Source organism: Marininema mesophilum (assembly GCF_900106775.1).
Classification (GTDB): Bacteria; Bacillota; Bacilli; order Thermoactinomycetales; family DSM-45169; genus Marininema; species Marininema mesophilum.
In genome coordinates this window covers 1-57,671 of sequence record NZ_FNNQ01000007.1, presented here as the reverse complement: position 1 = coordinate 57,671, position 57,671 = coordinate 1, and the positions used below count along the sequence as shown (strand labels likewise).

The 57,671-nt window shown below is 46.7% G+C and carries 57 protein-coding genes, 2 tRNA genes, 1 rRNA gene and 1 other annotated feature (1 of these 61 running past the window's edge); of the genes, 4 read left to right on the top strand and 56 right to left on the bottom strand.

What is annotated here, in order from left to right; genetic code table 11:
* The 4 genes from BLV90_RS08185 to BLV90_RS08170 all read right to left on the bottom strand — a co-directional run.
* Positions 1-149: the 5' portion of an anthranilate synthase component II gene (locus tag BLV90_RS08185; RefSeq protein WP_091739076.1), read on the bottom strand. 433 nt of this gene lie to the left of the window's left edge; the window shows 149 of its 582 coding nt (coding positions 1-149); it begins with the start codon at positions 147-149; the stop codon falls past the left edge of the window.
* A gap of 275 nt (positions 150-424) precedes the next feature.
* Positions 425-1,354, bottom strand: coding sequence for a cysteine synthase A (gene cysK / locus BLV90_RS08180; protein ID WP_091739073.1), 930 nt, complete (start codon positions 1,352-1,354; stop codon positions 425-427).
* 141 nt (positions 1,355-1,495) lie between these two features.
* Positions 1,496-2,380 carry an Hsp33 family molecular chaperone HslO gene (hslO, locus tag BLV90_RS08175; RefSeq protein WP_091739070.1) on the bottom strand — a complete coding sequence of 295 codons (885 nt, stop codon included), beginning with the start codon at positions 2,378-2,380 and terminating at the stop codon, positions 1,496-1,498.
* A 135-nt stretch (positions 2,381-2,515) separates the two neighbouring features.
* Positions 2,516-3,280 carry a type III pantothenate kinase gene (locus tag BLV90_RS08170; RefSeq protein ID WP_091739067.1) on the bottom strand — a complete coding sequence of 255 codons (765 nt, stop codon included), beginning with the start codon at positions 3,278-3,280 and terminating at the stop codon, positions 2,516-2,518.
* Between the two features lie 498 nt (positions 3,281-3,778).
* On the opposite strand from BLV90_RS08170, the gene BLV90_RS08160 reads away from it, so the two are divergent.
* Positions 3,779-4,939, top strand: coding sequence for a S8 family peptidase (locus tag BLV90_RS08160; RefSeq protein ID WP_091739060.1), 1,161 nt, complete (start codon positions 3,779-3,781; stop codon positions 4,937-4,939).
* Between the two features lie 547 nt (positions 4,940-5,486).
* Here BLV90_RS08160 and ftsH read toward each other — a convergent pair.
* From ftsH to BLV90_RS08060, 19 genes are all read right to left on the bottom strand, one after another.
* Positions 5,487-7,457, bottom strand: coding sequence for an ATP-dependent zinc metalloprotease FtsH (ftsH, locus tag BLV90_RS08150; RefSeq protein WP_091739054.1), 1,971 nt, complete (start codon positions 7,455-7,457; stop codon positions 5,487-5,489).
* Between the two features lie 66 nt (positions 7,458-7,523).
* The gene (gene hpt, locus BLV90_RS08145; RefSeq protein WP_091739051.1) at positions 7,524-8,069 is read right to left on the bottom strand and encodes a hypoxanthine phosphoribosyltransferase; all 546 of its coding nucleotides are present in this window, start codon (positions 8,067-8,069) and stop codon (positions 7,524-7,526) included.
* A gap of 49 nt (positions 8,070-8,118) precedes the next feature.
* The gene (gene tilS, locus BLV90_RS08140; RefSeq protein ID WP_177167958.1) at positions 8,119-9,528 is read right to left on the bottom strand and encodes a tRNA lysidine(34) synthetase TilS; all 1,410 of its coding nucleotides are present in this window, start codon (positions 9,526-9,528) and stop codon (positions 8,119-8,121) included.
* Between the two features lie 169 nt (positions 9,529-9,697).
* Positions 9,698-12,157: a stage II sporulation protein E gene (spoIIE, locus tag BLV90_RS08135; RefSeq protein ID WP_245726296.1), complete on the bottom strand. Its 2,460-nt coding sequence runs from the start codon at positions 12,155-12,157 to the stop codon at positions 9,698-9,700.
* Positions 12,158-12,524: 367 nt separating this feature from the next.
* Entirely contained in the window at positions 12,525-13,013 is a 489-nt protein-coding gene (locus BLV90_RS08130; protein ID WP_177167957.1) for a ribonuclease FAU-1 family protein, read from the bottom strand.
* Between the two features lie 146 nt (positions 13,014-13,159).
* Positions 13,160-13,236: transfer RNA gene (locus BLV90_RS08125), tRNA-Met, on the bottom strand.
* Positions 13,237-13,304: 68 nt separating this feature from the next.
* Positions 13,305-13,379, bottom strand: a tRNA-Met gene (locus tag BLV90_RS08120).
* Between the two features lie 114 nt (positions 13,380-13,493).
* Positions 13,494-14,741, bottom strand: coding sequence for an exo-beta-N-acetylmuramidase NamZ family protein (locus BLV90_RS08115; RefSeq protein WP_245726295.1), 1,248 nt, complete (start codon positions 14,739-14,741; stop codon positions 13,494-13,496).
* A 176-nt stretch (positions 14,742-14,917) separates the two neighbouring features.
* A complete protein-coding gene (locus BLV90_RS08110) occupies positions 14,918-15,265 on the bottom strand; it encodes a septum formation initiator family protein (protein WP_091739039.1) in 348 nt (115 codons plus the stop codon).
* Between the two features lie 75 nt (positions 15,266-15,340).
* Complete coding sequence (gene yabQ / locus BLV90_RS08105; protein WP_091739036.1) at positions 15,341-15,949, bottom strand: spore cortex biosynthesis protein YabQ; 609 nt, start codon at positions 15,947-15,949, stop codon at positions 15,341-15,343.
* Positions 15,946-16,239, bottom strand: a complete 294-nt coding sequence (gene yabP, locus BLV90_RS08100) for a sporulation protein YabP (protein ID WP_091739033.1) — start codon at positions 16,237-16,239, stop codon at positions 15,946-15,948. Before yabP ends, yabQ begins: the two co-directional genes overlap by 4 nt.
* A 104-nt stretch (positions 16,240-16,343) precedes the next feature.
* A complete protein-coding gene (locus tag BLV90_RS08095) occupies positions 16,344-16,631 on the bottom strand; it encodes an RNA-binding S4 domain-containing protein (protein ID WP_091739030.1) in 288 nt (95 codons plus the stop codon).
* Positions 16,632-16,633: 2 nt separating this feature from the next.
* On the bottom strand, positions 16,634-16,906 hold the full coding sequence (locus tag BLV90_RS08090) for an HU family DNA-binding protein (RefSeq protein WP_091739027.1): 273 nt from the start codon (positions 16,904-16,906) through the stop codon (positions 16,634-16,636).
* 79 nt (positions 16,907-16,985) lie between these two features.
* Positions 16,986-18,458 (bottom strand): bifunctional methyltransferase/pyrophosphohydrolase YabN, encoded by a 1,473-nt coding sequence (gene yabN, locus BLV90_RS08085; protein ID WP_091739024.1) that lies wholly within the window; start codon positions 18,456-18,458, stop codon positions 16,986-16,988.
* Between the two features lie 14 nt (positions 18,459-18,472).
* Complete coding sequence (locus tag BLV90_RS08080; RefSeq protein ID WP_245726294.1) at positions 18,473-20,128, bottom strand: putative polysaccharide biosynthesis protein; 1,656 nt, start codon at positions 20,126-20,128, stop codon at positions 18,473-18,475.
* A 100-nt stretch (positions 20,129-20,228) separates the two neighbouring features.
* Complete coding sequence (spoVT, locus tag BLV90_RS08075; RefSeq protein ID WP_091739018.1) at positions 20,229-20,771, bottom strand: stage V sporulation protein T; 543 nt, start codon at positions 20,769-20,771, stop codon at positions 20,229-20,231.
* Between the two features lie 163 nt (positions 20,772-20,934).
* On the bottom strand, positions 20,935-21,954 hold the full coding sequence (locus tag BLV90_RS08070; RefSeq protein WP_177167956.1) for a peptidylprolyl isomerase: 1,020 nt from the start codon (positions 21,952-21,954) through the stop codon (positions 20,935-20,937).
* Positions 21,941-25,480, bottom strand: coding sequence for a transcription-repair coupling factor (mfd, locus tag BLV90_RS08065; RefSeq protein WP_091739013.1), 3,540 nt, complete (start codon positions 25,478-25,480; stop codon positions 21,941-21,943). Before mfd ends, BLV90_RS08070 begins: the two co-directional genes overlap by 14 nt.
* 282 nt (positions 25,481-25,762) lie before the next feature.
* A complete protein-coding gene (locus BLV90_RS08060; protein WP_091739011.1) occupies positions 25,763-25,993 on the bottom strand; it encodes an anti-sigma-F factor Fin in 231 nt (76 codons plus the stop codon).
* Between the two features lie 163 nt (positions 25,994-26,156).
* Here BLV90_RS08060 and BLV90_RS08055 point away from each other — a divergent pair, with 163 nt between their 5' ends.
* Positions 26,157-27,149, top strand: coding sequence for an aromatic acid exporter family protein (locus BLV90_RS08055; protein WP_281242009.1), 993 nt, complete (start codon positions 26,157-26,159; stop codon positions 27,147-27,149).
* A 118-nt stretch (positions 27,150-27,267) separates the two neighbouring features.
* Here BLV90_RS08055 and pth read toward each other — a convergent pair whose 3' ends face one another.
* The 20 genes from pth to BLV90_RS07955 all read right to left on the bottom strand — a co-directional run bounded on the left by pth (position 27,268) and on the right by BLV90_RS07955 (position 47,295).
* The gene (gene pth, locus BLV90_RS08050; protein WP_143035020.1) at positions 27,268-27,828 is read right to left on the bottom strand and encodes an aminoacyl-tRNA hydrolase; all 561 of its coding nucleotides are present in this window, start codon (positions 27,826-27,828) and stop codon (positions 27,268-27,270) included.
* Positions 27,829-27,965: 137 nt separating this feature from the next.
* Positions 27,966-28,628 (bottom strand): 50S ribosomal protein L25/general stress protein Ctc, encoded by a 663-nt coding sequence (locus tag BLV90_RS08045; protein ID WP_177167955.1) that lies wholly within the window; start codon positions 28,626-28,628, stop codon positions 27,966-27,968.
* Positions 28,629-28,969: 341 nt separating this feature from the next.
* Positions 28,970-29,920, bottom strand: coding sequence for a ribose-phosphate diphosphokinase (locus tag BLV90_RS08040; protein WP_091739003.1), 951 nt, complete (start codon positions 29,918-29,920; stop codon positions 28,970-28,972).
* Positions 29,921-29,947: 27 nt separating this feature from the next.
* Positions 29,948-31,333, bottom strand: coding sequence for a bifunctional UDP-N-acetylglucosamine diphosphorylase/glucosamine-1-phosphate N-acetyltransferase GlmU (gene glmU / locus BLV90_RS08035; RefSeq protein ID WP_091739000.1), 1,386 nt, complete (start codon positions 31,331-31,333; stop codon positions 29,948-29,950).
* Positions 31,334-31,469: 136 nt separating this feature from the next.
* Complete coding sequence (gene spoVG, locus BLV90_RS08030; protein ID WP_091738997.1) at positions 31,470-31,769, bottom strand: septation regulator SpoVG; 300 nt, start codon at positions 31,767-31,769, stop codon at positions 31,470-31,472.
* Positions 31,770-31,870: 101 nt separating this feature from the next.
* A complete protein-coding gene (locus BLV90_RS08025; protein WP_091738994.1) occupies positions 31,871-32,245 on the bottom strand; it encodes a RidA family protein in 375 nt (124 codons plus the stop codon).
* Positions 32,226-33,074 carry a pur operon repressor gene (gene purR, locus BLV90_RS08020; protein ID WP_091738991.1) on the bottom strand — a complete coding sequence of 283 codons (849 nt, stop codon included), beginning with the start codon at positions 33,072-33,074 and terminating at the stop codon, positions 32,226-32,228. The genes BLV90_RS08025 and purR overlap by 20 nt, the downstream gene beginning before the upstream one ends.
* A gap of 57 nt (positions 33,075-33,131) precedes the next feature.
* Positions 33,132-34,007 (bottom strand): 4-(cytidine 5'-diphospho)-2-C-methyl-D-erythritol kinase, encoded by an 876-nt coding sequence (gene ispE, locus BLV90_RS08015; RefSeq protein ID WP_091738988.1) that lies wholly within the window; start codon positions 34,005-34,007, stop codon positions 33,132-33,134.
* A gap of 160 nt (positions 34,008-34,167) precedes the next feature.
* Entirely contained in the window at positions 34,168-34,320 is a 153-nt protein-coding gene (locus BLV90_RS08010; RefSeq protein ID WP_091739441.1) for a small, acid-soluble spore protein, alpha/beta type, read from the bottom strand.
* Between the two features lie 107 nt (positions 34,321-34,427).
* Positions 34,428-35,468 carry a ribonucleotide-diphosphate reductase subunit beta gene (locus BLV90_RS08005; protein WP_091738985.1) on the bottom strand — a complete coding sequence of 347 codons (1,041 nt, stop codon included), beginning with the start codon at positions 35,466-35,468 and terminating at the stop codon, positions 34,428-34,430.
* A gap of 12 nt (positions 35,469-35,480) precedes the next feature.
* Entirely contained in the window at positions 35,481-37,739 is a 2,259-nt protein-coding gene (locus tag BLV90_RS08000) for a ribonucleoside-diphosphate reductase subunit alpha (RefSeq protein WP_091738982.1), read from the bottom strand.
* Positions 37,740-37,996: 257 nt separating this feature from the next.
* Positions 37,997-38,278 carry a biofilm formation stimulator Veg gene (gene veg / locus BLV90_RS07995; protein ID WP_091738979.1) on the bottom strand — a complete coding sequence of 94 codons (282 nt, stop codon included), beginning with the start codon at positions 38,276-38,278 and terminating at the stop codon, positions 37,997-37,999.
* A gap of 420 nt (positions 38,279-38,698) precedes the next feature.
* Positions 38,699-39,172 carry a ribonuclease H-like YkuK family protein gene (locus tag BLV90_RS07990; protein WP_177167954.1) on the bottom strand — a complete coding sequence of 158 codons (474 nt, stop codon included), beginning with the start codon at positions 39,170-39,172 and terminating at the stop codon, positions 38,699-38,701.
* A 64-nt stretch (positions 39,173-39,236) separates the two neighbouring features.
* Positions 39,237-40,118 carry a 16S rRNA (adenine(1518)-N(6)/adenine(1519)-N(6))-dimethyltransferase RsmA gene (gene rsmA / locus BLV90_RS07985; protein ID WP_091738975.1) on the bottom strand — a complete coding sequence of 294 codons (882 nt, stop codon included), beginning with the start codon at positions 40,116-40,118 and terminating at the stop codon, positions 39,237-39,239.
* Positions 40,111-40,704, bottom strand: coding sequence for a ribonuclease M5 (gene rnmV / locus BLV90_RS07980; RefSeq protein WP_091738972.1), 594 nt, complete (start codon positions 40,702-40,704; stop codon positions 40,111-40,113). The genes rsmA and rnmV overlap by 8 nt, the downstream gene beginning before the upstream one ends.
* A 3-nt stretch (positions 40,705-40,707) precedes the next feature.
* A complete protein-coding gene (locus BLV90_RS07975) occupies positions 40,708-41,484 on the bottom strand; it encodes a TatD family hydrolase (protein ID WP_091738969.1) in 777 nt (258 codons plus the stop codon).
* Between the two features lie 17 nt (positions 41,485-41,501).
* A complete protein-coding gene (lepB, locus tag BLV90_RS07970) occupies positions 41,502-42,020 on the bottom strand; it encodes a signal peptidase I (RefSeq protein WP_091738965.1) in 519 nt (172 codons plus the stop codon).
* A 77-nt stretch (positions 42,021-42,097) separates the two neighbouring features.
* Positions 42,098-44,083 (bottom strand): methionine--tRNA ligase, encoded by a 1,986-nt coding sequence (metG, locus tag BLV90_RS07965; protein ID WP_091738962.1) that lies wholly within the window; start codon positions 44,081-44,083, stop codon positions 42,098-42,100.
* A 43-nt stretch (positions 44,084-44,126) separates the two neighbouring features.
* Positions 44,127-44,373: a binding site (T-box leader), on the bottom strand.
* A gap of 78 nt (positions 44,374-44,451) precedes the next feature.
* Entirely contained in the window at positions 44,452-46,308 is a 1,857-nt protein-coding gene (locus BLV90_RS07960; protein WP_091738959.1) for an ATP-binding protein, read from the bottom strand.
* Positions 46,309-46,338: 30 nt separating this feature from the next.
* The gene (locus BLV90_RS07955) at positions 46,339-47,295 is read right to left on the bottom strand and encodes a DNA double-strand break repair nuclease NurA (protein ID WP_091738956.1); all 957 of its coding nucleotides are present in this window, start codon (positions 47,293-47,295) and stop codon (positions 46,339-46,341) included.
* Positions 47,296-47,573: 278 nt separating this feature from the next.
* Here BLV90_RS07955 and BLV90_RS07950 point away from each other — a divergent pair, with 278 nt between their 5' ends.
* Positions 47,574-47,846 (top strand): AbrB/MazE/SpoVT family DNA-binding domain-containing protein, encoded by a 273-nt coding sequence (locus BLV90_RS07950; RefSeq protein WP_091738953.1) that lies wholly within the window; start codon positions 47,574-47,576, stop codon positions 47,844-47,846.
* 142 nt (positions 47,847-47,988) lie between these two features.
* Here BLV90_RS07950 and BLV90_RS07945 read toward each other — a convergent pair whose 3' ends face one another.
* The 12 genes from BLV90_RS07945 to BLV90_RS07895 form a co-directional block, all read right to left on the bottom strand.
* Positions 47,989-48,951: a DUF7916 family protein gene (locus BLV90_RS07945; protein ID WP_218142288.1), complete on the bottom strand. Its 963-nt coding sequence runs from the start codon at positions 48,949-48,951 to the stop codon at positions 47,989-47,991.
* A gap of 1 nt (position 48,952) precedes the next feature.
* Positions 48,953-50,425, bottom strand: coding sequence for a PTS transporter subunit EIIC (locus BLV90_RS07940; protein WP_091738950.1), 1,473 nt, complete (start codon positions 50,423-50,425; stop codon positions 48,953-48,955).
* A 316-nt stretch (positions 50,426-50,741) separates the two neighbouring features.
* Positions 50,742-51,629, bottom strand: coding sequence for a 16S rRNA (cytidine(1402)-2'-O)-methyltransferase (gene rsmI, locus BLV90_RS07935; protein WP_091738947.1), 888 nt, complete (start codon positions 51,627-51,629; stop codon positions 50,742-50,744).
* Positions 51,607-51,894, bottom strand: a complete 288-nt coding sequence (locus BLV90_RS07930) for a GIY-YIG nuclease family protein (RefSeq protein WP_091738944.1) — start codon at positions 51,892-51,894, stop codon at positions 51,607-51,609. Before BLV90_RS07930 ends, rsmI begins: the two co-directional genes overlap by 23 nt.
* A gap of 33 nt (positions 51,895-51,927) precedes the next feature.
* Positions 51,928-52,062: a hypothetical protein gene (locus BLV90_RS16680; protein ID WP_281242008.1), complete on the bottom strand. Its 135-nt coding sequence runs from the start codon at positions 52,060-52,062 to the stop codon at positions 51,928-51,930.
* A complete protein-coding gene (yabA, locus tag BLV90_RS07925) occupies positions 52,059-52,421 on the bottom strand; it encodes a DNA replication initiation control protein YabA (protein WP_094030669.1) in 363 nt (120 codons plus the stop codon). Before yabA ends, BLV90_RS16680 begins: the two co-directional genes overlap by 4 nt.
* A gap of 73 nt (positions 52,422-52,494) precedes the next feature.
* On the bottom strand, positions 52,495-53,298 hold the full coding sequence (locus BLV90_RS07920; protein WP_091738942.1) for a PSP1 domain-containing protein: 804 nt from the start codon (positions 53,296-53,298) through the stop codon (positions 52,495-52,497).
* Positions 53,258-54,280 (bottom strand): DNA polymerase III subunit delta', encoded by a 1,023-nt coding sequence (holB, locus tag BLV90_RS07915; RefSeq protein ID WP_091738939.1) that lies wholly within the window; start codon positions 54,278-54,280, stop codon positions 53,258-53,260. Before holB ends, BLV90_RS07920 begins: the two co-directional genes overlap by 41 nt.
* Positions 54,281-54,309: 29 nt before the next feature.
* Positions 54,310-54,639, bottom strand: coding sequence for a cyclic-di-AMP receptor (locus tag BLV90_RS07910; RefSeq protein WP_091738936.1), 330 nt, complete (start codon positions 54,637-54,639; stop codon positions 54,310-54,312).
* A 68-nt stretch (positions 54,640-54,707) separates the two neighbouring features.
* Positions 54,708-55,337, bottom strand: a complete 630-nt coding sequence (tmk, locus tag BLV90_RS07905; protein ID WP_091738933.1) for a dTMP kinase — start codon at positions 55,335-55,337, stop codon at positions 54,708-54,710.
* Between the two features lie 33 nt (positions 55,338-55,370).
* Positions 55,371-56,789, bottom strand: coding sequence for an aminotransferase class I/II-fold pyridoxal phosphate-dependent enzyme (locus BLV90_RS07900; RefSeq protein WP_177167953.1), 1,419 nt, complete (start codon positions 56,787-56,789; stop codon positions 55,371-55,373).
* A gap of 51 nt (positions 56,790-56,840) precedes the next feature.
* Positions 56,841-57,041: a sigma factor G inhibitor Gin gene (locus BLV90_RS07895; protein WP_245726293.1), complete on the bottom strand. Its 201-nt coding sequence runs from the start codon at positions 57,039-57,041 to the stop codon at positions 56,841-56,843.
* 229 nt (positions 57,042-57,270) lie between these two features.
* Here BLV90_RS07895 and BLV90_RS16675 point away from each other — a divergent pair, with 229 nt between their 5' ends.
* Positions 57,271-57,393 carry a hypothetical protein gene (locus BLV90_RS16675; protein ID WP_281242007.1) on the top strand — a complete coding sequence of 41 codons (123 nt, stop codon included), beginning with the start codon at positions 57,271-57,273 and terminating at the stop codon, positions 57,391-57,393.
* A 38-nt stretch (positions 57,394-57,431) separates the two neighbouring features.
* Here the strand turns inward: BLV90_RS16675 and rrf are convergent.
* Positions 57,432-57,548, bottom strand: a 5S ribosomal RNA gene (gene rrf, locus BLV90_RS07890).
* Positions 57,549-57,671 lie beyond the last annotated feature (123 nt).

Genomic DNA, 57,671 nt, shown 5'->3' with positions numbered 1-57,671 from the left:
GAGATTAGCACAGCGTCAGGGGATATTGCCTCTACTTCCTCCACCGTAATCCGGTCGTTTCGATATACCTGAATCTCTTCACCCAATTCACCAAGGTATTGCACCAAGTTATACGTAAACGAATCGTAGTTGTCGATTACTAAGATCATCTCTATCTCGTCTCCTCTCAACTATCTCGTCTCTACTTCTCTTGACTAACCATCATCGATAGTGTAAACACCTTAACCATCCCTTTACCCATTCTTCCCTGAAGAAGACTTCTTTCCTCATGATAGGGTAAAAGGGCATTATCCTTCCCATTAGTTTACACCAAAACTCATAGGGAAAAAAGAGTTCCCTGCTGAAAAACCCTTCCAATTGCCGGTTGATATGCTCCGTTTAGTTTTTATAAAAAAGAGAGCCCTCACAGGCTCTCCTTGACTATTTACTCCTCATCAAACTGATATAGCTCAGTGGTGAGATAACGCTCACCATTGGACGGAATAACTGCAACCACCCGTTTCCCTGCACCGAGTCGCCGGGCAACCTTCATGGCAACCGCTACTGCCGCACCAGAAGAGATACCACCGAGAATTCCCTCTTCCTTTGCCAACCGGCGAGCCCAGGCAAAGGCCTCCTCATTGTCGATCGTCTGTACCTCATCATAGATGCTAGTATCTAAGATTTTTGGCGCAAATCCCGCCCCGATTCCCTGAATTTTATGAGGACCGGGTTGTCCACCGGAGAGAACAGGGGAAGCAGTCGGTTCCAAAGCGATAATCTCGATGCCAGGGATTTTCTCCCGCAATACTTTTCCAGCTCCAGTGATCGTGCCACCCGTACCAATTCCTGAAACGAAGGCGTCAATCTTACCATCCATCTGACGAACCAACTCAGGACCTGTCGTCTCCTCATGAATCTTTACATTGTCCGTGTTGTTAAATTGTTGAGGCATAAAGTAATCCGGGTTCTCTTGTTGGATTTCCTCTGCTCTTGCAATGGCACCTTTCATACCCTCCGGCCCAGGAGTAAGAACCAATTCAGCACCATAGGCACGTAGAAGATTGCGCCGCTCCATACTCATGGTCTCTGGCATGACCAATAGAGCACGATATCCCTTTGCCGCAGCCACCATCGCCAAACCAATCCCGGTATTACCACTTGTAGGCTCGATAATTGTAGAACCTGGCTTTAGATCGCCTCGTTGTTCTGCCTCTACAATCATGCTATACGCAATACGATCTTTCACACTACTGCCAGGGTTAAAGTATTCCAGCTTCAGATAGACATCAGCGTCAGACTTCCCTACAATCCGGTTCAGTTTGACGACTGGGGTTTCCCCGATCAATTGTAAGATGTTGTCGGCTACGCGCATGAGAAAACCTCCTCTAAGATAACCAAGTAGTTCCGTAGGTATATATGGTTTATTTTATTCAGCAACATCACTTTTGTCAATCAAAAGCACATGGTGATGGAGCGTTCCAGATTAAAAACACCACATTTAGCCTGCAAAAGGTTACTCCGCTTCTAATTCTCTCTTGATATCCTCTAATTGCTCACGGGTGAAGGTATACGCCTCATTACAAAAATGACAAATTACCTCGGCCTGACCTTGCTCCTCTATCAGATCTGACAGTTCCTTAGGACCAAGGCTTCTCAATGTACTTTCAATTCGCTTACGAGAACAATGGCATTGAAAAGATACCTCTTGCTTTTGATGCAGGCTCCATTCTTCACCAAGTAACCGGTACAAAATCTCCTCCGGCCCTGCTCCTGCTTGCATCTGTTGCGTCACTGAGGGCATCTCTTGAATACGCTTCTCCAGCTGTGCGTTGAGTCCATCATCTGCTCCTGGCATCATCTGTAGAATAAATCCACCCGCATGAAGAATCGACGCATCCCGATCCACCAATACGCCTACACCCACAGCGGAGGGAATTTGATCGGATACCGTTAAGTAATAGGTGAAGTCATCACCTATTTCCCCCGAAACCAAGCTCACGCTTCCGCGATAAGGATCTTTTAAGCCAAGATCCTGTATGATGTTCAGGCTTCCTTGTCCCACAGCACGAGCAACATCCAGTTTACCAACGCTATTCAACGGGAAATCTACAGCTGGGTTATCTACATACCCTCGGATATGGCCCTGGGCATCTCCATCGACCACAATTTGGCCAATCGGTCCATCACCTCTAACCTGAACCGTCAACCGATCTGTGGGATTCTTCATCATCATCGCCATCATTGCCGTAGCAGTAGCTGTCCGGCCAAGTGCCGCACTCACAACGGGCCATGTCTGGTGCCGGCGTTGCATTTCGCTGACCAATTGGGTGCTCCTCGCAGCAAAGGCCCGCACCTGTCCATCATAAGCTGTACCACGGATCACGTAATCGTTACTCATAACCTACCCTACCTTCCTAGTGATAAACCCTTAGTCAAAAAGAAACCCTCTCGCTTTGGAGGATGATGTTTGATCCCAGTTTGAAACCCATAGGAGCGGGAATGTTCTCCTTAAAGCGATATTGGCTAGATTCACTCAATGATTTCGCTGATAAATCAGCTTCAGACCCTCTAATGTCAGCAAAGGAGCCACTTCATCAATCGTTTGTGTTTCTTCGCAGATCAACTCAGCCAGCCCACCTGTTGCAACTACCGTAGGACGTACGGATAACTGTGCCTTCATCCGACTCACAATACCATCCACAGCACCAACATACCCGTAATAAACTCCCGCTTGAATCGCTTTTATTGTATTTCGTCCCAACACATTCTCAGGCCTTACGATTTCCACCCGAGTAAGTTGGGATGCATGACGGTATAATGCCTCTGTTGATACTTGGATTCCAGGCGTAATCGCCCCACCGATATAGCATCCCTTTTCATCGATCAAGCAAAAAGTAGTCGCAGTACCAAAGTCGACCACAATAACCGGCGCACCATAACGATCAAGCGCAGCCACAGAATTGACTATCCGATCTGACCCTACTTCCCGTGGTGTTTCATATTGAATGTTCAACCCTGTTTTAACCCCTGGCCCGACAATTAACGGCATACGATGAAAATACTTCTGCACCAATGTTTTTAGCACATAAATAAGCGGCGGAACCACCGAACAGATGGCAACTCCTTTTATCTCAGATAAACGAACACCTACATGCTCAAATAAACTCTTCAGTCGCATTCCGTATTCATCTTCAGTAGCGCGACGGTCTGTATGGATTTTCCAGTTATAGACCAACTCATCTCCCTGGTACAAGCCCAAAAAGATATGGGTATTTCCAACATCCATCACCATCAGCATGGTGCCCCACCTGCTTTTCCAAAAAAAGTTCAACTTCATCATAGCAATGCTCAGTAGGGAATTCAAATGGCTGGATCATGCTGAATTCACTAGAAATTTCGACTTAATTTAAACAATTTCAATCCCATTAAACCACTTCAATCACACTATTTTTTTACAATTAACCATTTTTATAATGGAATATTAACCCAATAATAGCCTGCTTTTCCCGTTTGTTTTTATGGAGTGCCTCCTCCATTCTGTCATGATGTTGATCATCCAAAATGGACACCTTGAGATAAATCCTTGATACCACAGCATTTTCACGTTGAAAAAGCTTCCAAAACCCACAGGGGACGCCTATTTTCAAACTTTTCTCCATACCTGTTAAACCCAATAAAAAGAGGTTTATAGTTATTTTTTTAAATTAATTATCTCAAAATTGTTGAAAAAAATAAAATAAATAATTTACAATAATAAATGATCAACACCACTTTAACCGTGATAAGGAGTGATTTGATGAAGAAGACCGCACTTTTTGTTTCTGCAATTGTACTGTCCGCAGGTGTATTTACCACTCTAGCTCAGGTAAACGCTCAAACACCGGACAAATCATCATCCAAAAGTTCTGAAATCATTGTGAAATACAAGAGTGGTGCTACAAGCTCCAAAATCTCTGCTCTCAACGAGTCCATGAATGCCAAAGTAACTGGCGGCAGTGAAGGACTGGATTTCAAAACGGTCGAGGTTAAAGGTTCCGCTAAGGACGCTATCAAAAAGTTTGAAAAGGATTCGAACGTAGCCTACGCTGAGAAGAAAATCACCTTCAAAGCAACTGCTGATCCAAACGATACTGACTTCTCCAAGCAGTACGGTCCTCAAACCATAAAAGCTCCTGAAGCTTGGGAAACCACCAAAGGTAAAAAAGACGTAAAAGTTGCAGTTGTAGACACCGGTGTTGACTACACCCACCCTGATCTCAAGGATAAAGTAGAAAAAGGTGGCGACTACATCAACAACGATAAAGATCCGAAGGATGACCAAGGTCATGGTACTCACTGTGCTGGTGTTATCGGCGCTGTCACTAACAACAACGAAGGTATCGCTGGTGTCGCTCCTGATGTTACCATCTACGCTGTTAAAGTGTTGGATGAAAACGGTAGTGGTGATAACGAAACCGTTGCAAAAGGGATCAAAGACGCAGCTGATGCTGGCTCAAGCGTAATCAGCCTCAGCCTTGGTTCCCCAGAGAACTCCAAAGTTGTTGAAGATGCAGTAAACTATGCTGCTGATAAGGGTTCTGTTGTTGTAGCAGCTGCTGGTAACGACGGCTCCAAAGATCCAGGCTACCCAGGTGCAAACGAAAAAGCCATCGCTGTTGGCGCAACAGATAAGAGCGATAAAAAGGCTGAATTTTCCAATTACGGTTCTGATTGGGTAGATGTAGCTGCTCCTGGCGTTGACATCCTCTCCACTGTTCCTGGTGGTAAGTATGAAGAAATGTCCGGTACTTCCATGGCTACTCCTCACGTAGCTGGTGTAGCTGGTCTCGTTGCTTCCACTGGTAAAAAAGGTGACGAAGTCCGTAAAGCTATCGAAAGCTCCGCTGATAAAGTAGACGGCACCGGTTCTGACTGGAAATATGGTCGCGTAAACGCAGCTAACGCTGTTAAGAAATAAGAACACATAACTATCAGATCATTAAACGGGGAAAGCTTCATTCGCTTCTCCCCGTTTTTTTTTAACAAAAAATGACCGGATCGTTACTTTTTATACAGAGAGAAACGGATGATTCTACTCTACTAAGACCATCTCACCAACACGTAGGCAAACGTAATAAAATTGCATCTGGATTTTACCCAGAACAAAAGGGCCTCAAGGAATTCTCCTTGAGGCCCTTTTGAGTATAAAAGCTCAATTTTGACACTCCCACAGCTGAAGTGCCCCGGCACTCCTCCGAGTGCACCCCAATGGCACTTCCGGCGTACCCCAAGAGCAGCACTTCCTTCGGGTGCAACCCCAAGGTCACTTCCTCCGGGCGCGTCGTTAGCATACACAGTCCGTTTGTTTAGGACAACGCTCAAGTTCAACATCCAACAGGTAACAACAACCACGTTAAGCTCAAAGTCCTACTATGATCGTCCGACACTAGGTCAAATAGCCTACACTCTATTTTTTCCATACAAAAAGGATGCTCATTTTGGAGCATCCTTTTTGTATGAGATACTTAACCTTCATTCTTAGGATCTTCACCTTCAGGCTTCTTATCATCTACATCCTGTTCCAAGGGTCCAGGAGCGGATTTAGTACTGTCTTCGTCCTTACCCTGAATGTTTACAGAGACATCGGAGTCAGGTATAGGATTATCCAATTTGCCATTCTCCATCAGTTGTTTAATCTCATCCACATCAAGGGTTTCTTTTTTATACAAGGTTTGTGCAACGATTTCAAGAAGATCCCGTTTTTCCAGAAGAATCTCTTTTGCCTTGTTATAACAGGTTGTAATCAATTCTTGCATTTCTTGATCGATCTCATAGGCAACTGCATCGGAATAGTTTTGTTCTGAATTGAAATCACGGCCCAGGAAGACCTGCCCCCCTTGATTTCGTCCGAACTGCATCGGAGCGAGACGCTTACTCATTCCATACTCTGTAATCATACTCCGAACAATAGCAGTTGCCTTTTCAAAGTCATTGTGAGCTCCTGTACTAATCTCATTGAAGACAACCTCTTCCGCGGCCCGTCCACCTAAGAGACCAGTCACCCGGTCGAGAAGTTCGCTCTTTGTCATCAAGAAACGATCTTCCTTCGGCAACATGACTACATAGCCGCCTGCTTGACCGCGTGGAACTACCGTAATCTTATGCACGGTATCTGCATTTTCAAGGAAGTAGCCGACTACCGCATGACCACCTTCGTGGTAGATAATCGTTCTCTTCTCTATTTCGCTAATGACCCGGCTTTTCTTCTCTGGACCAGCGATGACGCGATCAATAGCCTCTTCGATTTCGGACATGGTTATCTTTTTCTTTTGCCGACGAGCCGTCAACAGAGCAGCTTCATTCAAGAGATTTTCCAAATCTGCACCTGTGAAGCCGGTGGTACGCTGGGCAATCCTATCAAGGCGGACATCCTCTGCCAAGGGCTTATTCCGCGCATGCACTTTCAGCACGGCTTCCCGTCCAATAACATCGGGGCGATTCACCGTGATCTGACGATCAAATCGGCCCGGACGCAAGAGTGCAGGGTCTAGAATATCCGGGCGGTTAGTAGCCGCGATCATGATGATTCCTTCGTTTGCACCAAAACCATCCATCTCAACAAGCAACTGGTTCAAGGTTTGCTCACGTTCATCATGGCCGCCACCAAGACCCGCCCCACGTTGACGTCCCACTGCATCGATCTCATCGATAAAAATGATACAAGGAGCATTCTTCTTCGCCTGTTCAAAAAGATCTCGAACGCGGGAAGCACCCACACCTACGAACATCTCCACAAAGTCAGAACCACTAATGCTAAAGAAGGGAACCCCTGCTTCACCAGCAACTGCACGTGCAATCAAGGTTTTACCCGTTCCTGGAGGCCCAACAAGTAGTACCCCCTTCGGAATACGAGCACCAACAGCGGCGAACCTTCGTGGATCCTTCAAGAAGTCGACGACCTCGACTAGCTCCGCCTTTTCTTCATCGGCACCTGCAACATCCCCGAAGGTAACCTTCTTCTTCTCTTCGTTGTACATCTTCGCCTTCGACTTACCGAAGTTCATTACGCGATTACCGCCACCCTGGGCCTGGTTCATCAAGAAGAAGAACAGCAACAAGATGATGATAAAGGGAATGATCGATGTGAAAAAAGTGAGCCAAAGGGATTGTCCTTTGGATGGGTTAAACTTCGTTTTGGTGCCAAACTTTTTATCCGCATTTTCTAAATCAGCAACCACGTCACTACCAACGGAATAAGGCCCATTGGTGATAAACGTCTTACCCGGGTTCGCTTTATACTTACCTTCAATGCGATATGTGTTACCCTCCGGACGAACGGTGACCTCAGAGATCTGTCCGGCCGACAGCTTCTGCTGGTAATTCGTATAGGTTAACTGTTCCGTCTCCGCCCTTTGGTTGTATACAACGTTTACAATCCCGACGCAGACAAGGATGAGAATAATATATAATCCGGAATTCCGGAAGATGCTTTTCATCCTTGACCTCCTCTCAAAATACCACTTTCATCATTTTACCACAGCGAATATGGGGTCACAACTAACTCAAACTTGATCGGTATAGATCGCTTTTTTCAGAACACCTATGTACGGAAGGTTGCGGTATTTCTCCATATAATCCATCCCATAACCTACGACAAAGGCGTCAGGAACTTCAAAACCTGAGTAGTCCGGCTTCATTCCAGTAGTACGACGGCTTGGTTTATCTAATAGTGTAACCACTTTCGTGGAGGCAACATTCCTCCCTTGCAATAGATCCAAAAGATAATTCAATGTTAATCCACTGTCGATGATATCCTCGATCACGAGCACGTGACGGTTTTCTACTGGCGTATCCAAATCTTTAATAATCCGTACGACTCCAGAGGATTCTGTAGATGCTCCATAGCTGGAAACAGCCATAAAGTCCATCTCCAGGTATGTATCGATCTGGCGTACAAGATCGGCCATGAAAGGAGCTGCTCCCTTCAATACACAGATACACAGCGGGTTCTTATCTTTATAATCCCGTGTGATCTTCTCGCCCAACTCTTTCACTTTGCTCTGGATAGCTTCTTCGGAATATAAGATCTCTTGGATGTCATCATGCATGGGGGTACCTCCTGAACGAAATATGTAAGCAGTGCAATCACGTACCATCTTACCTAACGATGTCCCACTTCCAGGATAGGATGAGATGCGTTGTTGTATCCCTATCCACTAATGCCCATTCTGATCGTACAAGCCCTGGGATCCATAGGATCTCTTCTCCGTGAAATACCAAGGGAATACGATCCCGTTTTCGCTTCGGAACCTTCGCATCGATAAGAATATCCTTCACCTTTTTTCTTCCATGGAGACCCTTTGGCCGTATCCGATCACCAGGACGGCGAAATCGGACAGTAAGAGGTTCCTGCAACACGGCCAGGTCAAATACAGCACAGTTATCCTCTAAATCAGGGGGCAACTGGGAACTCGTCCAAGCCCGGAATGTCCCGTAGGGTAATTCCGTTTTTCCAGGAATGTGAAGATGAAGGGGTTGAAGAGGGTGAGTTAAAGTAGAGGTGGATCGCTCCTGGGGTTTACAAAAAACATGTAGGCAATCGTACTCCCGTTCAGCCTTCATCTCCCCAGGTAGATAAAGGGTTGCCGCGGGATTAGATCCAATGATAAGGTTTCGAATCCCTTCTACAGCATGATGGATCGAAAAATTTGCTTCTTTTTTCACAAGACAATTTAATATTAGTTTAATCACCCTTCTTTGTAAAGCGATATCCAGCGTGTTGAGGCGTTTAATATCAAGGGTGATCCAACCCTCCATCTCCTTGACAACTACCTCTTTCCACGCCCTTTCCTCCAATGGCTTCCAATGAGAGACTTCACCCTGGGCCAAATTGGATAATTGGAGAATCGACTCACGCACACGAGGGTTATATGTCTCAAGAAGTGGCAACAACTCCAAGCGAATTCGGTTCCTTGTATAATTAACGTCCTGATTGCTCGCATCCTCACGAGGAGTAAGGCCCTTTTCTACACAATAGGCCTCTACTTCTTCACGTGTCACGCCAAGCAAGGGACGCACAAGGCGAAGATCACTCCATTCACGGGAAAGAGGGATGCCAACTAGTCCTGCTGGGGATGTTCCCCGTAAAATGCGCATGAGCACGGTTTCTACTTGATCATCTGCATGATGGGCAAGGGCAAGTACATCAACATTCCGTTCAGTAGCTACACGAGCAAATGCGTCGTAACGAAGTCTACGAGCCACATCCTGCTTATTTCCCCCCTTTTTTTTCAATGTATCCTCTACCCGGACACACTCAACAACAACAGGGATCCCCCAATTTTTAGCCATTTGTACAACAAACTTCGCATCCTCGAGGCTTTCCTCTCTACGTAGCCCATGCTCCACATGGACTGCAGTAAGCCTCCACTGATACCGCGGGGCTAGTTCTCCTAGGGCGTGGAGTAAAGCGAGGGAGTCTGCTCCCCCAGAGACGCCTACTAATACATGGCTTTCTCTAGGTAATAAATTGTGCTGATCGATCCACCATCTCATCTCCTGCAACACGCTCTTCTCCACCCCCATAGATAGCAATATTACCCGGGGGATCCATCCCCGGGTAATATACCCCACTCCATCGATTTCAAGCAGGAACTTTTACTCATGAAACCTTATCGACAATTGTAATCTTTTTTACTCCCTGATTCAATTTATGAGGCTTTCAGGCTAAAAATCTTCACATTCCTGCCACATGCTTACGAGAGAGCCGTCCAACCCCTGGCATGCGGATAGTTGCCCACTCAGGTACATGCCGCTCCACCCGTGCCACAAGTACCGTCATATCGTCATCGATGTCCCCCTCATGATGACGGACTACTTTCTCTAACAGACAATCGGCAAATCCTTGAGGATCTTTGGTGTCGATGTCGGCAATAAGACGCTTCAGATGGGCTTCGCGATTGGACATAAATCGCGGAGCGTCATAGATCCCATCCGTCACCATGATTAAGAGATCTCCCGGCATCAATTGCATATCCAACGCATCCACCTCAATGTTGCGCAAGATTCCCAGCGGTGGATTACCCGCGGATACACCAAGTACCTCATCCCCCCGCTTTATAAAACCGGGTGTTGATCCGATTTTTAGGAAACGGGATTTGGCAGTGTTTAAATCCACCATCGCTAAATCGATGGTAGCAAACATCTCATCAGTCGAGCGCAGACTTAGGATGGAATTGATGGTGGTTACCGCCTTCTCCTCATCCATCCCCGCAGTAAGTAGCTGTTTAAGAAGCGCCAAGGCTGCACTTGACTCCTCTTGGGCCCGGGTTCCGTTCCCCATCCCATCGCTTAAGGCGACGGCGTATTTCCCAGTCCCTACATTCATGGAACAATAGCTATCCCCCGAAAGCCATTGTCCACCTTTTGCCGCACCTGCCGCACCTGTCTTCATTTCAAAGCGCTGTGCGGACCCTAGGGTAATTGAAGAGCCCGTCGAACGGCCATGCACCATTTTTCCTTGGACACTGATCGGTTCCCCCACGATCTCCGTCAATAATGGCGCTACCAGTTTACGACACTCGTCTAAGGCATCACTGTGCGGCATAGTTACCTCAATCTCCACTCTACCCTCCTCTAAATTGATCACTTCTACCCGCTGTATCGATAGCCCCAAATCTTCTAGGGCTTGATGAATCTGTTCTTCCTGAGCGGCCATTACCTGGGTTTCCGTTCGAATCTCCTTCGCCAGGTCCGCCATTACTCCTGCTACCCCTTCTAGTTGCTCTGAAACAAGCCTTTTTGATTCTTTCATCCGCTCTCTCCACATCAGATCCTGCTCATAGGAGGCATACTCTTCCTGGATTTGCTCCAGCACTTTTTCTCCTTTCACACAGTGATCTGACCAGGAACGGGGAATGGCTATAGGCTCGTCCACTCCATTCATTTCAACCCTAGCCATAAGATCCGTCATCCCATTGTAAGTGGCTACAAAGTTTTTCTCCCAGCACTGTCGGTATAGATGACAGGACTTGCAGGAGCGCTCTGCCACTCCATCGATGAACTGGTTCATATGGTTCTCATCCTTGCGCGATGCTCGATTGGCATCTTCGCGAAAGCTCTTCGATAACTCACCAAAAAGCTCTTGAAACTGCTCTACCTTCGCCGCAGTCACTTCACGGAGGCGACGAACGTATTCCTGCTGGGATGTTTCGTTCTCAGATGTCCCTGGAATAAATCGACCCATCGCATGTAAAATTCCTCGCGGGGTTATCAGAAAGCAAATCATCGCTAATACCGATTCCCTAAGAGAGGTCCAAATCTCTGTTGTCCCGCCACCGTAGAGAGCGAGGATGGATGTCCCCAGCATAAATCCTACCGCTACCCCCCAGCGTCTCCCTTCTCGAAACAACCCCGCTAATAAACCAGCGAAAGCGAGTAAACCTACCTGAGTTAATGCCTCGATATCCGACAAGCTCATGATCATCCCTGTTATCACACCCACTGAAGCACCTAGCATACCCCCGCCCGCCAGTGCTAATAGCATAATGAGATAACGAGAGACCACATTGATAACGGACATATCCGAAATATTCCACCCGATGGTACCTGACACCACAGATGCTGCTAAAATGACCAAACAGATAATCTCTTCATACCGCAGGGAAAATTTTTGCCGCCGTACAGTGAAGAGGGGTAGGGATTGGACGAAAATAAAGGTGAGGATGAATGAAAGTAATACGTCCACTCCCGCCATCATCCCCCCGAAGGGGGTCCACCCTTCTATGTAAAGTCGCAAAAGGTGGGCCCCTACGCTGGTGATTAATACAACAAAGGGCGAGTAATTGAGCTGCCCCTTCCCCAATAGTGTAAAAAGTTTTTGCATAATGAGTAACCAGATGAGTACGCCAGTAATCCATGCGACATGTGTCAGCCCCAACGTAGAGGCTCCTAGGATGAGTGAAATCATGGCTAAGGGCCATTGCCTTCGATAAAGATGCATTATCACCCCCATGTATGCGACCGCAAAAGGGGAGACGGTATCCAAGATCATCGCTCTGCCTAATAAAAATCCCATGATAAGAATGGGGATGTCCCATGTCGCAAAGATGCCAATCCTTCGCCGGGAAATCTTCTGTCGCTCTTTTCCAACGGACCGATTGATGATCGATCCCAGTTGCGAGAGTCGCATTTGCATTTTCATCCACCCCTTGTCCAATTCGTGTAGCTCTGATTATAGCTGGATAGGAATAGATAAGTTTGTCATAATGACTGCTAAAGAAAAAAAACTTTCCGACAATTTACCAACTACTTTTTTAATCGATTGCACCTATGGAAGAAAGCCAAAACACACTCACCAAAATGAGTACGAACGTTCCCTTTTCTTCCCTTTATTATGCCTGACAGTCAGTGTCCTTCTCTGTCGAGGCGGCACGAAATCCTCTCTTCTGCGACAAAACTGGTGAAAAAAACTCTTTTCCAAACAATTCACTGACAAAAATCAATATAAAAAACCGCCTTGTATCAGGCGGTTTCATTCTTCTCCCTGAGGAATCATCGAATGATCAACTCTTCTGTTGAGAGGAGTCCGAGAGAGGAAACATCGTTGCTTCATGGATATATCGCGGAATAAAGGTTCGATTGGTCTGCATGCGGATCATCTTATCCAGAGTTTGCAATGTATGCACCTGTTGCCGCTTTTTCAACTGCCCTTTGTCAATTGCAGCCGAAAACTCATCCACATCAATCAGATGGTAGCGACCATCTGGGTAGACGATCAAATCCAACAGGAGATCTACCATGACGTATCGGAGTCTTCCTACCTGGCGCATCTCCATTACATCACAATAATAGTAGAGGAATTCCCCTGATTTAAGAAATACCTTTGAGATGGTATACCCTTTTTTGACGAAGTACCAGGTAAGAAAAATCCGTTTTCCGTCAGGGTTGGAATACTGGGTAGCAAAGCAGTGACGCCCCCGCCAATCCCGTACCAACTCAGTGTAGGTCTTGTTGATCGTCGTAAATTTGATCTTTTTTATGGAGACATCCACAATACCACCCCTACACCCGCTGTTCCAGCAAGCCGACCTCATCCTAGGATTCCCTTATAGTGGATCTCCCAACCAAGGAGTCCCTCTCAAGGGACATAAAAAAAGGCGAATGTTTCCCTGTTCTGGGGATCAACCTCGCCTTCCCTTGGTAGCGGCGGAGGGTCTCGAACCCCCAACCTCACGGGTATGAACCGTACGCTCTAACCAGTTGAGCTACGCCGCCACATTCAAAAGGGGAGGACAGGAGGATACTTGCCTCATACCTGCTACCCTTCCCCTTTGGTTTTCATTTGGTTGCGGGGACAGGATTTGAACCTGTGACCTTCGGGTTATGAGCCCGACGAGCTACCCCTGCTCCACCCCGCGTCATTCCTAAGCACAAATATGATTATACAAAGGATCATATACTATGTCAACAATTTTCATTAGATATCTTCTTTTATCCAAATTGCCCGGGAAATGGTTGATCAAAGGAATAGATTATCGATATAAGAGATAGGTTGCTCGCTTTATTTTAAAAACATCTAGTTCCCTATTAAATTTCGCCTCTATCGTTTTTGCTGACTCGCCCGCATCGATCCCTTTGCGAACACGATCCGATCCAGTCAGCTTATCGATCCAATAAGAGTCTCCATCCTTTCGCCATGCAAAGTCCTTAGGATAAAGTCTCTTCACTGTTTCAAGAATGGTTAACCCCGTCAATGTGGGACGAAATATCCGCGAATCTGTGACGTACACCTGTACACCTGTCACTGTCTGCCCTTGATACTTAGAAAATGTAGGGGTGAAAGCCGCCTCACGGAAAGAAACTCCCGGTAGCTTTGCTTTATTAAGTTCCTCTGCCCATTCCCAGCCCTTAATGTAGGGGGCACCAAGGAGTTCAAAGGGGCGAGTTGACCCGCGGCCTTCAGAGAGATTGGTCCCCTCAATCATTCCTGTACCGGAATAAACCAAAGCGGTGTCCAGTGTGGGCATATTCGGGGAAGGGGGTACCCAGGGAAGATCGGTGTCTGTATAACGTTCTTTTCGGTGCCACCTCTTCATGCGAATGACCTGTAATTCGGGCTTGTGGGTTAAAAATTCCCCGCGAAACATCTGGGCCAACTCACCTACTGTCATCCCATGGCGTTGGGGGATTGGATAAAGTCCTACGAAGGAACTATAAGCAGGATCTAAGACAGGCCCTTCTATTCGTGTACCGCCTATCGGATTGGGCCGATCCAATACGACAAAAGGTTTACCCGCCTGAGCTGCGGCCTCCATCGCATATGCCATTGTATAGATATAGGTGTAATAGCGGGTTCCGACATCCTGAATATCAAAGACGAGTACATCGACTCCGGAAAAAAGGGGAATCATCTCCTGAGGCTGTTTTCCGTAGAGGTTGATAAAAGGAAGCCCTGTGCGTGGATCTTCAAAGGAGCCTGGTGTATCTCCTGCCTGCTCAGTTCCCCGGACTCCATGCTCCGGCCCGTATACCTTCACAACATTGATCCCTTGCCTTAGCATCGCATCTAAACCATGTTCATAGGAAGAGGTGATCCCTGTAGGATTGGTAATCAAGCCTACTTTTTTTCCTTCTACTAGACTGGGATTCTCTAATAATATTTGCAACCCTGTCTTTACCCCATTTTTTATATGCTCCGGTTTTCCACTCACTCCGGTGGTTCCCATCAACCCTAACACCATTAGCATAGCCAACAATCCGGCCCAGCGACTTTTCTTCAATCCGCTCACACTCCTCCGGGCTGTCTCTTCTTTATGTTATTCCATCCCCTCTGCTCTTGACCGACTATTCGACTCATTCCTTCCATATTCAGGATTCCCGTTATTCTTCGGAATAAAAGGAAGGATCTCCTCTAAAAGATAAGCCGCCTACCCTGATAAGAGTAGGCGGCTTATCTTTATTCACCAGGCATTTTGTAGCCCATTTTACGTGCGAGGCCTTCCAGATATCCTTTATCTTTAAGAAGCCCCATCTCTTCCTTAAGTCGATCCTTTTTCTTCTCTAAAGCATCTCGTTCCTTCACCTTTGCTGCTAGGACCTCTTCTCCCTCCGTAATGCGAGAGGATTCGATCCACAGTTGAGTACCACTCCATAGGAAGACGGCTACCATTACCACCAACCACAGCCTTCGACGACGGCGCACGCCCCGTGGTAATGGTGGCCGACGACCTGTTATCTCTTCCCGTTCCGGTTGGGAAGGGCGAGTTGATCGGATGGAAACCACCTTTGATCCTCGATCTAGCATATCCATCCCCCTCCATTAACAACCGATCCGGGAACCCAACAGTCAAGGAATCACCTTTCCTGATTCATCGATCGGCTATTCTTTCTTTTCATCGGAATCATCGCCCTGTTTACGAAGGTAATTCCTTACCCATTTACCTGCTTTTACGACAGGGCGCCAGACAGGCTCTGTCTTCTTTCGGATCCGCCTACCCAACGGGGTAAATAGGCGACCTAGCGGGCGAAAAAGCGGGCGAAGTAGCCAGAGCACTCCACGCACCACTGCCCATAAGAGACGGAGAAGCCCTTTAATAAGACGAAGGAGGAATCTCCCCATAGTGACCAAGGGCACCCAAAGCGTCAATACGACGATCCGGATCACCATCTGAATGGTATACTCCACGAGTTTGAGGAGCCATTGGATACCCTTTGTAGTAATGTTACTAAACCAAAAATGATAGACCACCCAGCCCAGTACAACAGCGACAAAGACGGTGAATCGCAGCTCTCCCCAGTTACTCCATAGCAATAAGTTAAATACGAGGATAGCTGCTGCTATCCAGTATAAGAGATCTACGAGAGAGATAACCCATCCCTGTAGCCGAAATCGACGTGCCAGTACCCGATACGCATCAAGCAACATGCCCATGAGCCAACCGGAGCCTAGCATTACTCCCATCGTCGCCCACTGGGTAATCAGTGTCACCGGAATAACCTACCTAGGAGAGTTTTTGTTTTTGCACCACGTGGGCTACCATCATCTAGGTAACTCATTTCGTAGAACTCTCCTAGAATTGAAACCCGACCTGCATCCAAGTCGAGGTTTTTAATATGCAGGTTATTGCCACGAATCCCTAAGTACCCACATTCTGTCTGGAGGAGAAACTCTTCACTATCAAAGCTCTCCACTCCAAGGACCCCTGTGACATCCATGTTATTACGACCCGTCATCACTACTTCATGGGCCGACGCGCTCGTATATGCCTCCTCAATCATGGGCATGTACCTCCTTTTGGTACATGCTTATGATCATAGACCTATTTTAGAACTGATACCATTGGTCATTAGAATCCCATTTCCTTATTGGAGTCGATTCTTACTTACAAGTTGCGGCCACTCGTTCCCTCGGCCTTATCCGGAGGGACTTGTTCTAGCAAGGTGTATAGTTCTGCCGCTTCCGTTTTCTTAGTTGTTTCACGCAAACTTTCCACACGGACCTTGACAGTCTGATTACCATAGCGAAGGGTTAGTTCGTCTCCCACAGCGATGTCAGCACTTGCCTTCGCTGTTTTCCCATTTACTTCCACTCGACCTTGATCGCAGACCTCTTTGGCCAGTGTCCGTCGCTTCACAAGACGGGAGACTTTCAAAAACTTATCCAGACGCATTATTACTTAACAGCTTCCTTCAACTTGGATCCAGCCTTAAAAGCAGGAACGTTGGATTCTGGGATGGTAATTGCTTTGCCAGTCTGCGGGTTACGGCCATTGCGGCTAGAGCGCTTACGGGTTTCAAAGGTTCCAAAACCAATCAGCTGAACTTTTTTCCCAGTTTCTAGTGCATCTGTCACTTCTTCAACAAAACCATTAATCACTTTTTCTACATCTTTTTTGGTCATACCACTCTTTTGTGAGATTGCTACCACTAAATCTTGCTTGTTCATATTCTATAACCTCCCTAAAATTCCCGTGTGGGGATATACCTTCTGGGCTTTTTGTTAAAATCCTTCTTCCCCTGCGGAATTAATCCGTCCTAGCGTCGGATTCATGAGTTTTTGCTTCATCCCACCATGTATCCAGCGTTTTGAGAGAACAGGATGCGACATTTACTCCCTGTTGATGTGCTTTCGCTTCAATATAGTGAAACCGACGTTGAAATTTACGGCAAGCAGCTAGCAAGGCCTGCTCCGGATCGACTTCCAACCAACGGATCATATTTATTGCCGAAAATAATAAATCCCCAGCCTCTTCCTCTCGTTTCTTTTTAGGGGCCGTCACCAGTTCCTCTGCTTCCTCAGTAAGCTTCTGCTGCGTCCCAGCAATGTCCGGCCAATCAAAGCCTACTTTTGCCGCTTTCTTTTGTAACTCATAGGCACGAAGAAGAGTCGGGGTAGTCATTGGGATTCCATCGAGCAGAGAAGAGTGATCCGCTTTTCCTTTTCCCTCCTGCTCTTTGATTTCTTCCCATTTTAGTTTCACATCACTCACCGTTTTGGCAGTATCCTTGCCAAATACATGTGGATGACGACGAATCAATTTATCTGCTAGGGTCCCGATTACATCCTGGATATTAAATTCCCCGGTTTCACTCCCGATTTGGGCATGGAGTAATACCTGTAACAAAACGTCCCCTAGTTCCTCCGTCATCGCATCCGAATCCCCTTGATCTACTGCCTCTAAATATTCATACGCTTCCTCTAAGAGATAAGGGCGAAGACTCTCATGGGTTTGCTTCTGATCCCAAGGGCACCCCTTGGGGCTTCGCAGATGAGCCACAATATAAACTACGGTAGCAAACCGGCGACGCAAGATCTCATCTACTGTAGTCGGGGCGAGATAGACCGAAGAAAGATCCGAAAAACGATCCTCATGATCTAGTTCCCACAAGGGAACTTCTTCTATCTTCTCTGCTCCTTTTATCCCCAGAGCCGTCACCACAAGCACTGGATGATCATCAGGATATATCTCCATGAGCGTCAGCTTCACATCAGAGGCTGTCATGCGATCATAAACCTGGGAGATGAGAATATGAAACCGTGGATCCAGATGATCCGCTGAAAAGCTCGTCCCATCCAGGAGCATAAATCCATCGTTGGGGTCAATGCCTAAGCGAGCAAAGGAAGTATCAAGGAAACTCCCTCCTCCACGAATATCGATAGTGACTCCCTGGGATTTCCCCTGCGCCAGTAACCGCTGCACCGTTGTCTCAGCCACGGTAGGGTGTCCCGGAACTGCATAGACCAGATCCTGCCCAGTTGCCGCTTCCGCCAAAAGCCGGTCCGCTATCTCCTGATACACACTGATAAAATCCCCATGCTTCTCGTAAATCGAGTCAAAGGTAGTAAATGAGATTCCTTCTTGGATGAGCCAGGATACTACAGGATGTTTTTCCGTACGAAAATAGAGACGCTCCGCCGCTTTCATCAAACGCAGGCTTCCCAGTGACAGATTCTCCTCATCACCAGAACCCAACCCAATCACGGTAACTGTCGCCATGGATCATCCCTCCTCTAAGATGGTAATACGCGTAACCGTTTCAGAAGGCGAACCAACTCCGGCCCTGCTTTAGGCACCCGCTCCAATTCCACTTGGGTAAGTCCACCAAAACGAAATAGCGCTAATATGTAGGCAACAGCCCCTATAAGTACCGCACTAAGCGTGGCCAGCGTCATCCCTAAACGTAATGAAAGGGAGCCTGCGACAGCAACACTTACCAATCCCATGACTACCCGAGCAGAAAGTCCCATCAATACCGTCGCTCCCAAAATAGAGAACCCTCTCCCTCGCAAACGGAATAACGATCCAATCTGCCCTCGTAATGCCGCTAAGTTTAACAGCGAAGCGACTGCATAACCTACCACCGTCGCCCAGGCAGCCCCATCGATATCCATCGTTGGCACCCACCACGCGTTGAGGAAAAGCTTTACGCCCACTCCAATCAGTAGATTGCGAGCAGGTAAGCCCACTTGCCCTAATCCTTGTAATATTCCCGAGGAGGTTAACCCCAAGGTCGAAAAGAGCGTGGTAAAAGCTAAGATAGCCAATGCACTCGTTCCTGAATCATCACGAAAAAGCATGATATTGGTCGCCCCTGCTACCACCGCTAACCCTAGGGAAGCCGGAATTCCAAAGAGAAGCGTGAGCCGCAAGGCAAGTACCGAACGTTCCACCACACCGCGCTCATCTCCTTTTGCACGAGCCTCTGCCACCGCGGGTACAATGGATAGAGAGAGCGCTGTGGCAAAAAAGGAAGCGAACTGGATAAGGGGTTGCCCTCGATCAAAGATCCCCTTTGCATCAACCGCTGCTTCCGTTTTCCAACCCGCTACGATGAGTAGATTCGTCACCGTAAAAGAGTCCACCAACGAAAAGAGTGGCATGACAAGGGCTCCTAAACAAACCGGAACAGCCAAGATGAACAAGGTTCGGATCACTTTTCTTGTAGAGTCAAGGAATGAAGAGGGCGTAGTCTTTGCTATACGGGAGTGTTTTTTCCATTCCCGACGATTTTGGCGCCAGTAAAAAAGGAGAATGATAAGTCCTGCCACTGCTCCTGTAAAAGCACCGAAGACAGCCCCCGTACCCGCCCATACGACACCCGCACCTGTTTTCATCAGCCACCAGGAGAGAATAAGGATCGTCATCACCCGCACAGCCTGTTCAACTACCTGGGAGACTGCTGTGGGAATCATATTCTGATGCCCTTGAAAAAAACCACGAATCACTGACATCAACGGTACAACCAATAATGCAAAGGAAACCGCCTGAATGGGAAGGGTAAGTAACTTGGCACTACCCATCCATGTCGCAATCCAAGGTGCTCCAAAATACACAAGGAAGAAAAAGAGTATGCCAGAAGAACTAAGTAAGAAGGAGGAGATGCGAAAAATTCGTTGGGCCCCATACTCGTCTCCCTCTGCCAACCGCTCGGAGACCAATTTAGAAATGGCGATCGGCACACCCGCCGTCGCCAGTGTCAACAGCGTACTATATAAAGGATACACCTGTTGGTAAACGAAGAGTCCCTGATTACCTGTAATATTTTGATAGGGGATCTTATAAACTGCACCCAATAATTTCGTAATAAAGGTCGCTATCCCTAGGATAGCAACTCCTTTTAATAGCGATTGCTTAACCAAAGAAGTGGGTTCTCCTTTCTGGACCAAGCCAAGCCTCCTATCAGTATACACTCCATACCCAGGGAATGCATGTAACGCAAATAGAAAAAGCAGGCGCGTCGCCTGCTTACGATACATAGAGCCTCTATTAATGTTCCATCTGCTTTCCGAGAAAGGCAGCCGCGATCATACCAACCTTGAGCTCCACCTCCCCCATCTTTGCTCCCTCTTTTTTTGAAAACATAATCACTGCTCCAATCGGGTCCCCACCTGCAACAATCGGTACAATGATATAGGCTTCATAGGATTCAGCCATATCACGGATGAGCTCTGCTCGTGAAGGGGAGGTTTCTTGATGAGGACGACGCTGATCCATACTGGTCTCCACGATTCCCCCTACCGATTTTTCTAGGTAATCCTTTTTTGATGCACCTGCCACAGCAATGACCGAGTCACGGTCACAGATCATGGTTACATGTTGCTGACTTTCATAGAGGGACTCAGCATACTCCTTCGCAAAATCCCCTAACTCCCCTATAGGAGAGTACTTCTTCAAAATAACTTCACCGTCACGATCAACGAATATTTCCAGTGGGTCCCCTTCCCGGATACGGAGAGTCCGGCGAATTTCCTTGGGAATAACAACCCGTCCGAGATCGTCGATGCGGCGAACGATACCGGTTGCTTTCATAGGCTAGATGCCTCTCTTTCGGTATGTGGTTCGGATCAGTCCGATATGCATGTTTGCTAGTTACAGCCATAGTGTTCATCCTCTTCCATATAATTATTCAACCCCTTTGACTGCATAAAAAAAAGACAGAGCGAAAATGCTCTGTCTCATGGGTATACGAAGGTTATTTTTTCTTATCATCAATATTTAACTTCTTGATTTTTACTTCTTTTTTAATATATTTCTCGTAGAGTTTTTGAATTTGTTGACTTTTAATTTCATTTTTAACTTTAGAGAAGGGCTCTTTGCTTCGTTTTTGCACCTTCAGTACATGATACCCGTACTCGGTTTTTACTAGATCACTAATCTTGTTCAAGGGCTCTTTCTTCGCGGCTTTACTAAAAGCAGGAGCCCAGTTTTTTGGGGAATCTTCGATTTCGCCCGCATTGTCTTTGGAACCGGGATCATTTGAGTACTTTTTGGCGATCTCTTTAAAGCTGTCGCCTTTTTCCAGTTTCTTTTTCACTTCTTCAGCTAGTTTTTTAGCTTCAGCATCTGTGCGCTTCTTGCCTTTTTTCTTCCCATCTTTCCCTGTTGGTTGGAAAGCAATCAGGACATGGTTCAATTTAACCTTGTCGAAGGCATCCGATTTTTCATATTCCTTCTTCAAATCCGCTTCCTTGACTTGACTTTCGAAGAAGTTGGATACTTTATTGTTATCCACCAAAAAGTTACGCAATTGAGCTTTGGTAATACCGCCTTCTTTTAACACAGAATTGATATCCTGTTTTTTCTTCTTCTTATCTTGAGCTGCCATTTGTTTCAATTGTTCTTCAAATTGCTTCAGCGACTTATCTGCTGCTTTCCCAAATTTCTCTTTATCTTTGACTTGTTTGACAATCTTGCGTTCCGCTACATATTGCTTGACGATCCCCTCTTTAGCTTTTGGGTTGTTCATCATCGCAGCTGCTTGGGGTTGCAAGAAACGGTAGATGTTTTGGTACAGGTTAAATTCACCCTCTGTAACCTTTCCACCGTTATACTCTGCCACTACTTTCTTGCTGTTTGTAGGCAAAGGCTTGTTAGCCGCATTCTGTTTCTCATTTTCCGCTTTATCGTTCTTGGAGCCGCAGCCGGCCACTACCAACGCGACGGCAAGAAATAAGCAGAAAGCCGTCATCAGGCCTTTTTTAGTAGGTTGCATTCTCATAAGCTCCTTTCATTTTGGGAACCGTCTCATATTGTACCAGAAACCGCTCCAACATTTCTAGACCTTTGACCGGGGACAGTCCCTTCAGTCGAAACACTACACCAATTCGTTTCCCTGAAGAGAGCCTTACTCTACCTGGAAATTCCTGAGCGATACGGAACAGTTTCTGCCCATCAACGACATCATTTTGACTTGGATGAAACTTCATATGGGTTTCCGTTCCTTGTTGTTTAATCTCCTCTACATCATAGCGAATCGCATAGGCTCTAATCCGTGCCACACATAATAAATTGACTACGAATTGCGGCAGATCCCCAAAACGATCTTCGATCTCCTCTTCGAGATCATGAACTTCCTCCAGCGTGCGAACGCCGCGAATCTTTTTGTAGATCTCGATCTTTTGTTTCTCATCCCCGATGTATTCGGAAGGAATATATGCATCGGCTTCCAGCTCAATCTCTGGCTCTTTTGGTGTCTCTTCTTCTTTCTTTCCTTGTTGCTCGGCAATAGCTTCCTTCAGCATTTGTGTATATAACTCAAACCCTACAGAAGCGATGTGCCCATGCTGTTCCGCCCCGAGTAGATTACCTGCTCCACGGATAGTCAAGTCACGCATCGCAATTTTAAATCCAGAACCAAGTTCCGTAAATTCCTTGATCGCCTGTAGACGTTTCTCCGCTGCTTCGGACAATACCTTATCCCTCTGATAGGTAAAGTACGAATAAGCGATTCGGTTAGAGCGCCCTACTCGCCCACGAAGCTGATACAACTGAGAAAGCCCCATTCTATCCGCATCGTAAATAATCAAGGTGTTCACATTGGGGATATCCACCCCAGTTTCAATAATCGTCGTACTAACGAGAACATCGTACTCTCCATCCAAGAAATCGAGCATGACTTTTTCTAACTCCGTCTCCGCCATCTGTCCATGGGCAACTGCAATACGAGCATCAGGAACCAACATCCGGATTGAATCAGCCATTTGATCAATGCTTTGTACTTGGTTATAGAGAAAGTACACCTGTCCTCCCCGTGCCATTTCCCGTTCGACAGCTTCTCTCACTAATGCCGCGGAATACTCGAGTACATAAGTTTGGACAGGAAAGCGGTTTTCTGGAGGAGTTTCAATGACCGATAAGTCCCGCACGCCCATCATGGACATATGGAGTGTCCGTGGGATCGGAGTTGCCGTTAACGTGAGTACATCGATATTATTCTTGATCTGCTTCACTTTTTCCTTGTGTTTCACGCCAAATCGTTGTTCTTCGTCGACGATGAGTAGCCCGAGATCTTTATACTCTACATCCTTTGAGAGGAGTCGATGGGTACCGATCAGGATATCCACAGTGCCCCCCTTCATCCCTTTGATAGCATCTTTCTGCTCTTTTCGGGTACGGAAGCGGGACAATACCCGAATCTCTACTGGAAAATCAGCAAAGCGCTCCTTAAAGGTTTCATAATGTTGCTGAGCAAGGATTGTTGTCGGAACCAGCACAGCAACCTGCTTTCCTTCCATCGTCGCCTTAAAGGCTGCACGAATCGCTACTTCGGTTTTTCCGTATCCCACATCTCCACAGAGGAGCCGATCCATTGGTTGTCCTTTTTCCATATCCACTTTGATCTCATTGACCGAACGGAGTTGATCCTCAGTTTCTTCGTAAGGAAAGAGTGAATCAAATTCGCGCTGATAGGCTGTATCCTTCGCAAAGGCGTACCCCTTTGCTTCTTGACGTTCAGCGTAAAGCTTAATGAGGTCCTCTGCGATATCTTCTACAGAGGAGCGAACTTTATTTTTAACCTTACTCCATTCACTGCCACCTAAGCTATATACCTTCGGCGATTTCTCTTCACTACCGAGATATTTTTGCACCTGATCAATTTGTTCAATAGGGACATATAACTTATCGTTGCCCGCATATTGCACCAGCATATAATCCTTGTGCATACCGCCAACATGAAGAGTTTCAATACCTGCATAACGGCCAATTCCGTGATTCACATGAACTACGAAATCCCCTACTTTTAGCTCCTGATAATTCTTGATCTTTTCTGCGTGATCCATTTTAGCTGGACGGGAGGTCCTACGCTGTTTTTGCGTAAAAACCTCTCCTTCGCTTACAACAACAAGCTTCGCTGATCCTAACTCGAAGCCACTTGCCAGGGCCCCCACATGGATAACGGGTTGCCCTGGGCTCAATATTCCTGGTTTTCCACTAGTGATCGGCATGTCATAATCCTGAAGCACACGCTCCAGGCGCTCCGCCCTCTCCTTGGACGAAGCGGTAAATAGAACACGGGTATCTGACTTTACCCACCGATCCCACTCGGTCTTTAATACATGCATTTGCCCGTGGAATTGTTGCATCCCACGGCACACAAATTGCACAATGTTTTGTGGCTGAGTCCCACTCGTCTGACGCATGAACAAGGAAAGGTAGATCCGCGGATGATCATGTTCACCCAAAGACTCTGCGAAGGTACGAGCCAATTTCAATTGAGGCAGATACTCCCCCTGTTGCAAGAGAGCTACCGTAAACTCTTCTTCCTCTCGGTCCATCTGCTTCGCCGATTCCTGAATCCGTCCAGGCTCATCCAATACCCAACAAGTATCTTTAGGTAAATAATCTGCAAGACTTTCATAATCGGGATAAATCCGACTGATATATTTATAAATGCCCGTAAATACATTACCTGCTTTTAGTTGTTCGATATCCCAGGTGATCTTCTCGGTCAATTTCGCCTTAATTTCTGGGTCCTTCACCTTGGAAAGGCGTTCTGCAAGCAGGGTTTCCACTTCATCCCCCGCTTGATATAAGGTCTGTGCATCAGCAAAGAGTTCTCGTGCAGGAGGGATCTCTACTTTTTGCCATTTATCTTTAGAACGTTGATCCGCTACGGAAAATGGACGGATCGAATCGACTTCATCATCAAACCATTCGATGCGAATGGGATCGGAAAAAGTAGCCGGAAACAAGTCGAGAATCCCACCACGAAGGCTAAATTCCCCTGACTTTTCCACCATGTCCACCCGTTCATAACCGATATGAACTAAATGTTCCAACAAGGGCTCAATCGGTTGTTCCTCACCTACTTTTAGACTGCGATGGCTCTGGGCAATGACCCGCTTTGGGGGAAATAATTTTCGCACCCCTGCATAGGGAACGACAAATATACCCGAAAACCCTTTAGCGAGCCGGGAAAGTACATGAATCCGATCTTGTAGTGTCTCTGATCCATCCATGGCGATCTCCGTCGCCACTAATTCATTGGCTGGATAGAGTAATACCTGCTCCCGAGGGAGCAACTCATACAGATCCTCCACCGCTTTTTGTGCTTGATTGAGGTTATGGGTGACCAACATGATTGGACGGCCAGTCTCCTTATGGAGGGTAGCAAGATACAGAAGACGAGCAGTCCCTGTCAATCCGACAACCAGCTGTTCTCTCAATCCATTTCCAAGCGCTTCTGCAGTAGCCCGAAAATCATTATCACGCCGGAAGAGTTGAATTAACGTTTCCACGTTACCCGTTCCTCCCTTCCTTGATGGACTTCAAAATTTCCTACGTTTATAGTAGTTCGTGCATCACGCATCATAAAAATGATACGCGCAAGAAATGATTCTTTTTAGAAACTTTCAGTAACACAGGGTCTTAAAACACAAAAGAAGCCTCAGCTGGGGACAGCTAAAGCTGTTGGTTCGCATCAACCCCCGGCGAACACCTTCTCACTATTAACTCAAGTGTACAAACATACTAAAACGCCCACTTCGGGGCGACGGTTGGATTGGGTCGAAACCCTGCTCCTATTGAAGGGGATCAGACAGCAAGGATAGTTCCGGATTGATCTCGAGCATTTCTTGACAGGTTTCACAAACGACCCGAACCGATGCATGACCTTCATCATTATACGATATTATATCCCGCCGTTCATCAGGGGTCAACCAATGAAACCCCAGCTGCTTTTCCGTCACTTGATCGTCATTGATCCGGCCAATAAGGACATTGCAACATCGACATGTATAGATTACAGCCATAATATGCCATCCTCCTGATCAATATTCTGTAACAGTATAGACCTAATAATGAGAAAACATGCATAGCATGTCTCCTTTTGTTATCCTGTATTGAGGGTAAGAATAGAGAAGGGACTCCCTTTTATTTATGGAGCCCATTCATACTGAAAGAAGGAAGGTTCCTGTGAAAATCGGTATAGGCTATCGTACACTAAAAACAGCTCTTGGGGCAGCACTCGCTATAGGTACCGCCCAATTGTTCGATTTACAATTTTATGCTTCGGCAGGGATCTTAACGATTCTATGTGTAAAAGAATCACGCAAACGCTCACTTATCAACGCTTGGGAACGAATACTCTCCTGCATTTTAGGTCTTGCGGTCGCGGCGCTTCTATTTACCATCATCGGTTATAATCCTTGGACTATAGGTATCGTCATCCTAGCCCTGATCCCTCTTCTTCTATATTTTAAAGCTGAAGAAGGGCTAGTCTCGAGTGCCGTCGTCATCTTGCATCTATATACGCTAAAAAAAATCACACTTCCCCTTATCTTCAATGAGTTAAGCCTTGTACTCATCGGGATTGGTTTTGCTCTCATCATGAATCTGTATATGCCCAACCAAGAAAAATTGCTGGATACTTATCGTAAGGAAATCGAAAGGAATTTCCAGCGTATTTTTAGTGAGTTTTCCCGTTTTTTGCGAGAGGGTTATATGGATTGGGATGGGAAAGAAATTACAGAGACCAGCCAGCTAATCGATACAGCCCGCCAACTGGCGATGACCGAAGTAGAGAATCGGTTAAACCCGGAAGAGGATTTTTACGTTCGTTACTTCCAGATGCGGCAAAAACAGTTTGGTGTAATTGAACGATTGGTGGGAATCATCTCCCGCCTTGATCGCAATTGTTTTGTTCAAGGGGAGAGGATCGCTGATTTTCTCGATGAGTTAAGTGATGCGATTCACCCTGGTAATACGGCATTTCATTATTTAAAGGAGCTTCAAGCCATGCGAGAGGAATTTCGCGATTCTCCTCTGCCCCAATCTCGCCGGGAATTTGAAACTCGCGCAGCTCTCTATCAATTGGTACACGAGATTCGGCAGTATTTGATTATCAAAAAGGAGCTGTCTCCTCGTTATGCTTCTAAGAGTGACGTATACAAGCCAAGAGTGGAGTAGCACAGCAAAAAGAATGGCAGTTCCGGCTCAATGATCGAGCCTCCGCTGGGTAAAATGGCTTGAGCTCCTTTTTCGGTGAATATAAAAAAGCGACCAACTAAAGTTGGTCACTTTTTTATTAGCTGTTATATCGATTCATCACTTCAGGGAAGGGGGTGTCAATCCAGTCATGGATCGCATCGGCTGTTTGGATAACTGAATCTGCTACTGGCTCTTCTTCCTCACGGTTAAAACGAGAAAGCACATAATCTATGACAGGGATAGGATTTGTCGGCCGGCCGATACCGATTTTGATCCGCTTAAACTCCTGGGTTCCCAATGAGGCGATAAGGGATTTCATCCCGTTATGGCCACCAGCACCCCCCTTAAGGCGGAGACGAATTTTCCCTACGGGTAGGTCAAGATCATCATAAATAACGATTAGATTTTCTACATCACATTTGAGCCAATCTAATGCAGGTGCGACGGATTGACCTGAGAGGTTCATATAGGTCTCAGGTTTGATAAGAACAACTTTCTCTCCTCCGACTCTGCCTTCTCCTACAGATGCCTTCCAACGATCACGATCACACGGGATTCCCCACTTCTCACTTAAGTGATCCACCACCCAAAATCCAATATTATGTCGTGTTAGTGCATACTTCATCCCAGGGTTACCCAGACCAACTATTACTTTCATCTTCATCCTCCCCATACCGATCGGTTACCCGCTTACTATAACCACACACAAGGAAGGGCGCAACATTTAGTTGCACCCCTCCTCATCTTCTTGGTTTTCTATGCATACGAGAAAGGGCCTAGTAGGGCCTTTCTCGTTTACTCTTCCTTCGTCTCATCATCCTGGGATTCAGCTTCCGCTTCAGGCTCCTCATCCTTATTGGCATCATCTGCCACCGCCTCATCCAGGGCTTCTGCTTCTGCCTCTTGTTCAACTTGAGGAGGTAAAATCGAAGCGATAACTTCCTCTGGATCAGACAAGAGCTCTACCTTCGCCGGGATCTTCAAATCCGCCATTGTCACAGAATCTCCAATGGCAAGTTCACTAATATCCATCGTTAACCAATCTGGGATGTTCTCTGGTAAACAACGGATTTCTACCATACGGGCTTGTTGTTGTAAGATCCCGTCCTCTTTGATACCAGCGGCTTCTCCTTCTAAGTGAATACTGACCTCGGTATCGATAGGCTCCTTCATATTGACGATCTTGAAATCCACGTGAGTGATTCGGTCTTTCAAACGGTCCCGTTGTATTTCGCTGATCATGACGTTGTGCGTCTTTCCATCCAGTTCGAGATCGATTACAGAAGTAGTACCCTGCTTCTGAAGTAAACGGATCAGTTCACTCATTTCCATATGGATAGTTGCATTCTCCTGATCCTTTCCATATAAGACTCCCGGAACGCGTCCTTCCTGACGAAGCATTGTCAGCACAGACCTTGGACGACTTTCACGACGTTCTACAGCAAATTGTTGAGCCATCGGTGCGATGTCCTCCTTGTGTGAATGAGAGTCCCCACTCATATAGTTAAGGTTTGACCAAATAAGCTCTTCCAATCGGTTCCAAAAAAGAAAGCACCTTGACTACCCAATTTCTTGGGAGGTGGTATTAATGCAAAGGGATAGCTCGTTGGAACCAATTATTCCCTTATGCAGTTATTCATTCCCGTCCCTCACTATGCTAAACCTAAAAACCCAATAACACTAAAAGTGATCAAATATGGAACTGAAATAGGGTGAAGAATCAAGGAGTTACCCATGCAACGCATAAAGCATGGTAAAACTCCCTTTTCCCTCACCCATTGTTTTACCGCAAAGTTCATTCAGTCAAATAACTTGCTGACGGATAGCTCCTCGTGTACGCGAATGATCGCTTCCCCAATCAATGGTGCTACAGATAACACTCTAACCTTGTCCAGGAGTTTTTCCTCAGACAGTGGAATGGTATTGGAAACCACCATCTCTTTGATGTTCGCATCACGAATACGATCAATAGCTGGACCCGAGAAGACAGGATGCGTGCAACATGCATATACTTCTGTCGCCCCATATTCCAACAACGCATTAGCTGCGAGGGAGATGGTTCCTGCAGTATCGATAATATCATCGATGATAATTGCTTTTTTACCACGTACATCTCCAACAATGTTCATTACTTCTGCTACGTTAGGCTCAGGCCGTCTTTTATCGATAATGGCAATTGGAGATCCTAACCGTTCTGCCAATTTGCGTGCACGAATGACGCCTCCATGGTCAGGAGAGACCACAACGACATCCTGGAGATTTTTTTGCAGGAAATACTCACCCAGAATCGGCACACCCAGTAGATGATCTACAGGGATATCAAAGAAGCCCTGGATTTGAGTTGCATGCAGATCCATCGTAATGATTCGATCTGCCCCTGCTGTTTCAATCAAATTGGCAACCAATTTGGAGGTAATCGGATCACGGGCGCGGGTTTTCCGATCCTGACGCGCATATCCGTAATAGGGCATTACCACATTGATTGTACGAGCAGAAGCTCGTTTCAACGCATCAACCATCACCAACAACTCCATCAAGTGCTGGTTGACGGGATGGGAAGTAGATTGGATCACATATACGTCGGACCCGCGGACGCTTTCGTCTAGACGGACATGAATCTCCCCGTCGCTGAATTTCCCTACAACGGCATCACCAAGGGGTACTCCGATGTGCTCGGCAATTTGCCGTGCAAGTACCGGGTTTGAATTACAGCTAAATACATGCAAGCGCGGCTGTCTGACTGTGGACATCGTAGATCCAACCCTCCAAAAGTGGCGTTATTCTAGGCCTTCTCGTTTCTGTTTTAATTTCCGTGCATAATTCTCTTTATTGGTTTGTCGCTCACGTGCTACGGCTAGGGAATCTGCTGGGACATTTTTAGTCACAGTAGATCCTGCAGCTACAAAAGCGCCCTTCCCAACGGTAACAGGGGCAACCAAATTAACATTGCACCCGATAAAAGCTTCATCCTCTACAACGGTTCGATGCTTTTTCAAGCCGTCATAATTGACTGTAATCGATCCACAACTGAAGTTTACCTGTTTGCCAACATCGGCATCCCCTACATAACTGAGATGAGGGATCTTACTCCCCTGTCCAAGACGAGCATTCTTTGTCTCAGCAAAGGCCCCTACCTTGGATGACTCCTCCAGATGACTACCTGGTCTCACATAAGAAAAAGGACCGACAACAACATCATTTTCTAAATTGGCCTGGTTCAACACAGAATAAGAAATCGTGGTCCCATCTGCTATCGTTACATTCGTCAGATCGGCTTGGGGACCCACGTTGCAACCAGAACCAATACAGGTGCTCCCGCGTAAATAAGTGCCTGGATGAATAACCGTATCTGAACCGATAATCACATCGGGATCGATGTAGGTATGATCGGGATCGATCATGGTCACACCATTGCGCATGTGTTGTTCCATGATTCGTTGCCTCATAATTTTCTCTACTTGGGCCAGTTGAACCCTATCGTTTACCCCTTGCGCCTCTTCAGGATCGGTAATCGTTACCGCTCCGACTTTTTTCCCATCGTTAATTAAAATCGAAATTAAATCAGGTAGGTAGTATTCTCCCTGGGCATTATCATTGCCTACCTTTTCCAATGCACACCAAAGCAACTGATTATCGAAACAGAAAGTACCCGTACTCACTTCAGATACCCTTCGTTCTTCATCATTTGCGTCTTTATGCTCCACTACTCGATCTACACTGCCATCCGCTTGGCGGATGACCCGTCCGTATCCAGTAGGGTCTGGAAGTACAGCAGTCAAAATGGTAGCTGCCACCCCTGACTCTTGATGTTGTGTAACCACCTGCTCTAACGTAGCTTGGGTAAAAAGTGGGTGGTCCCCATTTAGAATTAAGGTCACCCCATCTTTTCCTTCCAGCACGTTGCGCGCTTGCATCACTGCATGAGCGGTACCCAACTGTTCTTCTTGGAGAGCAAAGCGAACTTTCTCTCCCAAGTGCTCCTGAATCGACTCAGCATCATGGCCGACAATGACGACCGTTTCACTAACGCCCATCTTTTTTAGATGATCCGTCATGTGATCGATCATCGGTTTGCCGCAGACCGGATGCAAAACCTTATGCCGGGTAGACTTCATACGCGTCCCTTTACCGGCCGCCAGAACAACAGCAAACAGATTATCCATTGGAAGAGAAGCCCCCCTGAAAGTCTCTGAAAACTCCACAACCGACTATATCCCAAAGGGGTCCGCATTGCAAGAAGGGTATATAGGAAACCCTTGTAAAAAGCGGAAGAGGGGCCTCCGCCCGGGAACGCTTAGATTACACAGCGTTTCCTCCCAAAGCTGAATTTAGCCCCTCTTCCTCATTGCCTGCTCGGCGATATTCTTCTAATACAGCCATCTCGATTTTCTCCCGGGAATCAGGCGATATAGGATGTGCAATATCCCGAAATTCCCCATCGGGTCTACGCTTACTAGGCATGGCCACAAACATGCCATTATTCCCATCAATTACACGAATATCATGTACAACAAATTCTCCATCGAGAGTAATCGACGCGATTGCTCGCATACGACCTTCGCGACTGACTCGGCGCAAACGAACATCCGTTATTTCCAACCTGTTTCACCACCCATTTCCAGAAAGGATGTATTTCACATATTCTCTGCAAAGGGTGAAGTTTCCTTCAAAACCTTCTTATGAAAACGGATTTTTTCAGATCATTCGACAATTGCAATCGTTTCGATTTCGATACGTGCATCCTTGGGAAGACGGGAAACTTGCACACAGGATCGAGCAGGGCGATGATCCTTAAACCACTCCCCATAAATTTGATTCACTGTTTGAAAATCCTCCATATCCATTAGGAAAATGGTCGTCTTCACTATTTGGGATAAATCGACATTCGCCTCGGCAAGAACAGCTTGAATATTTTTCATCACTTGATGGGTCTGTTCTTCGATTCCACCTGTGACCATGACCCCCTCTTTCGTAAGAGGTACTTGGCCTGAAGTGAAAATGAATGAACCTGTCCGTATCGCTTGAGAGTAAGGTCCAAGTGCTTGAGGTGCTTGATCAGTCTGGATTCGTTCCATCGAAAAAACCTCCCTGAGTAAATAAATTCCCTAATTCTACTGCGATTTTCCGGTTTTTTACGTCCACATCCGTCACTGTCGCTAATGACACTGTATTTTCCACTAACCGTTCATCAACCTGAGATTCTGCCATAATTCCGATACCTATTACTTCCGCACGAAATTCACCCATGAGGTCGATCATTCCTTGTACGGTTCCACCAGCCTTCATAAAATCATCCACGATCAACACCCTTGCTCCTTCAGGGAAGCTACGCCTAGCTAAAGACAAACTCCCTAATCGTTTACTGGAGCCGGAAACGGTATTGATCGTCACTACCGAACCTTCGGTAATGCGGCTATCCCGACGAACGATAGCAACAGGAAGACCAAGGTGGGAAGCAGTAGCGTAAGCGAGGGGGATCCCCTTCGTTTCCACTGTCACTACCACATCTGCTCCACGACCACTAAAGACCGTCGCCCAAATGCGCCCGATCTCCCTCACTAATCGATCATCCCCCAATAGGTCGGATAGATAAAGATATCCGCCTGGTAAAATCCGGTCTGGATTCTCTAACTGGGCGCATAACTGTCGGGATAGCTTCGTGGCATTTTCGCGATTGGCTATTGGCAAATAACGAACCCCACCGGCGGCTCCTGAAACCGTCTCCAAAAGTCCTGTACCCTCTTCACGGAAGGTTTCGTGAATAATTGCTAAGTCTTCACTAATCGAAGATTTAGCCGCTTGATACCGATCCGCGAAGGCACTGAGGGAGATTAACCGATGGGGTTGGTCGAGAAGTTGCCGAGTCATATCCACTAATCGGGCACTCCGTTTCCATTTTTTCATGCTACATCCTCCGAAAACCCGAATGACTTTTCATAATTTATATCATATTGTTCGTATTTATTCAAGAGAGTTCTCTTTAAGCCCTCCAAGCATACGGACTGCATAAACCTGGCGACAAAAGCCCCGTAAGCCATTGACCACACGGAAAGCTACGGATTCCTTTTTCACTAAACCAAATACTGTAGGACCACTCCCTGACATCAAAACCCCTTCTGCTCCAAAGGTTGCCATCCGCTCTTTAAGAAAGCGCACCTTAGGGTAAGTAGCCATCGTCACGCCTTCGAGTACGTTCGCCAGTTGCTCACATACCTGATCAAAATCCTTTTTATCCAAGGCATTTAGCATCCCTTCCAGGTTTGGACGGGTTGTAATCTTCTCCATTTTCAATGCTTGAAACACTTCTACTGTGGATACTCCATGGGGCGGCTTCGCCAGCACAACCCAGCAAGGGGGTGGAGGGGATAAGGGAGTAAGTTGTTCCCCTCGCCCACGAGCAATGGCAGTACCACCCTGTACACAAAAGGGAACATCAGAACCTAAGGCAAGCCCAAGCTCTCCGAGCTCTTCGGTAGATAGGCCCAAATTCCACATTTTATTTAACCCGCGTAAGGTAGCAGCTGCATCGGAGCTACCTCCTGCTAATCCTGCTGCTACAGGGATTCGTTTATGGATAAGAATGTTTACCCCTTTTGTGATCCCAAAGCGCTCTTTTATTAGTGCAGCCGCACGATAAGCCAAGTTACGATCATCAAAAGGAACGAAGCCGGAGGTACTCTGCAAGCGGATTCCTCCGGTAATCTCAGTCAAATCGATACGATCCGCGAGATCGACAGTGGTCATTACCATCTCCAAGTCATGGTATCCATCGGGTCGTTTATGTAATACATCCAGCGTTAAATTGATTTTAGCTGGTGCTTTAACGGAGATATCCAACCAGCTCTCCTCCTCTCCCAACTACATTTCACTTCAATATATAGAATGGCCCGGTCGTCAATCGGCTTTTTTATTGTAACACGACCTCAGAACCCGTGAAAGCTGAAACAAAAGCGGTCGGGGGAGTCCCCGACCGCTTACCTGTGGCTGACGTGTTTGGTTATCGGTTGGCCATCTGTTCTTCGGCCAGCTGGATTGCACGTTTCACCATATTACCGGCGTCCCGAGTCGTAATTCCGCCCCAGCCATCACGCTGAACAACGTCGTAAAACCCTAATTCCTTTGCCAATTCCACCTTTAAGGCTTCAGACATCACGCCGCGACGTGCCAATTTGATTCCCCCTCCGCCTTTACCTCAGGCACCCTTAGTATGGATCAATAGTGAAGGAATCTCCCATCCCAAACCCTGCCAGGCCAAGCTTACAAATCGTCAAATCCATTATCGACGGATACTTTGGTATACGAACGGGATTTCCCTTCGAAAAAGTCCTGCTTTCCTTGGTTAACATCCTCATAGGCAACAATCCAACGCATCGGGTTGGTGCGATACCCTTCAAAGGGTGGCTCCATCCCCATCTCCCGTACACGCTTATTCGCCATAAAGCGAATGTATGAACGGAGATCATCGATGCTTACACCGTCGAAGCGATTGCCGACAATGTACTCACCCCAGCGGATCTCCAACTCAGCCGCTTTGCGGAAGGTTTCTGTTACAAACTGCCTGGTCTCCTCATCATCCAACTCCGGATGCTCTACCAAAAGCTCCCGGAAGATCTGCGTAAAGAGGCGAACATGAAGTTGTTCATCGCGGTTGATATAATTGATCATCGCCGCAGAGGATACCATCTTTTGGTTTCGCGCAAGGTTGTAGAAAAAGGCGAAACCAGAGTAGAAGTTGAGCCCTTCTAGGACAATGTCATATACGATGGACTTCAGGAATGACCGTGGTGTCGGGTCTTTTGTAAAGGCTTCATACCCTTGGGCGATAAAGTCATTCCGCTCCCGTAAGATTTCGTCATGCTTCCAGTACTCAAAGATCTCATCTTGTTCCGCTTTAGGTACAAGGGAGGAAAGTACATAGGAATAGGACTGGTTATGAACGACCTCTTGGAAGGAGAGCACCGCCATCAAAGCCGAGAGACTGGAATCCGTTAAGTAATCCGCAACTTTAGCCGAGTAATCCGTCTGGATCGAATCCAAGAAAGCAAGAAGGCCGATAATCCGCTTAAATGTAAACCGCTCATCTTCGGATAACTGGGACCATTGCTTGATGTCCTCCGCCATATTGATTTCAAAGGGAGTCCAAAAGTTCCCAAGCATATTTTTGTACATCGGATATGCCCATGGGAAGCGACAGTCATCCCAGTTGAGTACATTAGAGGAGCGCCCATTGATAATTCCTGTGCTGGCATTGGGTGCCGTCACATCGTATAGTTTGCGCTTCGTGATTTCCATCTTCATTTCATCCTTTCATCAGCTGGAACAGCTTTCGCATTCGACGATCTCTGAGGAGGTCGATCGGGTGTAATAAGTCGTTTTGAGTCCAAGGTTCCATGCATGAAGATGGATATCAAGGAGATCCTTTGCTTTAACGTCATGGGTGACATAGATATTAAAGGATTGAGATTGATCAATATGCCGTTGTCGTGCGGCGTTTTGCTTGATACTCCAGTGAGCATCAATTTGATGAGCCGGTTTATAGTACCATGTCGTCTTTGGTGATAAATCCGGAGCTGTCACAGGAATCCGGTAATTTTTCTTCTCTTCGCTGTACTCTTTGCGATAGACAGGATCAATCGATGCCGTACTTCCTGCAATCACCGAGGTACTACCATTGGGTGCAATCGCCATTAACCAACCATTCCGTATTCCCTTGGTCGCAATAGACTTCCGTAATTCATCCCAGGATTCACCGTGATAACCCCGACTATCAAAGTAAGCACCTGTCTCCCACTCACTGCCCGAGAACACTGGGTAGGCTCCCTTCTCCACAGCTAGCTCATGGGAGGAACGAATAACAAGATGAGCAATTTTTTCGTACAGCTCGTCCGCATAAGCGACCGATTCATCGGACTCCCAGGTGATTCCCTCTAGCGCAAGCAGATGATGCCAGCCAAAGGTACCTAATCCGATCGCACGATACTTTTGGTTGGTCATCTTGGCTTGGAGCACTTCAATGGTGTTTAGGTCGATGACATTGTCCAACATCCGTACCTGAACCGGGATCAGTCGCTCCAGCACCCCATCCGGTACAGCGCGGCCCAGATTGATCGAGGACAAGTTACAAACCACAAAGTCCCCTGGTGCTTTGGTTACAACAATTTTCCCATCCACCGTCGTCTCTTCAGTAACCGTAGTCGCACTTTGGTTTTGCAAGATTTCACTACATAAATTAGAAGAATAGATCATTCCCGCGTGTTTATTGGGATTCATGCGATTCACTTCATCCCGATAAAACATATAGGGCGTTCCTGTCTCTAGCTGAGAGATCATTGCCCGTTTCATGATTTCAATCGCAGGAACCGTCTTCCGAGAGAGGGTGGGATGATTGACACATTCAGCGTAACGTTCTCTAAAGGAACCCGCTCCCTTTTCCTCATCATAGAAATCTTCTAAGGAATAACCCATCGTCCGGCGCACTTCATGGGGATCAAAGAGATGCCACTCACCCCGTGCTTCTACCGTTTCCATAAAGAGATCCGGGAGGCAAAGTCCCGTGAAAATATCATGGGTTCGAAGACGCTCATCCCCATTGTTCAGCTTTGCATCAAGGAAAGAGAAGATATCCTTATGCCAAACATCGAGATAGACAGCAATGGACCCCTGACGTTGCCCTAATTGGTCTACACTTACAGCCGTATTATTGAGTTGTTTCATCCATGGGAGTACACCGGAACTAATTCCTTTAAACCCTTTAATATCACTTCCACGAGAACGAATCTTTCCAAGATAGATCCCAATCCCCCCGCCACCTTTGGAGAGAGTGGCCACATCAGTGTTGCTATCATAAATCCCCCTTAGGGAATCGTCTATGGTGTCAATAAAACAGGAAGAAAGTTGACCATAATTTTTACCTGCGTTCGCAAAGGTAGGAGTCGCAACGGTCATATAGAGATTGGAGAGAGCCCAATAAGCTTCTTTCACGAGGGTGAGCCGTTGCTCCTTCGCTTCCTGGGACATCAAGGTCATGGCAATGATGAGGAAACGTTCCTGGGGAAGCTCCCACACTCCACCTTCATGATCTCGAGTCAAGTACCGATCCGCAAGGGTACGTAGACCCACATAGGTGAAGAGACCATCTCTCTCAGGTGCGATGACTTCTTCCAGTTCACGCATCTCTGCAACCGTATAATTATCTTTTAATAAGGAGGAGAAGATACCTCTTTCCGTTAATTTCCGCACCAAGCCTGGGAAGTCACCATAGCCTTGCTCAGGATTTCCGCCACGGTTCGCTGCTGCTTCCCGGTAAAGGGACCAGGTATGAATTTGGGCTGCTATGTATGTCCAATCTGGAGTGTCCGCTGTAATTTTTTCGAGGGCATTCAAAATGAGTAGTCGATCCGCCTGTTCCTGGCTCCACTCACCCTTCTCTTCTAGACTAGCCAAGGTCTTATCTATCCAAGATTGACCTTCCAAATGGGGATAAACTGTAATCAGATTTTCTAAATCCGCTATTAGGTTATTCATCCCAACGGTCATTTCTTTTTTCTTTTCCAACTGGGTCGTCGTCATGGCTTATCCACCTTTCTGTATTGCCACCAACCGCGATATAAAACGCCGTCCAAAACAGGACGGCGGGCGTAAATCCCCTTCACGCCAAGTTGCACCAAAACACAATATATGGTGTTTACAATTGATCCAATCATCTATATGTACGATTCTACCGCACTCAAACTCCCCTTGCAAGGGAAAAATCCGCAATAAAAAACCGAACCTTTGCTGGTTCGGTTGGGTGAAGCTTTAGCAACGGCGCTTTATGTTTCTCGCGCTCATTGGGGATTCTTCACATAGCGAACAGGGACTTGTCCCTCATCTTGAAACACAGTTAGTTCCACAGTTTCCGTCAAGATATCCGCATAACTGTACGAAACACGCTCAAAGGAGTGTTGTTCTTCGTCCAGTTTCACAATGAAGACGGAGGGATAAGTTTCTTCAAGCACTCCACTTCGTTCAATGGTCTTACGACGTCCGCTGTTGGCTTTCAATCGGATTTTCTGTCCAATATAACTTTCCAACGTACGTTTTATCTCAGATAGCGCATTCCTACCCATATAAACGACCACCTCACTCCCAAGCATTATATCACGGTAAGAGCAGGTTGTCAAAAATTGAATTATAGCAAGTGGAAAACCCTTATGTCAACGAGTTTTTTTGCAATTGACAGGAAAAGCTAGTTCTCGACATCATCTCTGTTAATAATATGGACCTCCCGTACTAGGAGATCCATATTATTAACATGAAGATTCTAGTATGAAGGTCTCGTACTTGAAAAATATATCTCCTCATACAAACAGCAATTTTATGCTAAATATAAACTTTTTTATACAAATCAGTCTTTGAACGAAAAGCAACATAAAACCAAATAACATTTACCAATCCAGTATGCATTGAATTTAAAAAGAGAGATCTGCGCATATACTGCACAAATCTCTCTTTTATAGTGAATTAATTTAACAAACCTACACCCATTTTTATTTCGTAAAACGATCGGCAACAGCGCTTGCGGCATATGCATCGGGTTTGATCTTCGCTGTGTAACCAACAGCTGTCACCCATCCAACCACTTCCTGAATCAACTTCCTCGTCTCACCTTTTCGACCTACATCTAAATGCACCTCCACAGGGAGGTCCCAGGAAGCGCTAAAGAAGTCCTTCTCCTTTAGCAAATCCATACAAGCGAGACTGTATTCTGTCTCTTTATAGATGCGATAACGCAAGTCAAGTAAAGGGCGGCTTTTTATCTTTGAATAATAAAAAAGCGCTCCTTTGCCAACACGATGAATAATGATCGCGGTCACAAACATGGTTCCACGGTGACTCGTCTGGGAGTCTGTACCGATCACCATTTTATATGTCGCGGTACGATCTTCTTCGATATACGCATATATGTCCAAGATCATCTGGCCTAGTTCTATACGGCCGTTGCGAGGATGGAAGAATTGCAATGGGTTCCCCTCCGGGCTCTACCGAAAGTTGTCGATACCTTCTACTCTATTATGATATGAACCGTCATGTAAGATCATCCAGACGTTCATCCAATAGATTGGTAAATTGGGCGAATTCTTCGAGTGAAAGGGTTTCTCCCCTTCGTTTGGGGTCGATGCCTGCCTCATCTAACCAGGCTGTCACCTCCCCCTTTCGTTCCCCTCCAAAGAGGCCCGCAGCAAGTGCGTTAGGGAGCGTCTTACGACGCTGGCCAAAAGCCGCGCGGATTACGCGAAAAAACAACGCTTCATTCCGTACATCAACAGGTGGTGTCCGGCGAACCTTTAACCGGATGACTGCAGAATCAACCTGAGGTCGTGGCATAAATACATGAGCTGGCACTAGGGTAACCCACTCGGGTTCAGTAAAGTACTGTGTCGTAACCGTTATCGATCCATACGCCTTCGTACCTGGCTCAGATGTCAGCCGTTCCGCAACTTCCTTTTGCACCATAATCACAATGGAATCAAGGGGCAGTCGCTCCTCCAACAGACGCATTAATATTGGCGAGGTTACATAGTAAGGCAGGTTGGCCACCACATGACGCCTTTCACAATCCCCTAGGTGCTCATCGATGAGGCGATGGAGGTCCACCTTCATCGCATCCCCATGTAATACCTTCACATGGGGATACGCAACAAACAACTCATCCAGGATTGGAATCAGTCGCTGGTCCAACTCCACAGCCAAGATTGATTTGGCTTCATCCGCAAGATGCTCTGTCAAGGCACCGATGCCTGGACCGATTTCCAGTACCCCGGATTGTTCATCCAGATCAGCGGCTTCCACGATCTGGTGTAACACACGATCCTCAGTTAGAAAGTTTTGCCCTAGACTCTTTTTTAATTGTAACCCATGGCGACGCAAGATCTCCCTGGTGCGTGTAGTAATTCTTCCTTCAGCCATGGGGCTCCTCCCTCTCTTCTTTCGCACGACAAAGCGCTTCTTCAAATTCTTCTCTAGTGATCCGTAAAAGATGCAAGCGACGGTAGAACTGTTTGCCGTTGGCATAACCAATGCCGAGTGCCTCTGCCAGCCGCTCCCGTATCTTACCAGAGTCCTTTCCCCCAGCAAGACCAGCTTCCAGATAAGCTTCCCAAGAAATCAACGGGGAGAGGGTAGCATCCTCTGTACGAGCTTCCGCAAGAGCACATCGAATCGCCTCAGGTTTAGCGTGTTCAACCCCTAATCCCTTTTCTCCCCGTGCTTCATCCTGAGGAAGAAAAGCTTGCTTACATCCCGGAACCTCCTGGGAAATGATGCGACGGATCCGCTCGCCCGCTCCATCTGGATCCGTGAGGATAATCACGCCCCGTTTCTCTTGAGCACGCTTCACCTCTGCGATCACATCTGACCCGACAGCAGAACCCCTCGTCTCGATGGTGTCCGCTTCGACAGCTCGTAGAATGGCAACAGTGTCATTTTTCCCTTCGACGACAATCACATCATGGATCTTTCGCCTTGACTCAATTTGTTCTTTGATGTTATTCATTCCTCAATACGCTTCAATCCCGAAAAGACGGCTCGCATTGGCAAAGGTTTGCGATGCCACTTTATCAAAGGAGATCTCTCGTAAGTTAGCAATCTGCTCTGCTATTAGACTTACATACCCTGTTTCATTACGTTTTCCACGATTGGGGTGAGGCGCTAGGTATGGAGCATCTGTCTCGATCAATAGCTTATCCAACGGAATGTGTTTTGCTACCTCTTTTGGCTCATGGGCATTTTTAAAGGTAACAGGACCACCAAGCCCAATATGAAAGTCTAGATCGAGACACCTTTGTGCAAACTCCCAATCTCCACTAAAGCAATGCATCACTCCACCAACATCCTTCGCCTTCTCTTCCTGTAAAATGCGAACCACATCCTCATCCGCTTCGCGGTTATGGATAATGATCGGCAAATTTAATTCCCGAGCGAGTCGAATCTGTTGTCGGAATACACTCTCTTGAATCCCTTGAGGAGATTTATCCCAATGGTAGTCCAGTCCCATTTCTCCAAGGGCCACTACCTTAGGATGATCACAAAGCTCTTCTAGCCAGTCGAGATCCTCTACTCTCATATCTACTGCATCCACTGGATGCCAGCCAACGGAACTGTATATGAAATCGTATTTCTCAGCTAACGCGATCGAGGTTGGAATGGACTCCCGGTCGCAACCGATGTTGAGAATTCTCGTAACCTGATAATCCTCGTGAGCACGACGGATGGCTTCCTCCTGATCTTCATTAAATTGGCTGGCGTTCATATGCGTATGGCTATCAAACAACACGAGCAAAACCTCCTCCCTTAAGGAAACAAGAATTTCATATCCTTTAGGGGCGTCAACTGTACATCTGCACGTCCTGCAATTTGATCGATAGCGACGGGACCGATTTTCCTGCTATCTTGACTATGGTTCCGATTGTCTCCCATTGCAAAGACATGACCCTTAGGTACAACTGTTGTTGGAAAGTCACCGAGTATTTTCTGCTCGTTCAGGTAAGGCTCCTTTAAAGGCCGTCCATTTCGATAGACTTTCCCATCACGGACTTCGATACGGTCTCCTGCCTTACCAATGACTCGTTTAATATAATCACTCTGTTCTGCTGTATGGAAGACAATAATATCTCCATACTGGGGATCTTTGACATCATAAATCAACTTGTTGATAATCAACAATTCACTACCCTTAAAGGTAGGTTCCATCGATTGACCATACACTTCATAGGGAGCAAAAAGGAAGCTACGGATGATTAACACCAACGCTGCAGCGACGACAGCAGCAATCACCCATTCCCTCGCCGCACTTTTCGTCTTCTTACCCAATCTAACCCCTCCAAATTGATAGTGCCATCACGTACGTTGCCCTTCATCTTTCGACCCTGGGCAGATTTGATGAGATTTTACGTTAGTCGTGTCCCATTTGGAATATCTACCGAGAGATTAGAGAGCACGAGTCGGCCTTCCGCTTTAGCTGCCAATACCATCCCCTCGGAAAGTTCTCCACGGAGCTTAGCAGGTTTTAGGTTGGCCACGAGAATTACCTTTAGGCCAATCAACGAGGCAGGCTCATAATACTGAGCAATCCCTGCAATCACTTGCCGCCGCTCTCCTCCAAGATCCACTTGTAGTTTGAGGAGACGGTCTGCCCCTTTCAGAGGACCTGCTTCGATAATCTCTGCCACACGTAAATCCACAGCTGAAAACTGGTCAATCCCAATCAGATCCGCTAAATCAGCTACACCGCTACTTTCTTGCGGAACTTCTGCCATTTTTTTCGAATCACCTTCTTCCTCTACAGGAGTACCACCCATCATGATAACAATCTCCTTTGCTTCCTCCTTAACGTCCAACCGAGGATAAAGGGGATTTTTGCGCTGGATCTTTGTTCCAGCCGGGTATTTGCCAAATTGGCGCAGACTTCCCCAAGACGTAGTAGCCTCGTCCTCCACTAAGCCCAATTGCTCCCATATCCCTGCTGGAGTGCGTACCAAGAACGGCTGAATCATTACACTGACAAATCGTAGCGCTTCAACCACATGGTACAGAACAGAGCCCAATATCTCTTTTTTAGCGGGATCCTTTGCCAACTCCCAGGGCATCGTTCCTTCTAAATAACGATTCGTTCCACGAATTAGTTCCCAAATCGCCGTTAATGCCATGGAAAATTGCATTTGATCCATGAAGTTTTCCACTTTTGTAACAGTCTCTTCAGCCAGTTGAACGAGTGCATTATCGTATTCAGTACCCTGGATGATTCGCTCAGTCACCTTACCATCCGAATATTTATTCACCATTGTCAAGGTACGATGCAATAGGTTTCCTAGGTCATTGGCCAGGTCTGCATTGGTGCGCTCAATAAATCCTTCCGGAGTAAAGACACCATCATAGCCAAAGGGAACTTCCCGCAGGAGGTAATAGCGTACCCGATCCAATCCATAGCGATCAATCAATGGCACAGGATCGACTACATTCCCCTTGGACTTGGACATTTTTCCATCCTTCATCATAAAAAATCCATGGCCGAAGACCTGTTTGGGTAGGGGAAGATCTAACGCCATCAACATAATTGGCCAGTAAATCGTATGAAAGCGGACGATATCCTTCCCAACAAGATGAACATTGGCAGGCCAATACTTCTGGTACTTTACATCCTTGTCGGTTCCATAACCTAAAGCGGAAATATAGTTAGTCAGGGCATCGATCCAGACGTACATCACATGTTTTGGATTTCCCGGAACCGGAATTCCCCAATCAAATGTGGTTCGGGAGACAGCTAAGTCCTCAAGACCAGGTTTGATAAAATTCTGGATCATCTCGTTTTTACGACTTTCTGGCTGGATGAAATCAGGGTTCTCTTCATAATATTTCAAAAGGCGATCTGCATATTTGCTTGTACGGAAGAAATAGCTCTCTTCCCGCGTTTTTTCGACAGGGCGACCACAATCAGGACAATTTCCTTCTATTAGCTGACGTTCTGTCCAAAAGGACTCACAGGGAGTACAATACCAGCCTTCATACTCATCAAGGTAGATATCTCCTTGATCCAGCAGTTGTTGAAAAACCTTTTGGCACACCTCTTGATGACGCTCTTCACTGGTACGAATAAAGTCATCATAAGAGATTTCTAACTTGGCCCATAATGCTTGAATTCCTTCGACAATCCCATCCACAAAGGCTTGGGGATCTTGCCCTTGTTCCTGTGCCCGTCTTTCAATTTTCTGACCATGCTCATCTGTCCCTGTCAAATACATAACATCATAGCCCCGCAGGCGCTTATAGCGGGCCATGGTGTCACCAGCCACTGTTGTATACGCGTGACCGATATGAAGGTTGTCATTGGGATAGTAGATCGGTGTGGTGATGTAATACGTAGGTTTGGTCGACATCTCGCTCTCTCCTTATATAACAAACTAAAAAGCCTTCCCCCATTTATGGGGCGAAGACTGCCTTCGCGGTACCACCCAAGTTCGACGCCTCCTCGCGGAAAACGTCCTTTACCAGTGAACACACTGCCCTGTTAACGCCCGGGACACGCCCTCCCCTACCACCTTAACCAAGGCTTCAAAGAGAGTTCTCAGGGGCCATCTTCACCTGTAATCCCTATACCGGCTTTCACCCGACCCGGCTCTCTAATCAATAGGGACGCGAGGCTACTCCTCCCCGTCAACAAATCTTCCCATTATACAAACCAATCAACTTAACTCCCATTATAGTCAATATGGTTGAATAATATCAACACAACCCTCCACTTTTCCTAAATATCCCCATCCTTTGCTGGTTGATCATAACGAGTCACAAAGGGGGATTCCTTTTTTACAATTTCTCCATTGGCAGACCATCGTTCCAACTCCTGTTTAAAACGATTCACCTCCCAGTTACATCCACACTCCCGATTCACCTGGGTAAGTACATCAAGTAATTCGGTATCAAAAATAGGAAGTTGTTCCCGTACCACCTTTAATATTTGATCATCCTGCTCCACTCGAACGGCGCGGAGCTCATCAAAGGGGTTGGAGACGTGGGGGCTATGAGTATAGGAAGCCCGCACCCTCACAAACACGGTACGTCCATACACTGCCGAGGAGACAAAGGTATCTCCCGAGCGTAAATAAGGAAGGCGCTTCCCCTCTTCCTGGGTAAGGTCTGTCTCCTCTCTCAACGTAGCAATATCTGTTCCCCGTACGGTACGAAAAACAAACTTGGTATTCAACTGCGCGGTTATGGTCTCATCAAGGAGAGTCGGCCGTTGCGTCGCCAATATAAGAAAAGCTCCATACTTACGTCCCTCCTGGGCAATCTCCTTCAGCGCCTTCTTTGGTGGCGCATCCACACCCTTTGGAGCAAAGTTATGGGCTTCATCCGTAACGATCACAAAGGGCGGAAAAAAAGTCCCTTCCTTCCCATTCATCCGGGCATCCCGATATTCTCTACGCTTCCAATAAATCGAATTTACCACATAGGTAGAGAAGACTTGGAGCAACCAGGTATCCCCTTGGATCACAACCAAACGCCCTTGCTCCAACCCCTGCTCCACCATCTTAATATCCTGGGTGAATAAACCGGCCTTCTCTAATCGATTTAAACGCCATTGCACTCCCTTAACTGAAGAGAGAGGGAGACTTCCGTATTGAGAGAGTAGCTCTAGTAAATGCTTAACCCGTTCCACCTCTGTAGGTGAAAGATCCTCATCATGAAACCGCTTTTTAAGACCTTTCTCCCCCTCCTCAATCGCCTGGGATACATTAGCCAAGCGATCACTAAAGGAATAATAACTATCCCGGCGTCTATGAAGGGATTGAATCACATTGCTCATCGGATCCGATAAACCGCTCCCTGATGCACCCAGTAGATTGATCAATTCTTTAGAAGAAAGCTCCGGAAAATGAATACCTACCTCACGCCCAACCTGCACGGCCAACCAACGATCCGTATAGTTTGGTGCATCCTCTCCCCATTCTGGCACCCTTTCGCCAAAATTCATCTCAAAATGAGGATCAAAAACAAGCGTAGGCACTTGAAGCTTCATCATTTCTTCTAATATCACACGTAAACCAAAGGATTTCCCTGAACCTGATCCACCAAAAACGCCGATGTGAGGGTACTGTTGCATCGTTCGGATATCAAACAAGAATGGAACCCCCCGTTGATCCCGCCACTCCCCATTCTCGATCAAACGAACGCGATTTTGTAAATCGGGACCCACTGTATCCCCGAGGGCTTCTGTTCCGCGAATTTCCCCGAGCACCATCCCCTCATCAGGATCAGCCTTTACCAATAACCGACGCACCTCCTCAAAACGTGGCGCCCGCACTGGGACACCTGTTCGCACAGGATAAGGTGCCTCGGCAAACAAACGTAATTTAGCAACATTCACCTCATCGGAGCCAATATCATAGCCAATCTGCTCTAAGGATTGGATGACTTGGGTGTCCACGACAGACTTGTCCATCCCCATCGGAATCAGTCGATTGTAGGATAGGGTTTCCACTACTTCGCCCCGAGGGTGATCTAACTCTCGATCCTCCAACACAAGAATTTCATTGATGCGAAATTTCCGCTCCTTGGAAGCAACATATACCTCTTGCTGCGTGGTAACACCAACAACTTGCATCGCTTCTTCCTCCCCTCAATTTTTATCACATTACAAATGACGATCACTCCGTTTTGGAATCAATAGACGGTGGTGTAGATCAGGATCAATATACTGATCCACCAACCCTCGTACTAAGGCATCCGTCACACGTACTTCTCGGTCCACAATATCTAACCATAGAGGTACCCCCCGTCCCTCACTCGGTGTCAACGTATGGACGAGCGATATCAGATTTTCCCGCTCCTCTGACTGAGCCAAGAGGCCATCGATCCCTACTGGCTGAGGATGCTTCGTAGAGCAAAGTACCGCCTTCCATAACCCCGTCCCTGGAAGATCCATCTCCTCTGAACGATAACATTCTCCCCTATGTAATGCTCCAAAAAGGAGCTCTCGATCAGAATACGTTGAGGAATTACTAAATAATCGACGGGCTAAACTCTTCGTTCCGATCTCCTCTGCCACCCCAACTAATAAAACGCCCTCTGTCAACGCCGCATCTTTCAACCTCCCCCATCCTGGCGCATCATCGATCAAAAAATGAAGGAGAGAACCATCCATCATCACTACCCGTGGTTTCCAACGTTCAATCGCTTCCAAAGCAACCTGAATCTCCAAGGAAGCAAGGAGAGAGCCTCGCCGCTTTGCTTCCCTTGCCAGGCTACCCTCCTCGCTCTCATCCTCCTTCTCTAGTAACGGGGTATAAAGATCTGCCGCCCAGTGCTCCTCTCCTCGTGTTCCCTTTGCCAAGGCTTGAAATAGCGATAAGGTATGCGGATGTGTTCCTGGTGTCGAATTGACGGACCCATCTACCCCTACTAACGTCTCTCCTCTGAGCCATTGCTTCAAGGGATGGCCTGTCCATTTTTCTATTGCAGAAAAAACACCGATCCCCTTCAATTGCTCACGTAGCTGTTGTCGATCAAATACCTCTGTGGGATAAATCCGCCTCAACTCCTGATTGGCTTCTTTCATTTTATCTTTTAATTTTTGAGAGACTGACAACATCCTTTTTTCCACCTCTTCTCCTCCGACAAGATCTCATTATCCAGTTTACAGGAAAACTAAAGCCCCGTAATCCCCCGTGAAATTAGGCTTTTAGATACCTGCATATATTTGGAAATCTTATTTTTTTGCTTAAAAAATTTTCTATAAAATTACCTCTATGTCTTATTGACTGTTATAGGAATCGCTGGTATGATGAGGTTGATGCTGATTATGTCGAAATTTGACGGCGTCAAGACCAAGACTAAAAAAAGATTAAAAGAGTGAGAGGAGACGTTATTATGTTGAAATCCACAGGTATTGTCCGTAAAGTTGATGAACTTGGCCGAGTGGTTATTCCGATCGAACTTCGACGCACTTTGGGAATTGGGGAGAAAGACGCCTTGGAGATTTATGTCGATGGAGAGCGGATCGTGCTTAAAAAGTACGAGCCAGCATGCATTTTCACAGGTGAAGTAGACAACACCGTTCGCTATAAAAACAAAGTGGTTAGCCGTAAATGCATTGAAGAGATGCATCATATGCTAGACGCTGACGGCGTAACTTCCAACTAATACAAGAATAACTTTCTTGTTTATCCACACATAGGATTTTTTTCACAACTTACATCCTCTAAAACTTTTAAATAAAAAGAGAAGGGAACCTCCCAACAGGAGACTCTTCTCTTTTTAATTTACAGCCAAATAATTTAGCGTTTTATCTATAATGAGACTGGGCCATGCGCCGATACGTATGCCGTCTCCCTTTTAACGAAATGGAATATGCGTGGATATTTTCTGGGAGAGCAATTCCACTAAATCCAGCGTCACCGATATGAAATAGGTCTCCTCCAGCCATCTTTCCATCAATGGCTAACCGTTCAATCACCCCTTGAGAAGAGCTTTCCTGGGAAGTACCCAGAGTAAGCATTGTAAGAGCTCCCCTCTCGTGACACATTCGTACCCACTTATTCACCATCGCAACAGAGATACCCGGTACGCTACCCGGTAATGGTAACAATATGACATCGGCTCCATGTTCAATAAAGCCCTCTAACTCTTTTTCCGTTAGCCAATCTCGGTTGGATGGATTAACTCCAGTACCATGCATTTTCCCTGCCATCAAAATGATTTCGGGTCCAAGTGCTCCGCGAAGGGCTTTTATTTGAGTGGTTATCGCCTCCGTAGTTATCCCTGTACGTGGGTTCCCAGTAAGTACGAGAAAGCGAGCTCCCTGCTCCATCGCCTTTTCACCATTCATAGGGGTTGCCCGTCTCCCGAGGGCTACTTCACTTGTAGAGACCTCCTTCTCCACTGGCTCCAAATTGACTCCTACAGGCCGGCCTACAAATCGAGTTACTTCTCCTGCTGTAACCCCTATCCCCAGCATCTGTTCATAATCAGCCAGCAGTCCTTTATTGTCTGATAAGGCACCCGAACGAGAGGGAAAACCACCGACACATGGATTTTGCACATCATATTTATTTAGTAAGAGAAGGTCAGCTCCAAAGGCTGTTGCAATCTCGCAATTGCTACACCCATCCACTAAGGGCAGAAAAGGAGCCACTGTCTCTGCTACAACCGTTCGTCCCTCTGATGCCTGGATAGAAAGGAGTAACTCACGTCCTTTCATATTGGTCATTTCAGCGGGAGTAGCGTCTATTAATCGTTGATCAGCCATTCTAATTCTCATCTCTTCCCATTAAACGGATAATACGATCACGTAAGCGCTCAGATTGAGTACCAAATACCGCCTGGTAATATCCTTTCCCGACGCGGATCACGCCTACGGACCCTAGCTTTTTTAACTGATCCTGATCGATCTTCTCATCATCCCTCAGTGTCATCCGCAAACGGGTAATACATGCATCCAGTTCCTCCACATTTTCTTGACCGCCAATCGCAGCCAACACATCTACCGCCAGGGAATCTAGATCACGATCCACCCTCGCCACTTTTTCCCCTACCTCCGATTCATCCCCATCTTCGATACGACCCGGAGTAGGCAAGTTTAATTTGCGTATGACAACGCGGAAAATCCCATAGTAAAGAGCAGTATACACCAATCCTACGGGGATAATCAGCCATGCCTTTGTCGCCCTCGTAAAATTGAGGAGATAATCGATTAATCCAGCGGAGAAGCCAAAACCGTGTTTGACCCCCAATACATCCATGATCACCAAGGAAAGACCAGTTAGAATGGCATGGATTCCATAGAGCACAGGAGCGAGAAACATAAAGGCATATTCAATCGGTTCCGTGATCCCTGTGACAAAGGCAGTGAGCGCCGCCGCCATCAGTATACCCGCTGTCGCTTTCCGTTGGGAAGATTTCGCCTCGTGCACCATTGCCAAACAAGCTCCAGGAAGAGCAAACATCATAATCGGATAAAAACCAGCCATGAAACTACCTGCTCGTGGATCCCCTGCAAAGAATCGCTGGAGATCCCCCTTAACAACTTCCCCTGCCGCATTTGTAAACTCGCCTACGTTAAACCAAACCAATGTATTTAAAATGTGATGCAAACCAAAGGGAAGTAACAAGCGATTAAGAAATCCATAGCCGAATAACCCGAATCCCCCTGAAGCTACTAGCGCGTTTCCGAGATCCGCAATTCCATCTCGGATCGGTGGCCAGATCACCATAAAAAGTATACCAACGATCATCATGACAAAGGATGTAATGATCGGCACAAACCGTTTTCCACCAAAAAACTGTAACCAATCCGGTAAATGAATATCCTTATATCTTCGATATAAATAGGCTGTAATAAGACCTGTGATAATACCACCTAAGACATCGGTCTGATTCAGTTTCACTTGCCACGCACTATCTGTGGGTGGTTTCGCGTCCAACCCCACCAATGAATTTAAGATGACATAACCTGCCACAGCAGCTAAACCAGCCGCTCCTGCTCCTCCCGTCATCCCCACGGCAACTCCAATAGCAAACAACAAGGGCAGATAAGTAAAAATGGCATTCCCTGCAGCCATGATTACATTACCCACTTCATAAATCCAGGTGCCCTTTTCCACAAACTCCGGATTGGTCATATTGTACCCTAATGACAAGAGGATGGCAGCCGCAGGCATTACCGCTATCGGCAACATCATTGCCTTACCTACTTGCTGCAAATTCCCAAGAACCCTGCTCATATCCATGCACCTCCAATAATCAGAATAGTGCCCCTTTTTCGGCGTAGCTTGTGTCTTTCTTATGCTAGGACTTTTGTTCAATTGGTGAGAGTTAGTGAAGGGGCTCCCTTACATTTTATGTAGGTTGGGTTGTGTTCAGTTGCTCCCCTCTTATTTCGTATCAGAGAATGAAGGCGGGCCTTTCCATTCATTCTCTATCCCTTGCGCTGATCCCTTTCTAACCTATCGGTTTTTGTTATATGGAGGCATGATTATACACAGATGTCGCATGTGTGGAAAGTGCATATCACTTCTAAAATAAGTCCACACAAAACAGTTATTCCTGTTCTCGATGGTATTCGTTGTACACTTCTCGTTTGGGTAGGGAGCGGATATTAGCAGTTTCCTGGATGGCTTCTTTTTTGCTCATCCCTCGGCGGATGTGCCAATCAACGTGTTCTATTGTGGTTAGAGCTCTCCACCATTCTTCAGGTTCTGTCTCGTTATCCGCTAGATCTGATTCACTAGTCACGCCTGCGACAACGACTGTCATCTCTCCCCGAGGGATCTCTTCCTCAAACCAATGGGCGCACTCTGTCAGTGTTCCTCGCAACCACTCTTCATGCTTCTTTGTCAGCTCTCGGGCAATGGCGACTTCTCGATCTCCCAATACCTCTATTAAATCAGCCAATGTCGCTTTAATACGGTGGGGTGCCTCATAAAACAAAAGGGTGGCTAGTGTCTCCTTCCACTTGGTAAGCTCTTTCCGCCGCTCCTTCGAGTGGCGGGGGAGAAAGCCGATAAAAAGGTAGGGCTGGGGCTGAATTCCCGAAGCCACTACTGCGGTTAGTGCCGCGTTGGGCCCGGGGATCGGGATCACAGGAACCCCCCTTTCCACGGCTTCTTTGACTAAGTCCTCCCCTGGATCCGATAAACCGGGCATTCCCGCATCACTAACCAGAGCGATTCGCTCCCCCTTTTTCATCCGCTCTACCAATTCCGGACCACGACTATAGCGGTTATGTTCATGGTAACTGACCGTTGCTTTTGATAATCCCCAATGGGAAAAGAGCTTCTTGGTATGGCGTGTATCTTCACAAGCCACACAATCCACTTCCGCTAATGTATCCCGTACGCGTTCACTAGCATCCCCGAGATTACCTATAGGCGTACCAACGATGTATAAGGCCCCGCCATCCTCTTCAAAACTTTTTTGCCTCTTCATAGAGGTTGCCCCTTTCTGCGATCAGCTGAATTTTTTGTTGGCGTGTCATTCCTTTGATCTCTCGCTCCCGCTGCAAAGCCTTTGAATGATTCATTTTTCCTTCGATAAAACGCAGGTGAAGGGGAGCTCTTCCTCTTGTATACTTCGCTCCAGTACCTTCTCGGTGTTGGAGTAAACGGCGCTTTATATCCGTTGTAATTCCTGTATAGTAAGATCCATCCGCACATTCCAGGATATAAACGATATAATGGTTCTCCTTCTGCATAACTCTCCTTCACCTCTTTATGGCAAGGATCCTTTATTCATACTCTACTCTCTTACACCATATAAAAAAAGTGCCGGTCATCCCGGCACTCATCTGCTGTCTATTTTCCTCATACCCTTTAATCACAGCCGAGTTTTCACTTCCATCACTAGCAAACCATCTATTCACTTTTCCTCCTGAGAGGTTTTACTTAAAAAGGAGAGGCAAAATAAGCAGTCTTCACTACTTCTCATGCTTCCATAATGAACGTTGCAAATATGAAAGCCTTCATTATACAGCCTCGCCAAGTTATCGTGCCCTTCCCCAGAGGCCTCTGCTAGCGTTAGATCATCGCGAGCAGTCCCGTTTTGTTCACTCGATTGAAGAGCCTCCAGACGTTCACCCTTTGCCTGATTCTCCAGCTCCAATCGTGTATTTTCCTCAAGCATCTGTACGATCTGCTCTTTTAATCCGCCCAACTCTTTATAAAGATTCCCGATCTGATCTTCGATTTGAGTCATTTGGGCTAAGATCGCCTGCTTGTCCACGCCCCCCACCTCGAATCACCCGTTGTCTGATCTGTACATGTCCGTAAATTGTGGCTCAGTATCCAACGATGGTTCACGCTTGGGCTTTAACGACTTCCGCGGGGTGCTCCACGGTAAGACCTGATTCGGTCAGTTGCACCTGGATACGACGCTCCAACAAATTTAGAACCGTAACGCGTCCATCACCTTCAGGTGTAATCACCCGAGCCCCGATATCAGGCATTTCCTTCTTCGCTTCTACATAATTATCGTTCTCATACTTCAAACAACACATTAGACGACCACATAATCCGGAAATCTTGGCAGGGTTCAGAGAGAGGCTTTGATCCTTCGCCATCTTGATCGAAACCGGTTCAAAATCTCCAAGGAAGGACGAGCAACAAAGAATACGACCACAAGGGCCTATGCCGCCCAACATTTTTGCCTCATCCCGCACTCCAATTTGTCGCAACTCAATGCGGGTGCGAAATACCGCGGCAAGGTCTCTCACTAGATCCCTAAAATCAACTCGGCCATCCGCTGTAAAGTAAAAAATAATCTTATTGCGATCAAAGGTGTATTCCGCATCGACCAGCTTCATGTCCAAGCTGTGATGCTGGATTTTTTCTAAACAGACAGCTAAAGCATCGTGAGCAGCCTGTCGGTTTTTCTCCATCAATTCTGTATCATCCGAGGAAGCTCTTCGAATAACACTTTTGAGGGGAAGTACCACCTCATCCTCCGTCACATATCGAATTCCTGCAACCACTGTACCGTACTCAACCCCCCGTACAGTTTCGACAATCACAGGATCGTCGCGACAGATATCCAATTCGCCCGGATCGAAATAATATATCTTACCCGCTTGCCTGAAACGGACTCCTACGACTGTTAACATGTGTGGATCCCCCTTGCATGGCCAACACCAACCTCTCTAGCACCGCTTGAGGCTGAATGTGTCCGGCCAATTGGCGCCTCGCCTCCATCACAGCGTCCATGGCATCAATAAGACCACTAACACTCCATCCGGCAGATTGACGCCGACGGGTTTCGCCGTATCGCAGAAAAATGACAGGTTCCCTTGCTAACTTTTCATCAAGAAGATCTCGTAACCAAAGGAGTAATAGATCAATCATTCGTTCTATTTTCCCTCGGTTTGAATCCTCTTGGATCATCCATGTTTGCACGGATAATATGGCGCCTGATTTTCCGGATACGATCTCCCCTCCCCATTTTATCACTCGCTCGCAAAGCAGGGCAAATCCTTCCTCCTTCACGATCAACTCCGCTTCAGGAATTCCACCCGCCAAACGCGAAGCGATGCGTGACAGATCCACATCTAAGCCCTCACTCACCAAGCGAACGGCGATTTTATCGGGTGCCAAGGGCGGGAAGTGAACCCATTGACACCTGGAAATAATTGTTGGTAATAACGCATGAATATTTTCTGTTAACAAGATGGCTACCAAGCGGGAAGTCGGCTCCTCTAGAAATTTAAGGAGACTGTTGGCCGCCTGAGTGGTCATCGACTCCACCTGCTCAATGACCACGACGCGAGTAACATCCTCACCAGGACTATAGGAAAAATCCCTTTGTAACTTGCGCACCTGTTCAATTTTTATGCTTTGTCCATCAGGTACAATCCTGCGCACTTCAGGGTGATTCCCATGTTGAATTCGCTGACAAGAACTGCATTGATCACAAGCATCTCCTACAACTTCACGGCAGTTCAGTGCCTTCGCAAATTCTAACGCTGCCTGCCCTTTCCCTACACCAACAGGTCCAGCAAAGCCGTAGGCATGGGAGATTCGTCCTGAAACCAACCCTTGTTGCAAAAAATGAATGACTCGTTCCTGACCAACGATATCAGTTAAAGCCATTTCCTATCCCTCATTTGAAATCGACTCCATTAAAACTGGATAAATTGATCGATTGGCAAGATAAACACCGTTGCGCCGCCGACCTGCACTTCGACTGGATATGGAACATAGGACTCCACATTGCCTCCTATGGAGGACAGCGGAGCCATTACTTGTTCCCGAGATTGACAATTCTCTTTAATCAAAGCCAACACGCCTTCAATGCGATCCTCTTCAATCCCGATCATGAAGGTGGTATTCCCTGATTTCAAAAATCCACCTGTACTCGCTAGCTTTGTAGCACGAATATTTGACTCTACAAGCGCCTGAGAAAGGCGGTTACTATCCTTATCCTGTACGATAGCAATAACCATCTTCATCTTCCTCAACCCCTTCCAGCCTCATGTACTACATGATAACCCTCGATCTATTGGCCTCTACGTCCAAGCTATTGTTTATCCAATAACTCATCTATTTCTCGACGTAGCTCACTAAAAACGAAGTCCTCATCTTGTGAAGCATCCACCATTCGGATGCGATCTGGATTTTCCTGCGCCAATTTCAAAAATCCCTGACGCACCCGTTCATGAAAAGCTTGTCCTTTTGCTTCCATCCGATCCACAAAACCACGCGCTGCTAATCGACGCATTCCTTCCTCGACGGATAAATCTAATAAATACGTGCGATTCGCTTGTAATCCACCGAGTGCCACCCGGTTCACTTCTTCCACTTCTTTTCTATTGCCACTTATCGGTCCGAACGCTTGATAAACAATACTTGAATCAACAAAACGGTCGCAGAGTACGACCTTGCCCAAGGCTAAAGCTGGACGAATCACCTCTTCAACCAGTTGCGCTCGTGAAGCCGCATAAAGGAGAACCTCTGCCTTTAGCGTCATCTCATTCAGTTCGGGAGCTAACAAAACCTCGCGGATTTGATCGCCTACTCGAGTTCCACCTGGCTCTCTTGTACAGATACAAGGGATGCCGCGGGATTCCATATACCGATGTAATCGGAGGAGCTGAGTCGATTTTCCTGCTCCCTCGGGTCCTTCTAGTGTAATCAACCTACCCTTCACGTCACGCCTCCACCCCTCAACAATATCGTGGATTTATTGTAACACGACCACTCGAAGGGGGAAACTAGAACTCAGTCCACGTACACGACCTCCCTCCCTTAGCATGGCACTAATTACATGAATGTTATCCTTCGAAAACTTCTCCCCTGGTAAAACCAGCGGAATGCCTGGTGGATAAGGAACCACCATTGTCGCTGCCACACGTCCTACTGCCTCTGTCAATGGAATCTCAATGCCTAAACCCATTCCTCGATCTCCTAAAGGTACCTGGCTTTCACTAAGGATAGGAATACTTATTTGATGGATTACCGTACTCGATTCCATTTTGCTCACTGCTTGATCCAACTTTCTTAGCCAACCAGCTAACCGTACGAGGTCATAAGAAGTAGTACCAACAGAGAAAGAAGCCAATAACCGGCGGTGATCTGCCAGTTCAAAAAAAACATCTTGTTCCTTAAGCCAATCCAACATAACTAAACCAGAAACACCATTTCTCGCTTGTAGTGTTAGCTTGAGTGGATCATCTCCGCGAATTTCTTGCAAAAATTCCAGCTCAGCTATTTGAGTTCGCAAAGTCTCTAACGCTGGCAATAATTCAACCAATGCCGAAGTTCCCTCCTGAACCATCCAACGGCGTGCCAAGTCTAGGGACGCCAGCATAGGATAGGAGGGGCTACTGGATTGAATAGTTCGCAAGCCAGCCTCTAACCTCTCTTGATTAACCCGTGTTCCTTGTAAGTGGAGCATAGATGCCATCGTCAATGCAGGTAGCATCTTATGGGTAGATTGTACTGTAGCATCTGCTCCCTCCACCATCGCAGAAGCAGGAAGGTCTGGATGAAAGGAAAAATGAGCTCCATGCGCCTCATCCACCACCAATGGAATATCATAATGATGACATATTTCAGCTAATTCCTTGATTGGCTGTATACGGCCAAAGTAATCAGGACTTGTAATGAATACACCCTTAACATCCGTGAACTCATCCAACGCTCGTTCCAAATCTTCTCCCAATAGGGGCATGATTTCTTCGGAATCGTCTGAAATCCTCCCGGAGAGATAGATAGGCTGAGCTCCTGCAAGAGCACATCCATTAAAAATAGACTGATGACAATCTCTTTGTACTATAAGCCTCTCTCCGGGGTTACAAAGCGCCATCACCAACGCTAAATTACCCGCTGTCGTTCCACCTGTTAGAAAATATGTCTTTTGTGCTCCGAAGGCCTCTGCCGCAAGTTCCTGGGCTTCTTTAATCACACCCTCTGCCTGATGTAAATCATCCAACTGGCCAATCTCCGTTAGATCGATCGGTAAAATATTATCAAACCACGTTCTACCCTCCACATCAAAGGCTTGTCCTTGTTTATGACCTGGTACATGAAAGTTGCCCTTGCTCTTCCTCTGATGCTCAACCAATGCAGTAAAAATAGGAGCGCGCTCCTGTTTCTCCATCTTACTCTTTCCTCCCATAAAGAAGCAGGGACTGTAAACAGTCCCCGCTGGTTATGACAATTGATCGGATATATCCCGGGTCCAAATATTTTTCATTTGTAACACAAAGTAGGCATACTTCTTGTCTCTGACATCCGTGTTGACAATTTCCGCTTCACAGTCGCGACAAATGAACTCGGCCAAGACCGTAATTCCTTCCTGACACTCTTTTTCACAAACAATGCAGCGGATCTGATCGGTTGTGTTCTGCAAGATCGACCCACCTTTTCTTTTTTTCGTCCATGGTTCCCAATCCATTAATAAAATATACCCTGACGAAGTAGAAAAAACCTTATCGATTTGCGTAAGAGTCATCCATGACGAACTGTCCTTATCAGTATACCATGCTTAACCTGAAAAAAGGTGGCGAGTAATTTCCTAAAACGTGTAGAAACGTTTCATCAGGGAAGGGTAATACTATATTGGCATAATGGAGGACACCATGACCAAAACCATCATCCAATGGATTTTTTTAGGTTATGTACCGATCATGGCCATCATGAAGACTCTACTGTATTATATTCACGAAGATCCGAGGGGCAACCCAGGGACAGCAGATGAATAAAAAAAGAAACACTCACAAAAGGAGTGCTTCTTTGTGTTGCCCGGCAACGTCCTACTCTCCCAGGGGCGCGAGCCCCAAGTACCATCGGCGCAGGAGGGCTTAACTTCCGTGTTCGGGATGGGAACGGGTGGGTCCCCTCCGCTATCGCCACCAGACAGTGGAAAACATATTGGGTTTTCCTAGGGTGATACACCCTGAAAACCGGAATGGAGTAAGGTTGGAATGAATCCAGGAGAAGTCCTCGACCGATTCGTATCTGTCAGCTGAACACATTGCTG

Excerpts from the sequence above, each read along its gene's own strand:
- BLV90_RS07945 (WP_218142288.1), bottom strand. The coding sequence starts at position 48,951 with ATGGCTGATCAACGATTAATAGACGCTACTCCCGCTGAAATGACCAAT.
- yabN (WP_091739024.1), bottom strand. The coding sequence starts at position 18,458 with ATGGCGACAGTTACCGTGATTGGGTTGGGTTCTGGTGATGAGGAGAAT.
- cysK (WP_091739073.1), bottom strand. The coding sequence starts at position 1,354 with ATGCGCGTAGCCGACAACATCTTACAATTGATCGGGGAAACCCCAGTC.
- purR (WP_091738991.1), bottom strand. The coding sequence starts at position 33,074 with ATGAAAAAATGGAAACGGAGTGCCCGATTAGTGGATATGACTCGGCAA.
- hpt (WP_091739051.1), bottom strand. The coding sequence starts at position 8,069 with ATGCATGATGACATCCAAGAGATCTTATATTCCGAAGAAGCTATCCAG.
- BLV90_RS16675 (WP_281242007.1), top strand. The coding sequence starts at position 57,271 with ATGACCAAAACCATCATCCAATGGATTTTTTTAGGTTATGTACCGATC.
- spoIIE (WP_245726296.1), bottom strand. The coding sequence starts at position 12,157 with ATGCAAATGCGACTCTCGCAACTGGGATCGATCATCAATCGGTCCGTT.
- BLV90_RS07930 (WP_091738944.1), bottom strand. The coding sequence starts at position 51,894 with ATGCAGAAGGAGAACCATTATATCGTTTATATCCTGGAATGTGCGGAT.
- rsmI (WP_091738947.1), bottom strand. The coding sequence starts at position 51,629 with ATGAAGAGGCAAAAAAGTTTTGAAGAGGATGGCGGGGCCTTATACATC.
- BLV90_RS08060 (WP_091739011.1), bottom strand. The coding sequence starts at position 25,993 with ATGGCTGTAATCTATACATGTCGATGTTGCAATGTCCTTATTGGCCGG.
- ftsH (WP_091739054.1), bottom strand. The coding sequence starts at position 7,457 with ATGAAAAGCATCTTCCGGAATTCCGGATTATATATTATTCTCATCCTT.
- spoVT (WP_091739018.1), bottom strand. The coding sequence starts at position 20,771 with ATGAAAGCAACCGGTATCGTTCGCCGCATCGACGATCTCGGACGGGTT.
- BLV90_RS07940 (WP_091738950.1), bottom strand. The coding sequence starts at position 50,425 with ATGAGCAGGGTTCTTGGGAATTTGCAGCAAGTAGGTAAGGCAATGATG.
- hslO (WP_091739070.1), bottom strand. The coding sequence starts at position 2,380 with ATGAGTAACGATTACGTGATCCGTGGTACAGCTTATGATGGACAGGTG.
- yabP (WP_091739033.1), bottom strand. The coding sequence starts at position 16,239 with ATGATTGAGGAGGCATATACGAGCGCGTCGGCCCATGAAGTAGTGATG.
- BLV90_RS07900 (WP_177167953.1), bottom strand. The coding sequence starts at position 56,789 with ATGGAGAAACAGGAGCGCGCTCCTATTTTTACTGCATTGGTTGAGCAT.
- BLV90_RS08010 (WP_091739441.1), bottom strand. The coding sequence starts at position 34,320 with ATGTCTGAAGCCTTAAAGGTGGAATTGGCAAAGGAATTAGGGTTTTAC.
- BLV90_RS07960 (WP_091738959.1), bottom strand. The coding sequence starts at position 46,308 with ATGCAAGTTGTTGGTGTTACCACGCAGCAAGAGGTATATGTTGCTTCC.
- BLV90_RS07955 (WP_091738956.1), bottom strand. The coding sequence starts at position 47,295 with ATGTTGTCAGTCTCTCAAAAATTAAAAGATAAAATGAAAGAAGCCAAT.
- BLV90_RS08110 (WP_091739039.1), bottom strand. The coding sequence starts at position 15,265 with ATGCTAGATCGAGGATCAAAGGTGGTTTCCATCCGATCAACTCGCCCT.
- BLV90_RS08090 (WP_091739027.1), bottom strand. The coding sequence starts at position 16,906 with ATGAACAAGCAAGATTTAGTGGTAGCAATCTCACAAAAGAGTGGTATG.
- pth (WP_143035020.1), bottom strand. The coding sequence starts at position 27,828 with ATGAAAGTAATAGTTGGTCTGGGTAACCCTGGGATGAAGTATGCACTA.
- BLV90_RS07920 (WP_091738942.1), bottom strand. The coding sequence starts at position 53,298 with ATGTTAACAGTCGTAGGAGTCCGTTTCAGGCAAGCGGGTAAGATATAT.
- BLV90_RS07950 (WP_091738953.1), top strand. The coding sequence starts at position 47,574 with ATGTTGAAATCCACAGGTATTGTCCGTAAAGTTGATGAACTTGGCCGA.
- veg (WP_091738979.1), bottom strand. The coding sequence starts at position 38,278 with ATGGGTAGGAATGCGCTATCTGAGATAAAACGTACGTTGGAAAGTTAT.
- BLV90_RS08000 (WP_091738982.1), bottom strand. The coding sequence starts at position 37,739 with ATGACGACGACCCAGTTGGAAAAGAAAAAAGAAATGACCGTTGGGATG.
- BLV90_RS08005 (WP_091738985.1), bottom strand. The coding sequence starts at position 35,468 with ATGAAGATGGAAATCACGAAGCGCAAACTATACGATGTGACGGCACCC.
- rsmA (WP_091738975.1), bottom strand. The coding sequence starts at position 40,118 with ATGGCTGAAGGAAGAATTACTACACGCACCAGGGAGATCTTGCGTCGC.
- BLV90_RS08095 (WP_091739030.1), bottom strand. The coding sequence starts at position 16,631 with ATGCGTCTGGATAAGTTTTTGAAAGTCTCCCGTCTTGTGAAGCGACGG.
- glmU (WP_091739000.1), bottom strand. The coding sequence starts at position 31,333 with ATGGATAATCTGTTTGCTGTTGTTCTGGCGGCCGGTAAAGGGACGCGT.
- rnmV (WP_091738972.1), bottom strand. The coding sequence starts at position 40,704 with ATGAATAACATCAAAGAACAAATTGAGTCAAGGCGAAAGATCCATGAT.
- BLV90_RS08170 (WP_091739067.1), bottom strand. The coding sequence starts at position 3,280 with ATGCTGATGGTGATGGATGTTGGAAATACCCATATCTTTTTGGGCTTG.
- BLV90_RS08070 (WP_177167956.1), bottom strand. The coding sequence starts at position 21,954 with ATGCAACCTACTAAAAAAGGCCTGATGACGGCTTTCTGCTTATTTCTT.
- BLV90_RS08045 (WP_177167955.1), bottom strand. The coding sequence starts at position 28,628 with ATGGCTCAACAATTTGCTGTAGAACGTCGTGAAAGTCGTCCAAGGTCT.
- BLV90_RS08025 (WP_091738994.1), bottom strand. The coding sequence starts at position 32,245 with ATGGAACGAATCCAGACTGATCAAGCACCTCAAGCACTTGGACCTTAC.
- BLV90_RS07910 (WP_091738936.1), bottom strand. The coding sequence starts at position 54,639 with ATGAAGATGGTTATTGCTATCGTACAGGATAAGGATAGTAACCGCCTT.
- holB (WP_091738939.1), bottom strand. The coding sequence starts at position 54,280 with ATGGCTTTAACTGATATCGTTGGTCAGGAACGAGTCATTCATTTTTTG.
- BLV90_RS08040 (WP_091739003.1), bottom strand. The coding sequence starts at position 29,920 with ATGTCCACAGTCAGACAGCCGCGCTTGCATGTATTTAGCTGTAATTCA.
- BLV90_RS08160 (WP_091739060.1), top strand. The coding sequence starts at position 3,779 with ATGAAGAAGACCGCACTTTTTGTTTCTGCAATTGTACTGTCCGCAGGT.
- metG (WP_091738962.1), bottom strand. The coding sequence starts at position 44,083 with ATGTCGACCAAACCTACGTATTACATCACCACACCGATCTACTATCCC.